We start from the raw sequence: 56,921 nt of genomic DNA, 5'->3' as shown, positions 1-56,921 counted from the left end.
CCTTGGTGTAGGTGGCGGGATTACTCCTCGGTGTCCTTCCGATGGGAGACTGATCCACGTTTATAACTCTGTCAAAGTTGTCCAAACCTTCTATCCCGTCCACCTCTCCCGGTCTCTCCTTGGAACCGTAGAACTCTGCCTTGGCGTATCTGTAAAGGACATCGTATATTAGGGTCGATTTACCGCTCCCCGAAACTCCCGTTATACAGACGAAGAGACCAACCGGTATCTCCACGTCTATATTCTTTAAGTTGTGCTCCCTCGCTCCTACTATCCTTATGAACTTGTCCTTAGGCTTTCTCCTCCTTTCGGGAACGGGTATCTCCATCCTACCAGATAGATAGGCTCCCGTCAGGAACTTAGGGTTATCCATTATCTCTTCAAGGCTTCCTACCGCAACTACCTCGCCTCCCTCTTTACCCGCTCCAGGACCGAGCTCAACGACGTAATCCGCCGACTCTATCGTCTCCGGATCGTGCTCCACCACTATAACGGTGTTTCCAAGATCCCTTAGTTCCTTAAGTGTATTTATGAGCCTGCTCGTGTCCCTCGGATGGAGACCTATGGAGGGCTCGTCGAGAACGTAGAGAACTCCCGTGAGCTTAGATCCCACCTGGGTGGCAAGCCTTATCCTCTGCATCTCCCCGCCCGAAAGGGTCGTGGCGCTCCTTGAAAGGGAAAGGTAATCGAGCCCCACGTCCACCAGAAAGCCGAGCCTCTCGGAGATTTCCCTTATCAACCTCTCCCCTATCTGGAGATCTCTCTCTCCGAGCTTTTTGGGAAGCTCGTCTATCCACTCCTTAGTCCTACCTACGGGAAGATCGACTATCTCCCATATGTTCTTACCCTCTATCAGAACCGCGAGGGCTTCCTCCCTCAGCCTCGACCCTCCGCAGGAAGGACAGGGCTTCTCCACAACGTAATCTTCTATCTCCTCCCTTATCCTCTCCGAGTCCTCTTCTAAAAACCTCCTCTCTAAGTGCCTAACTATTCCCTCGAACTCGAACTCCTGGGTTGTTCCGTATAGAAGTACTCTCTTCGCTCTCTCGGGCAGGTCTTTAAACCTTGTCCTCGGATTTATTCCCAGCTTCCTCAAGACGTTGGCTATGGGAAACTTTATGTAATTGAAAAGGGCGGAGTCCGCTATCCTGAAGGCGCCAATCGCGGGTTCCTCCTCGTCTATGAGGAGTCCCGTATCTATCTCCCACTTCACACCCAAGCCCTTGCAGGAGGGGCAGGCTCCGTAGGGGGAGTTGAAGGAGAAGAGCCTCGGGGAGAGTTCGGGGATGGTAAAGCCGTGATCGGGGCACACGAGCTTCTCGCTGAAGAGCTCCTCCCTGCCGCTCTCCACGTCTTCAATCTTCACGAGACCCGTTGCCATCTCAAGAGCTTTCTCTAAGTCCGTCAGCAACCTCGACCTCTCCTCCTCTTCCAAGGTCAGTCTGTCGACAACCACGTCTATGTCGTGTTTCTTGTTCTTTTCCAAGGGAGGAACCTCTATAATCCTCCTGAGCTCTCCGTCCACCTTTACCCTGGTGAACCCCATCCTGTCTATGTCCCTCATAAGATCCCTGAACTCCCCTTTCCTGCCTCTCACGATCGGTGCGAGAACCATAACCCTCCTACCCTTATACTTCTCGAAGATCTTCTCAAGGATCTCATGGGCGGATAGACCCTCCAAGAGCCTGCCGCATACTGGACAGTGGGGCTTCCCAATGTTAGCCCACAGAACCCTCATGTAGTCGTATATCTCTGTAACCGTTCCCACGGTTGATCTCGGGTTTTTAGATGTCGTTTTCTGATCGATCGCTATCGCAGGAGACAGCCCCTCTATGACATCCACATCGGGCTTTTCCATGACTCCTAAGAACTGGCGGGCGTAGGAGGATAGGGACTCGACGTATCTCCTCTGTCCCTCCGCGTATATGGTGTCGAAGGCTAAAGAAGATTTGCCTGAACCTGAGGGACCTGTAATCACAACGAGCCTGTTCTTGGGTATCTCGAGATCGATGTTCTTGAGGTTGTGCTGGCGTGCACCCCTGATAACTATCCTGTCCATAATCTATTCAATTTAAGTTCTGTAGGAGAATGCTACCACACGGTTCTTACCGCTCCTCTTGGCTTCGTACAGAGCTTTGTCGGCTTTGTATAGTAGATCCTCTATTCTGCACACCTCAGAAGGTTCACAGGAAGATACGCCGGCGCTTACAGTCAACCTGACCACCTCAGAACCGAAACGGAATACGGTTTTTTCAAACTCCTCTCTTATCCTGTTGGCTACCCGGATAGCCTCTTCGGTGGAAGTGTGGGGGAGGAGAACTACGAACTCTTCACCGCCAAATCTAACAGGTATGTCCGTTCCCCTCACCTTAGATCTAAGCACGTTGGCAAACTTGATCAGTACCTCGTCTCCCTTGTCGTGGCCGAACCTGTCGTTTACCTGTTTGAAGTTATCGAGATCGAACATGATAAGAGATACTGGATAACCGTACCTTTTCGCCTTCTCCAGTTCTCTTACCGATTCCTCCTCCAGATATAGCCGGTTGTAAAGCCTGGTTAGGTGATCTCTTATAGCTTTCTCCATGAGTTCCTTCTTTTCCCTCTCCTCCTTAACTATGAAGGAGAGTATAAAGGCGAGACTTTTGAGGATCTTCCCATCCTCTTCGGTAAAGGGCTCATCTATATAAACCCTACCGACGGAAAGGCATCCGATCGGTTCACCGTCCTTTCCTATGATAGCTATTAGGTTTCTCCTTAATCCCACCCTCTTCCAGGACTCAACAGCTTTGGGAAAGTTCTGGTAGTCGTTCACTATTATGTAACCTCTCTTCATAGCCTCTCCAGCAGCGCTTCTGTGAATCGGAACCTTGAACTCCTCCGGATCGTAGTCTGGCAATACGTTCCTTATAGATCCTGAGACCTTTGTATAGTAGATGTATCCGTTTTTTATCTCTCCTATGGCAGCTCCGTCGGCGTTGAATAGCTCAGCGATGTCGTCGAGTATGCTCCTCCAGTTGTCCCTTTCATGCTCTCCGCTCGCTACCCTCTCGATTATCCTCAGAAGTTTTTCTACCCTTCCCTCGCAGTCCATCACGGAACCTCCGTCCCTATAATAATCTTAATACCTTTCTGCCCAGCCTTAGCCTGAGCGCTTCCTACAAGATCTCCCTTCTGAGCTTCCGCCATAGGAGATTTACTTATCCTTGCGTTGAGTATAAGCTCCCCCTCTATCATTCTGTCAGTCCTTAGCTTGTGCTTTCCTGTTATCCTGAACCTGTAAGGGAACTCAGGGTTCTTTACTCTGAGGACCGCTATAGGCATAGGTTCCTTAAGGTTTCTGACCGCTATTATGAGGAAGTAGTCGCCTTCAGGGAGTTTGTTCCTCAGCTTCTCGTCCAACACCACCACCCCTTCAATAAACTGGTTTCGGTACTTCTCTAACTTTTTCCTCCCCTCTTCACCCCTGTACTCCTTAGGAAGTTCCTGGCATGCGAGAACGAACATCGAGAGGATGAGAAGAAGAATTTTCAAAATCTCACCTCCTTAACGCTCTTCCTCTTCCAGTAGCTTACGGACAGATTAAACTCGTACAGAGCCTTCTGAAGCTCCACCAGCTCCGATATGCCCTTGAGGGCAAGATCTAATAGATTGTCGAGCTCGTCTCTGGAGAAGGTATGCTCCTCACCCATAGCCTGGACCTCGGAGAACTTTCCCCTCCCAGTTCCCACCACGTTCATGTCCACCTGAGCCATGGAGTCCTCCTCAAAGTTGAGATCGAGCAGAGGTTTCCCCCCAACTATACCAACGCTCACCGCAGCAACGAAGTCCTTTATGGGAACGGTGGTTATCATCCCCTCCTCATAGAGTTTTATCAGAGCATCGGCAACTGCCACAAAGGCTCCCGTTATGGATGCAGTTCTCGTTCCTCCGTCCGCCTGTATTACGTCGCAGTCCACCCATATGGTTCTCTCTCCAAGCTTAGTCAGATCTACGGCGGTCCTCATCGCCCTGCCTATCATCCTCTGTATCTCGTGAGTTCTACCGCTTATCTTCCCCTGAACTGACTCCCTTATGTTTCTCGTGTGGGTAGCCCTCGGTAGCATCGAGTACTCGGCGGTTATCCACCCCTGACCCTTCCCCTTCAGGAAAGGAGGAACTGTGTCCGTTACCGAGGCGGTACATATAACCTTCGTGTTCCCAAACTCAATCAGGCAGGAGCCTTCGGGATGGGTGAGGAAGTCCCTCACTATTCTAACGGGTCTGAGCTCATCTTCCCTTCTTCCGTCCTTACGCATAGCTGAACTATTTTATATGAAGAACTCGGAGGTAAAGCTCTCTACCCTGTTCTTCCCTTTCTCCTTTGCCCTGTAAAGAGCCTTGTCAGCTTTGAGTATCAACCTTACACTATCGTCCCCGTTCGTGAAGCTCACGACTCCGAAGCTTACCGTCACAGTGAGATCCTCTCCAAACCTGTAAGCCTCTATCATCCTCCTGAGTTTTTCAGCAACGGCTACAGCCTTCGATATCCCTGTGTTGGGAAGCAGTATCATGAACTCTTCCCCTCCCCACCTTGCAAAGATATCGGTCTCCCTTATGTTTTCACTCACTATGCTCGCAACCCGTTTGAGAACCTGATCCCCGAATAGATGACCATAAGTGTCGTTGATCTGTTTGAAGTTGTCTATGTCAAAGAGTATTAGGGAAAGGTCTCCTCCGTACCTCTCAGCCTTTTTTATTTCCCTGTTCAGTATTTCCTCGAAGGCGGTTCTATTTAAAGCTCCTGTGAGACTGTCAACTCTCGCAAGGTTCTCCCAAACTCCCTGATACCTCTCGGATGTCCAGGCGTAAAAGTAAAAAACTATGGTTACGAGAGCGTAGCTAAGGTATGCATCTGTGAGTGAGTCCGTCCCAACCTTACCAGCCACGAGTACCGTAAAGAAGTGAATCCAGAGGCAGCCCACAGACCATAGGAGTCCTTTCTTTCCCTTTATGAAGAAGGTTACGGCGGGGATTACACCGAGCCATATCAGGCTCGATTTGTCCTCAGGGAGTTCCTCGAATACGGCGACCAGAAATATGGAGCCGAAGAATATAAGTACAACAGTCGCTATCCTGTCTATATTCCTATACTTCTTTGCAACGAAGGGAGCGCTCAAGAGAAGAAATCCAACAACAAGATCAAGGATTCCGACGAACGTGTCCCCCTCCAGCAGATCGCCGAGAGAGTAGGCAAAGGCGACCGCAGAGCCGATAAAACAGAGGGCTACGAGAAGGGTTATCCTTAGGAAGCTCGTTCTGTATATAAGCGGATTTGTAGATCTGTCCTCAGGAGGGATGATGTCCTCTATAAACTGTGATAACCTACCCCTTATCCCCATTCATTTTTAAGCTCTTTTGGTCTATTTAAGCATATATTAATAATCATGGTAAAGAAAAGGGAGGATATTAGACCGGAGAGTCTTGAGGAGGAGGTTCAGGAGTTAAAGAGAAGCATTTTAGGAGTTTTTGAGACCCTACTTCCTCCTAAGGAGGTGAGGGAAGAGGTGGTAAAGAACCTATACAACATAGAGCTCTCTTTCCTGAAGATCTTTAAGACCCTCCTCGACTATCAGGTGGAGAGTTTGGAGAAAAAAGTAGAGGGGAAAGGGAAAAAGAGAAAGGCTCAGAAGATCGAGGTGGAGTGATCAGAACCTTCCCTTTATCTCGTGCCCGCAGCTTCCACACCTTCCGTTCTTTATGTCTATCCTCGTGATCAGATATCCCTTCCTACCTATAACCGTATTTCCGCAGTTGGGGCAGAAGGTGCTCTCGTGGTCGTTTCCGAAGACGTTTCCTACAAAGACGTACTCCAATCCCTCTTCCTTGCCTATTCTGTAAGCCCTTTCGAGATCTTCTATCGGTGTGGGAGGCAAATCCGTCGCCTTGTAGTAGGGAAAGAACCTCGAGATATGCCACGGGACCCAGGGAGCTAACTCCTTAGCTATCCACGAGGCTATCTTCCTGAGCTGATCCTCGTCCAGATACTTGGGAACCAAAAGGGTCGTTAGCTCGACCCACTTCCCCTTATCGAAGACGTACTTTATTGTGTCGAGGACGGGCTGAAGCCTTCCTTTGGAGTACTTCCTGTAAGACTCGTCAGAAAAGAACTTCAGATCTATGCTGTAGGCGTCCATGTACCTGTCTATCTCCTCGAGGGGCTCCCTGTTTATGTAGCCTGCCGTCACCATAATGTTCTTTAGACCCTTCTCCTTGGCGAGCCTTGCCACGTCTATCATGTATTCGGCGAAGATTGTGGGATCGGAGTAGGAGTAGGATATGCTCTCACATCCGTTCTCTAAAGCCTTCTCCACTACAAGCTCTGGAGGGATCGCCGTCTCGACAAAGAAGGTGTTTTTAAACACCTCTCCCTTTGGAACCTGAGAAATCTCCCAGTTCTGGCATCCTTTGCAGTGGAGATTACAGCCGGGTGTAGCTATGGTCAGCGTCTGGTGTCCGGGGTAAAAGTGGAAGAGGGGCTTCTTCTCTACAGGATCTATAGCAGCGGATATAAGTGATCCGTAGGTGTAGGTGTACAGCTCTCCTCCGTGGTTCACCCTCACCCCGCAGGATCCCACCTGGCCATCCTTGAGCTCACAGCCTACGGGACAGAGGTAACACTCCACCTTTCCGTTTACCGGTTTCCAGAACTTCGCTAAGGTCCTCATTTCTTATAAAATACTTCCCATGTACTTTCAGGAAATAATAATGAGACTTCACCGTTTCTGGGCTGACAGGGGATGCCTTATATGGCAACCCTACGACGTGGAGGTGGGCGCAGGAACTATGAACCCCGCCACCTTCCTCAAGGTTCTCGGCAAAAAGCCTTGGAACGTTGCCTACGTTGAGCCCTCGAGGAGACCTCAGGATGGTAGATACGGGGAGAATCCCAATAGACTCCAGCACTACTACCAGTTCCAGGTTATACTCAAGCCTGCACCTAATAACCCTCAGGAGATATACTTAGAGAGCCTGGAACACTTAGGGATAAACGTCTCGGATCACGATATTCGCTTTGTGGAGGATGACTGGGAGTCTCCCACCCTCGGCGCCTGGGGGCTTGGATGGGAAGTATGGCTCGACGGGATGGAGATAACACAGTTCACCTACTTTCAGCAGTCGGGAGGGCTCGACCTCGATGAGATCTCCGTTGAGATTACCTACGGTCTGGAGAGGATAGCTATGTACATACAGGAAGTGGACAGCGTCTTTGATATCGAGTGGAAGAAGGGAGTAACTTATGGAGACATATTCAGGAGGGCAGAGTGGGAGTGGAGCACCTACAACTTCGAGAAAGCGGACACAGATATGCTCTTCAACCTCTTCGAACTTTACGAAAAGGAGTCCAAGAGGTTGATAAAGGAAGAGCTCGTCCTTCCAGCCTACGACTACCTCCTGAAGTGCTCCCACACCTTCAATCTTCTCGATGCAAGGGGTGCCATATCCGTTCAGGAGAGGGCGAGGTACATAAGGAGGATGAGCAACACCGCCCGTGAGATAGCCCAGCTCTACCTCGAGCTTGTAGGTTAACGGAATGTTAAGATATTCACGATGAGAGACCTCCTTATAGAGATAGGTACCGAAGAGCTCCCCCCTTCCGTAATAGAGCCTGCTCTCGATTTCATTAAGGAAAAGTTCTCCGAAATTCTAAAGAGGGACGACGTAGAGACCTTCGGAACCCCGAGGAGGCTCGTCTTTTACGTAAAGAACTACGAGGAGAGTAGGGAGGTTAGGGAAGAGATAGTGTTCGGACCTCCCTGGAAGGTGGCCTTCGACGATGAGGGGAAGCCCACCAAAGCCCTCCTTGGTTTCTTGGAGAGGCACGGAGCTAATCCCGAGGACGTTTTCAAGGAGAGAAAAGGAAAAGGTGAGTACGTGGCTTTGAAGCTCGTTCATGAGGAGAAGGGAAGGCTGGAGATCCTGAAGGGATCCTTCGAGGACATACTCCTATCCGTTCCCCTTCCGAAGAGGATGAGGTGGACCTCCTCAAAGAGGATAACCTTCTCAAGACCGGTAAGGTGGATTCTCGCCCTCCACGGCGATGAGGTCTTGGATCTCAAGTTCGGTGATCTCAAAGCTGGTAGGAGAACCCTCGGACACAGGTTTTTGTCAAAGGGCTGGATCGAGGTTCCTAAGGCTGAGAACTACTTCTCCCTGATAGAAGAGAACTTCGTGATCCCCTCGATAGAAAGGAGGAAGGAGGTCATACTCGAGGGGATAGAGAGAGAGGCAAAGAGTTTAGAGTCAAAGCCTGAATATCCTGAGGGACTCTTGGAGGAAGTTACCAACCTCGTCGAGTATCCCTTCGTGATCGTGGGAAGTTTTGAGGAAAAGTACCTCGAGCTTCCCGACATGGTGATAGTAACGGTAGCCGCCCACCATCAGAGGTTCTTCTGCCTATCTAAAGATGGAAGTTTAACGAACCACTTCATAGGAGTGAGCAACAACAAACCGAAGACCGACCTAATAAGGAGAGGCTACGAGAAGGTGCTCAGAGCAAGGCTCGAGGACGCCCTCTTCTTTTACAGGGAGGATCTGAAGAGAAAGCTGGACGATCTTGTCCCAAAGCTCTCGGAGGTTCTGATCCATCCCAAGGTGGGAACGGTCTTGGAGAAGGTTGAAAGACTGAAGAAACTGGTTGATTTGATCTGCGAAAGGGTCGGTTGCTCAAAGGAGCAGAAAGAGAAGGTTTTAAGAGCCGCCCATCTTTCCAAAGCTGACCTCCTGACGGAGATGGTCAAGGAACTGGACGAGCTTCAGGGCTACATGGGATATATCTACGCCTTAAAGCAGGGAGAGGATGAGGAAGTAGCCCTGGCTCTCTACGAGCAGTATAAACCGAAGACCGCGCAGGACGAAACTCCCAGAACTCTGACGGGAGCTGTCCTCTCCCTTGCGGACAAGATAGAAGACCTGCTGAGCTTCTTCAGCGCTGGGGAGATTCCCAAGGGAAGCTCCGATCCTTACGGGCTCAGGAGGGCAGCCTTCGGCATCTTCAGGATATTGGACGAAAGGGGTTGGGACATAAATCTTGAAGACTTCTCCGACCTCTACGGTGGTTTAAAGAACAAGGAGGAGCTCGAGAAGTTCCTGTCCCAGAGGCTCGAGAGCTACCTCGAGAATTACGGCTACGACCTTATCAGGGCGGTCCTTTCCGTCCACTCCCCTCTCAGACCTCTACCGATAATTAGGAAGGTAAAGATGTTAAGCGAACTTAGAAACACCAGGGAGTTTATCGACATCTACGAAGCTTACAGGAGAGTTGTTAAAATATTACCTAAAGGGTGGGAGATAGCAGAAGTGAACGAAGCTCTTTTAAAGGAGCCTCAGGAGAGGGCTCTCTGGGAGAAGGTGAGGGAGTTAGAGGGTAAGGGCGAACCCGAGCTCAAAGATCTTTCCTATCTTAGAAAGCCTATAGACGATCTATTCGACAACGTTCTGATAATGGAAAAAGACGAAAGCATTAGAAGAAACAGACTCGCCCTGCTAAAAAGAACACAGCTTTTATTTAACAGAGTGGCGGACTTCAGTCAGGTTGTAATTCAGGAGGTGGAGTCATGAACAAGGACGCTCTTGTACTCTGGCTCGATGAACTGACCATAGATGATATACCGATAGCTGGGGGAAAGAACGCCTCCCTGGGAGAGATGATAAGGAATCTGAGCCCCCTTGGTATAAACATACCCTACGGCTTCGTTGTAACCTCCACAGCTTATTACAAGTTCTTAGACTACAACAATCTCAGGGATAGGATAAAGGAGATCCTCGAGGGTCTCGATGTGAATGACGTTGTAGATCTATCACGCAGAGGTTATCAGATCAGAGAACTGATCAAAGGTGGGGAATTCCCCCCCGAGCTCGAGGAGCTGATAAAGGAGTACTATCACAAACTCTCCGAAAAGTACGGGACCCACGCGGTCGATGTGGCAGTCAGGTCCTCCGCAACTGCCGAAGATCTCCCCGACGCCTCCTTCGCAGGTCAGCAGGAGACCTACCTCAACGTTGTAGGAGCCGAGAACGTTCTTACTGCCATAAAGAACTGCTTTGCTTCCCTCTTTACCGACAGGGCTATCTCCTATCGGGAGTCTTTCGGGTTCGATCACTTCAACGTGGGGATAGCGGTCGGTGTTCAGAAGATGGTTCGCTCGGACCTCGGAGCCTCAGGGGTGATGTTCACCCTCGACACAGAAACGGGTTTTAAAGACGTGGTTGTGATAAACGCGATTTACGGGCTCGGGGAGCTCATAGTTCAGGGGATGGTCACCCCAGACGAGTACATGGTTTTCAAGCCTACCTTTCAGCAGGGATACTCGGCGATAATCGAGAAGAAGCTTGGCAAGAAAGATAGAAAGATGGTTTACGGAGCTGGGGAGGAGAGGACGAAGATAGTGAACGTTCCCGTCGCGGATCAGAAGAAGTTCGCCTTAGAGGACGACGAGATCCTGAAGCTCGCCGAGTGGGGGATCCTTATAGAAAAGCACTACTCTGAAAAAAAGGGTAGATGGACCCCTATGGACATAGAGTGGGCAAAGGACGGGCTTTTGAACGAGCTCTTCATAGTTCAGGCGAGACCTGAAACCGTTCATTCGAGAAGGGAAAAGAACGTTATAAAGGTTTACAGGATCCTGGAGCAGGAGCACGAGAGGGAGAAGAAGAGGATCGTCAGGGGAATAGCGGTCGGGGATAAGATCGCCGTAGGCAAGGTTAGGGTCCTCTTCGATCTGAAGGACGCTGAGAAGTTTCAAGAAGGAGAGATCCTCGTTACGGACATAACCGATCCCGACTGGGAGCCCATAATGAAGAAGGCGGCAGCTATAGTTACCAACAGGGGAGGAAGGACAGCTCACGCCGCCATAGTCGCGAGGGAGCTCGGTATACCTGCGGTAGTCGGAACCGGAAACGCCACCGAGATACTGCAGGACGGTATGGAAATTACTGTATCCTGTGCCGAGGGAGAGACGGGCTACGTTTACGAAGGAAAGCTGAAGTTTGAGGTTGAGGAGATAGACATAGAGAAGCTCCCAAGACCGAAGACGAAGATAATGATGAACGTGGGAAATCCAGAAGCCGCCTTCAGGCACGCCTCCATACCCAACGATGGAGTAGGTCTGGCGAGGGAGGAGTTCATCATAGCTAATTACATCAAGATTCACCCCTTAGCCCTTATTCACTACGAAGATATTAAGGAGTTATATAACAGGCTCGATTCCCTCGGTCTCGTAGATGACAGAGGTTACGTCACCTTTAGAGCAATTTACGCTCATGCCAACGGATCCCTCAAAGAGAAGCTTGCAAAGGGCAAAGAGAAGAGGAGCATAAACCTGAAGAGACTTATAGATGATATAGATAAGTACACCTTCGGTTACGACGATAAGAGAACCTACTACATAAAGAAGCTCTCCTACGGGATAGCCAAGATATCCGCCGCCTTCTATCCCAACCCCGTTATAGTCAGATTCTCCGACTTTAAGTCAAACGAGTACGCGAACCTAATCGGTGGACAGCTCTTCGAGCCGGAGGAAGAGAACCCCATGATAGGCTGGAGGGGTGCCTCGAGATACTACTCCCCTGTCTTCAAGGAAGCTTTCGGGATGGAGTGCAAGGCTATCCTTAGAGTGAGGAACAAGATGGGACTCACAAACACGAAGGTCATGGTCCCCTTCTGTAGAACCCCGGAGGAGGGTGAGAAAGTTCTAAGGGTTATGGAGGAGTTTGATCTCAAAAAGGGAGAGAATGGACTCGAGGTTTACGTTATGGCTGAGCTCCCCAGCAACGTCGTTCTCGCCGACGTCTTTTCCGAAATCTTTGACGGCTTCTCCATAGGTTCTAACGATTTGACCCAGCTAACCCTCGGTATAGACAGAGACTCGGAGCTCGTCGCCCATCTCTACGATGAGAGGAACGAGGCAGTGAAGAGGCTTATAGCTCAGCTTATAGCTACCGCAAAGGAAAAGGGAAGAAAGGTGGGTATATGCGGACAGGCTCCTTCCGACTTCCCGGACTTCGCCCAGTTTCTTGTGGAGCAGGGGATAGACAGTATATCTCTCAATCCTGATTCCGTTCTTAAAACCCTTCTTGCAGTGACCGAAATGGAGAAAAAGATGGGGGTAGGTACATGAAGTTAGCTGTCCAGATGCCGAGCTTGGGGAGGCTATTCAAAAAAACAAAGACGGGCGTCTCGGTTTACCTTACCGATAAGGTTCTTAGGGTGCTCGAGCTGGACCAGAATAAAACGCCTACTTTCGAACCTGTGGAGGTGCTTTGGGAGCACGAGAGTGAGGAAGAAAAGAGAAAGATCCTGAACAGCATCGTAGAATCCAACGGACTTAGAGGGAAAGATGTTGTTTCTTGTATAACGGTGGATGAAGGTATACTCAAGTTCCAGAAGTTTCCTGTTGCTATGTCTAAAAAGGACCTCATGGAAGCGATAAGCTGGTATATAAGATCGGAAACGCAACAGATAAAGGAAGAGACTATATACGACTACTACTTCCTTGAGAAAGAGCCCGACGATAAGTACATAAGGGTTGTTGTAACTATAGCCAGGAAGAGCTCTGTGGACAGGATCAGGGAGACCCTAAGGAAAGCGGGGCTTAACCCTAAGGTTATAGACTACGAGATAGTTGCAATCATTAATTACGGGCTGTCCAACAGGCTCCCTCCGCCGTTTTCGATCCTGTACGTAGATTACCACGAGAGCGTTTTAACTTACTACGATAAAAACGCCATCTCTTACAACAAGATCGACTTTAACTATAAGTACTTTAAGGACACAAAGGACCCCGCCCTCTTGGATACCTTCCTGATAGAGGTAAGAAACCTGTTGGTAATAAACGAGATATCCAACGTTTACCTCGCGGGTTCGGTTATATCCGATGAAAGCACGCTTGAGAACATAATGATGAATCTACCTGTACTGGGCATTCTCGACCTCGAGGAAGTACCTCCAGCTTTCTTCATACCCTACGTATTATCTCTAAGGGGATTGGAGGAGTGAGGGATGATAAGGATAAACCTGTTAAAGAAGGAAAGGAAAAGCGTACTCGAGGGTCTTAAAGGTCTGGCGGGTGGTCTTTCTGGAGCCAGACTATCCAAAGAACAGTTGCTTAATACAACTCCTTTATTTGCCGGTGCCATCGGTGCAGTATTAATAGGAGCGCAGGTCTATTACATGTTTCAGCTGAAAAGCGATGTGGCTTCCTTAAAGGAAGAGGTATCCAGCTTGGAGACTCAAAGAAATAAGCTTAAAAAACAGGCTATGGAACTTGAGACCAAGAGAAAACAGCTTGAAAGCAAAATAAAACAGATAAAAACTGAGATCGCTTAGTTAGACAAGGTTTACGATGTTCTAAACACCATGAAAGCGTATCCTCGCTTATTTTCTGAGCCTTTAGAGTTTGCTTTTAAAAAACTCCCTGAGGAGGTGTGGCTAAATTCCTATTCTCAAAGCTTGGATTATTCTCAATTAAAGCTAAGGATAAGCTTAACCTCTTACGATTACGATAAGATCAGCTCGGTTATATCCAGTCTTACCAACACGTACAGCATAAACCTGAGAGCTGATCAAGGTGAACCCAATAGAATCGTAAGAAATAGGGAAAAGAACATGCCCGTTGTCTTTAAAGAGAAGACCAACAGGTTCGGGATTCCTCTATACTACGCGGAACTTTCCCTCGTAAGGAAACTTATAAGGGGAGGAGTTTGATGTTAGGCGAGCTAAAGGAGCAGTGGGATGCAGCTCCACTGTGGCAACGCATCTTAATAGCCCTTATCTTACCTGCTGTTGTCGCTGCATCTTTATGGTTCTACGGCATACAACCCCTATTAAATGAAAAAGCAGATTTAGAGAACAAAAAACAAAACCTATCCTTTGAAATAAACAAATACACCGCTCTTATAAGGGGTAACGTTATAGCCAAGCTTGAAAAAAAGGTGCAAGAACTGGAAGTCGAAAAGCAACGTAAAGAGGAAGAGATGTTCAAAAAGCTGGGCTTCGTTCCCTCTAAGGTGGACGATATTTTAGACTATATAGGAAAGCTGTCTTTCAAAAATGATATCGTTATTCTTTCCGTTGGCGTTGGTTCCATCAACGACAGGAGATTGATGGTAATCAAGGAGGGGGAACGCTTCATATTAAAGGAAGTGGTCGAAGAGCCTTCGGACAAAAATAGGTCGGGAAGTAAGAGGACTAAAGCGAAAGAGAAGAAGCAACCTAAGGTTAAAGAGGATTATGTTACATTAAAAACTTTAACTTTAGAGATAGATATAGAGGGGTCGGCAAAGGATATATATAGATTCGTTTCTGACCTGGACAGGCTTATATATATGCCCAAAAAACTGGAGCTAAGACCTCGACAAAAAGGAGGGAAGACTCATGGTAAGCTTACTATCGAAGTTGTTTTTAGGGGCTAACTTGCGGTTTTTTATAGCTCTGCTGGTAGTTGTATGGACTTCGCCCCTTTCATCGACCGAGATAAAGGATCCGTTTTCCAAACGTGGCGAGGCTGTGGGCTACATAGTGACACAGGAAGGCGATCAGATAATCAGGTACATGGTTTCTGTTCCCATACCGAGCGTTGAAGAGGAACGGCCGCGGCGGGGAAGGGAGGAGCTACCTCTTAACGTTAACCTCCATAAGGAGGTTGTTGGGAAGGCTAAAACCTACGAGAAGGAGATAAACATTCTGGAAATGAAGTTCCAAAACGTACCCTTAGAAATTGTATTGAAGGCTATAGCCGACGTCGCTGATGTAAATCTGATCTTTGATCCGGTTGTAAAGATGCGTCTAACATCTACGCAAAGGGATATAACAAAGAGATTCGGACAGGAAGAGTTTGCACAGGAGAGAGTTCAAGATAAGGGTATTCTTGAGCAGCCGGTTAACTTTTTTATAAACAAACCGATAAAACTTTTAGAAGCTTTCAATATAATTTTGAAAGAGTATGATCTTATAGCTGTCCCCCTTGCAGGGAACACCTACTCTATATCCAAGGCAGTTGAGTATAAACTCGATATCAAAGGTATATCGGGTGATAACCTCGAAAGGCTGATAAAGCTTATAGAATCCCGTGTAAGCCCGGCGGCTGAGGTTGTAATAGACAAGAGTCTGCAGATTATGTACATAAGAGATACGATCGACAATCTGTACAAGTTTAAAGATCTGGATGAAAACCTTGAGGTGTTCATGAGCGTTGAAGAGGAAAAGCCCGAGATCGAGACAAAGGTATTTTATCTTCAGCCAAATTATGGATTTGAGGACGTTAAAGGAGCTATTCAGGGAACGAAGTACGAGAGTATGTCCTTCAGCAAGGAGTTCAACGCTTTAATAATTAGCGCCTATCCGAAGGACCTTCAGGATATAGAGAACAGACTCAGACCGTTCTTAAAGTCGACTTCCTCTGAGAGGTTGATCGTTACTAAAACCTTTTATCTAAAGTTCATATCTGCGGAAGCATTTAGAAGATTGGTTCAGCCCCTTCTTTCGGAAGTTGGGGAAGTGTATGTACTTGGAAGTGGTATAACACCAACCACAGCGGAAGAGAAGGAGCTCCGGAAGGTAGAAGCCCAGATAAAGGACGTTATGGAAAGGCTGTTTGCAACTAACGATACGAGACTTCAGCAGGCACTTCGTCAAGAGTTACAACAGCTTAGGCAGAGATATAATGAACTGGAAAACAGGATACTTCAGGCAAAGCGGGAGAGGGATACGAGGGTGAGAATTTCTGGATATCCCGGTCTCTCTGAGAACCTGGACGCTACCGGGCCACTCTTTGGAAAGGAGAAGGGAGCCACCACGTTGCTCGCCAACGCCGTTGTGATAAGGGACTACATTAACGTCATTGAAACTATAAAGGAAAAGTACAGGGACGTTATATCCGAAGAGCCTATACAGATAAAAATAGAAGCAAGGATAGTGGAGATCGACGAAGAATCCTTAAAGGAGTTAGGGGTAAACTGGAGTGCCCTGCTGTCCTCTACTAAGGTTCCCAGTGCGTGGAACTCCTCGGTAGGTATAAATCCAGACGTAAGCGGTCCAACACCAACGCCAAGGCTCTTAGGAGATCCCTTTACGGGCGGCATACTAACCTTCGTTTACCAGAGAGGAATTCTCAACGCTCTGAACCTACGTATATCGGCTTTCGAGCGCTTGAGGAAAGCTAAAAGCTTAGCTCGCCCCACCCTTATAACCCTCAACGGTGAGCCGGCGGTTATTCAGAGTGCTATAGAATTCCCTATAACCACCATAAGTGCTACCCAGACTGCATTGACCGTCTCCGCCCAGTACAGTTCCATACCTCTTATTTTGTCAGTAGTACCAGTCCTCACACCTGATAAGAAAATAATGCTGGATATAACTATAACCAAGAAGGATATTATAGATACCAAAAGTTACACCGTTGCGGAAGGTCTTTCTCAGGAATTTCCAGTGTACGCGGATAAAAGGATAGATACAAAGGTTGTTGTAGGTGATGGAGATACGGTTGTAATAGGAGGTATACTCGGGGAATCAAGAAACGAAACCAACTCTGGAGTGCCTAAGCTGCAAAGAATACCCCTGTTGGGATGGTTGTTTAAGGAGTACAGCGAACAGAACAGCAGAAAAGAGTTGCTTATCTTCATAACGCCGACAGTATTGTATGACATGTGAGGTGTTAGGGGCTATATTTAATGATGGCGGGTAGGGACATGGTTAATAAGAAAGGGTTTACTGTTGTTGAACTTCTTGTAGTTTTGGCAATAATTAGCATATTTGCCCTTGTGGCTACCGCCGATATAGCAAGATTTTACAGGATATACAAGTACTATGACTACGCTTTCTCCGTGGAAAGTCTCGTCAGGTTTGCCAGAATGACGGCTATGGAACGTTCTATTAACGTGGGAGTATGTGTCGACGATGATAAGAACCTATCCATTCGAAACTTAGGCACCCGGAGAACTGCCGACGCGTGTAACGGAACCGTAATGAGGAGTATAAGAATACCTCAGGAAGAAGGCTTTTCCTTCTCAGGGAGTAACTTTTCTTTTGATCCGAGGGGATTTGCTCTATCCAGTGGAAACGTGTGTTTTACCGATGGCAATAAATACAAAAAGATATGCGTTAGCAGATTCGGTGCTATTAGGATTGAGGAGGGGCACGGAGAATGTGGACCTTGTTGAAGGGGGAGAAGGGGCTTTCGATTGTGGAGTCCTTGGTAACTGTATTCATAACCTTTATAGTGGCTCTGTTCGTTGCAGGGATGATAACGTCCTTTGGACTACACACCAAAACCGATAAAGCTCTCCTCTGCTTGGAACAGGCACTGGAAACCGCCCTTCAAGCCAAGAAAGCTAATCCTACCATAGACAGTTACACGGTTAATTGTGGAAGCTGGACCATAAATGTAAGCGTAAGCGGTTCTCCTCCAACCACGCCTCCTCCTTACTGTGCTCAGATTACAGCTCAAGCCTCCTTAGAGGGTAAAAGTATGACGATGGTGGATATGGCATGCAACTTTTAAAGAGATATAACAAAGGTTTAACACTTGTCGAGTTACTGGTAGCGATAATAATAAGCACTATTATACTTGGTGCGCTGTACTCGTTGTTTTTTTCGGGAGAAAGAGCCGTAAGAAATATCAAAGAGATAACCGATGTTAAGGAAATAGCCAAATTAGGGCTGGCTCAGCTCGAGTGGATCTTCGACAGATGGGGCACCTCCGTGGTTATGTGTCAGGATCCTATCACAACTAACCAGTGCACTGCGGTAGTTGATTGCAGGGACGCTTCAGGCAATTTTCCTTATCCGCCTCCGAGCTCTTTATGTATAACCGTAATTGACGATGATCCCTGTGATAGAGTAACTTTCTACGGCAATCTTTACGGCAACGGATTCGTTGCCCTCGTGAGGGGTCCAGACACTGTGGAGGTTGTCAGCTGCAGGTTAAGATCTACGGACAGACATAACTGTTATCACATTAAGAGGGGAGGTCTTACCTTCAGGGATGTGGGTACGGGTGCTCCTATAGCATTTTCCATAAACGGTCTGAGCGATGAAAATTTGGATTGCTTAGATCCAAACGTAACACCTAACGCTACTATGAGCAGGGAGGTGATTGCCAGAAACGGTAATTTTATAGATCCGGTTACGGGAGATACAACCAACAGACTTACCTTAGAGGGCGGGGATCTATTAGTAAGGGTGCCTCACAGGATAACGCTGTTTTGCCAGCCTAATCCTCAGGACAACAATTCTCTTTGGCTTTATATGCGAACAGAGGATCTTGCGTATGAGCTTGGATGTCGTGATGACGATACGGAAGACGTTCAGCCCCTTTTTCCTGTTGAAAGCATGGGTGCGTCCATTCAGGGGAACGGTATTCTTCTGGATATAGTTTTCAGAAATAACAGACCTCCTGGCGATCCCAATTACAGGACTTTTAGGGTTCAGAGGATGTTTGGGAGGTGATAGCTATGAACGGTTTCTCCCTTATATCTACTTTGGTTATTTCTCTGGTTCTGTCTGTTCTTGGCGGAGCAGCAATGTACACCTCCATGGTAAGTTACCATACTACGAGGGCGGATATAAGATACAGTCATGCCAGTAAAGCTGCCGAGATCGGGCTACTAACGGCGGTGGATAGCATAGCTCAAAGGGGCTCTTGCGATGTGCGGGAAACTTACAACGGAACGGCAGGAAATGCCAATTACTCCGTGACCGTAGTAAGGCAAGGTAGGATCTGTTTTATAAGATCGGAAGGCACTATGGGTCCCGCCCGTGTTGTAAAAACGGCGATAATACAAAGCTACTACGGTGTAGGTCTGTATACGGTTAGAGGAAGTGTGGACGCTGAACTCGGTGGATCTGCCAGACTTTCGGGATGCGACACCACTACCAGACCGACCTGTTTTGTTCCCGCCTTTATAGCATCCGGTAACGTAGTAACTACCGTTCCAGAGGAGTCATGTGATGCCGATGATGGATTTAGCAGTGGACTGTATGGAGACCCAGCCGTTTTATCCTCGGTCAGGTTCACCGATCTTATCCCTCTGTTCTTTAACGTGAACTGCTTTAACACCGTAACGGACCCTCAGTGCGATGTAGGTTTGCTACAGATTATAGAAAGAGAGTACGGAGTGAACCCCACCAATAACAATCAGGACTTTACCTTCGATGCTAACGGTATACCTGTAGTGAACATACCTAATCCTAACATACCTCCATCTTGCAGTGTGAACGGGAGCGGTGCTACGGTAAATCTTTCAACCGACTACCTTGATTGTTCTGATATACAGGTAAATGGAGAGGATGTTGTAATAACCGGTAATAGGTCAGGCTTACCCGTGAATATATACTTTAACGGGGCGAGGATATATATGGGAAACGTTTCCAACTTCAATCTTTATTACAACAATCCTAACTCCGTGAGGGGTGTATATCTCTACGGATCCCTTCGCGACTTTCGCATAGTATCAAGGGGTTACGTAAAAACCGTGAATTCAACCTCTTACACCACCATAGACAATGGAACGATAATTATAGGACCTTCTAATGCGGCGAACATAGACAATCCAAGCTCGAGGCATAGGCTTCTTCTGAGAGATAACGTTTACATTGAAAACTCTGTGATAATAGCCAAAGGTGTATGGACAAACACAGATGGGGATGGTTATGGAAGGTACTACCTGCTCGACAGTCTCATGTACGTGTACGCATACGCCTGTCCGAGCTGTTCGAGAGACTCCGATACTTCCTCCCTTGATGCGTGCTACTATATAGACACCGGGTACTGCGGCGTATACTCCTATTATAGCTACTTCAATGCGGGAAGGGATAGCGATGGTAGCGCCCGTCCTTCTTTAATAATTTCTAACAACTCTACCCTACATTTCAGATACACGCGAGGAACGGCATATATATGGGGTGCCTTTGTTGGACAGGATATAACTTACTTGCTCTGGACCGGGTGGAGTCCGAATCAGAGCTTTAGAGGATTTCTTGTTAGAAACTTCCCTCAGAATAGGACTATAAGGATAAGGATCACAAGCTCTAACTTCAGGCTTGATTTCAGAAAAGATATTATTGATTCGTTGAGTGAGAGGTTCTGGTTCTTCCGCCGTGTATGGTGCATACAGGACCCACTGCTTCCTTTTCCTCAGATGGTTCAAACGAGATTGACAGCTTACTGATCTATGGAGCAGGTAATGCTGTTGTTTGCCGATTCACAGGTTGCACTATAACCCTCGTAAGTGCATGTACATGACCCTGTCGAATTCAACGTGCAGTTAGAGGGTACCTGTATCTCAGAGAGGTTAAGAGTAGGATTCTGTGCTATCTGTGCTGCCACATTGGCAATACACGACCTTGCATCGGCCAAGGCCTTGCCTCGCTTGGCATTATCCACATACCTGTAGTAGGGGACTATAGCAATTATGGCTAACACGACAATTATGGCTATAGTTACCAGAACCTCTATGAGCGTGAAACCTTTGGAATAGAGGGGGGCAGTGTGCCCCCCAGCAGGATACTTTGGAGCCACGTCTATTAGCCTTCAGTACACGTTACCGCTCCGGTTGCGTCAACTGTACACGTTGCAGAAAAGTTGTTAACCGTACACTGACATTCTTGTGCGCTGTTAACAGTACATCCAGATGGGACCGAGGCTTGCGTCGGATCGTTACTCGGGTCTTCAGCTAAGTATGCTGCTACGGCTGTTAAACACTGTCTTGCATTCGCGACAGCTGCTTTCCTGTAAGCGTTTTCCCGATACTGGTTGTAGGCTGGGATAGCTATAGCTGCCAAGATGGCTATGATGGCTATGACGACGAGTAGCTCGATCAGGGTAAAACCCTTCTGCCGATTGAGCCTTCTGCTCTCTGAGAGAGCTAAGTACAGGTCTCTCATGATAGACACCTCCCACTTAGTTTTTGCCCCGCGGGGCTATCTAAAATTTAATACCTGTAAAAGATTTTTACAATAGTTTTGAGATGAAATGAAACATTACATAGTGCTCCCAACTTCGAGCTTCGATTTAAAAGACGTAAGTGGTAAGCTCGTGTATAAAACACCAGCGGGCAGACCGAAGAAAGAGGATCTGGTAGAAGGCTCTATTATCGGTGAAAGGGTTTCTTACCCGTTGCTTAATCCACTACAAACTCTGTTCTTTAGAAAATACAAAAAGGGAAACGCTCTCGTTACCGCTCCTACCTCGGCGGGGAAGAGCCTCATAGCCTTTATGTTTATGAAGGACAAGAAGGGAAGGAAGATATACACCGCTCCCACAAAAGCCCTCGTTTACGAGAAGGTGATCGAGCTGAGGAAACTGTTTGGTAGGAAGATAGATGTCAGAACGGGCGACATAATCGAGCTTTACAAAGGTGTTCAGTCAGACGTGGTGGTGGCGACCTACGAAAACCTCGCCTTGGCTCTAAGAAACAAGCTTCCGTGGGCTACAGAGGCTGAGTGCGTGGTCATAGACGAGATACACCATCTTATGAGTTCAAGAGGCTGGGTCCTCGAGGAGATAATAACCTACCTTCTCGAGAGCGGGACGGAGATGCTTGGTCTTTCAGCAACTTTACCGGGTAGCGTAGAGCTCGCCAAGTGGATAAAGGCGGATCTCTTTATAGAGTCCCTGTGGAGACCGGTTCCCCTCGAGCGGAAGATAATTCCTCTGACCGAGTTCAGGGAATTCGTCAAGGCTAAGGATCAGGACGAGAGGCTCGCGGCAAAGCTCCTGAGCGCCCTATATGAGCTTAAGAAGCCGGACGATCAGGTCATACTCTTCGTTCACAAGAAGAACGTGGGATGGAAGATCTTAGAGATAGCGAACTTGGAGAAGATAGGGATAATGAACGAGACAACACCCTTCGAGAAAGAGGAGCGGGAGGAGGTTGAGATCGCCTTCCACAACGCCGACATACCCAAGGAAGAAAGAGAAGATATAGAGAAAGCCTTCAGAGAAGGGAAACTCCCCGCCCTCGTTGCGACCCACACCTTAGCCTACGGTGTGAACCTTCCCGCGGACGTGGTAATGATAGGTGTCAGAGCTTTCTACGACAGAAGGGAAGGAAAGGTTAAGGTCTTCCCCTCACAGCTCGATATACTCCAGATGGAGGGTAGAGCGGGAAGACTTGGTATAAAGGATAAGGGCTACTCCTATATACTTCCCTACGGTGCAAGGACCAGAACCGTTGAGGAGGAGATAAAGAAGAGTCTCGAGGGTGAGTTCGCTCCCTACCTTAAGGAGAGAATCAGGGAAGGGGAACTCAGCGAGGAATTGGAGAAGATCCTCAGCCTCTTCATACTTATCGGATTTCTCTATGAAGGGAAGAACTTTCGCAGATTTCTAAAAAGAACCTTTTCCCTTAAAGAGTTTTCCAGCGATCCAGTAATAGAGGACGTCTACGAGTGGCTCGAAGATACGGGATACATAGAGAAGAACAGGCTGAGCGATAAGGCGCTCTTCTGCATACGCTCGGGGATGTCGCCTATAAATTACGAAGAGTTCTTAAGGAGAAAACTCCTCGGACTTGAGAAAGTGGTTGTGATAAGACCGTTGCTGTTCGTAAAGAGGTTCGACGGGCTCTTCGAGTTCGTAAAGAGAGGAGAGAGTTTTCCCGAGGACGAGTTCTACATCAGGAGCAAGCTCGCCACCTGCGGAGGTGAATGCTTTTCCGACAACACCCACCAGTTCCTCTTCTATATAGAAGGTTTGACCTTCAAGTATCCAAACCTCCAGAACCCTCCAGGGGAGTTTTCCTACTTAGGAACCGATGCTCTGCATCTGATAAGGATCCTCCTCGATATAAGGAGCTTCGGAGACATAAGCTGGAGTAACGAGGAGATACTGAGGATAGCTCACTCGGTCAAGTACGGTCTTACTGAGGAGTTTTCAGCCCTCGGGGGAATAAAGGGGATAGGTCACATAAGGGCGAACCTCCTCAAGAGGCTTTTGCATGAGGAGGGTCTAAAACCGCCAGGGCTCGGGGGGAGAACGGAGGGGTTCCTGAGCTATCTGAGGGAAAGTATAGGGGATCTTAAGGAAAGGTTGAGAGATATCCTCGTGAGGGACAGGTACGGAAAGGCGGATCGGAGGGTTGAGAGGGAGATCACTCATGTAGTCAGGAGGCTCGAGGGAAACAGAGGGGGGTATCTCATGGACGAGAGGATACTTCGAACCTTCGGTATGTTCCTGATAGGTCCTGAAGCCATAAGGATGAGAAAGGGGGATCTGATAAGGAGATGCCTCGAGGAATATAATTAAAGTTGTATGCACGAGTTTTCAGTCGTCCAAAGCCTTCTCGCTCTGATCGAGGACTACGCAAAGGAGAACTCGGCGAGCTCTGTCACCAGGGTGATTGTCCGAATAGGTGTTCTTTCCGGTATAGAGCCGCACCTTCTAAGGTTAGCCTTCGACACCTTCAAGGAAGGGACGGTGGCTCATGAAGCTGAGCTGGTTATGAGTGTAGAGAAGCTCAGGATAAGATGTCTCGACTGCGGAGGTGAAAGCGAAAAGGAAGAGATCAACGCTATCTGCTCAATCTGTGGCTCTTTGAATACAGAAATAACAGGTGGTCAGGATATGCTCCTCGAGAGCTTAGAGATGGAATGTGATGAAGAAACTCAGAATAAGGCTTAACGGCACCGTTCAAGGAGTCGGCTTCCGACCCTTCGTCTACAGGATAGCTAAGGAGCTCGGACTAAAAGGCTACGTCCTGAACGACTCCTTCGGTGTTGAGATAGAGGTGGAGGGAAAGAAGGAGCTCCTCGATACTTTTTTGAAAAGACTCAACGAGGAAAAGCCGCCTCTGGCAAGGATATACTCTCAGGAGATCGAGTTCACGGAGCCTGCCGGCTATACGGATTTTGAGATCAGGGAGAGCAAAGGAGAGGGAAAGAAGGAGGTCCTTATCCTTCCCGACATAGCTACCTGCGAAGATTGCCTGAAAGAACTCTTCGATCCTAAAGATAGGCGCTACCTTTACCCCTTCATAAACTGTACCAACTGCGGACCGAGGTTCACGATAATAGAGAGACTCCCCTACGACAGACCTAACACCACCATGAAGGTCTTTGAGATGTGTCCTGATTGCAGGAGGGAGTACGAAGATCCTCTGAACAGGAGATTCCACGCCCAGCCCAACGCCTGCCCTGTCTGCGGTCCCTGGGTGAGCCTCTACGAAGGGAACGGGAACCTGATAGCGGAGAGGGAGAAAGCTGTAGAGCTACTTCTGGAAGCCATAAGGGAGGGGAAGATAGTCGCCGTGAAAGGTGTGGGAGGGTTTCACCTTATATGCGATGCCCGAAAGGAAGGAAGTGTGAGGACGCTTAGGGAGAGGAAGAGAAGACAGGAAAAGCCCTTTGCGGTTATGTTCAGGGATTTAAAGCAGGTTGAGGAGTATGCGGAGCCGACCGAGCTCGAAAAGGGGCTCCTCCTCTCTCCCGAAAGACCGATAGTCCTGATAAGGAGGAGAAAGGATCTGGCTCCCTCGGTAGCTCCGGGGCTCGAAAGGATAGGAGCGTTCCTCCCTTACTCTCCTCTACACCACATAATCCTCAGAGAGCTCGACTTTCCCGTTGTGGCGACCTCCGGGAACCTCTCGGACGAGCCCATAGTAAAGGACAACGATGAGGCTCTTGAGAAGCTTTCCGAATTTGCTGATCTCATACTCCTGCACAACAGGGAGATAAGGAGGAGGTGCGACGACTCGGTGGTAAAGGTTATAGGCGGTGTTCCAACACCGATAAGAAGGTCGAGGGGCTACTCTCCTTTGCCTGTCAGACTTCCCTTCAGATTACCCAAAAGAGTCTTGGCGGTCGGGGGAATGCTCAAGAACACCTTCGCCCTCGGAATGGAAGACAGGGCGATCCTGAGCCAGCACGTAGGGGACGTGGAGAACCTCACGACCTTAGAAGCTTTCGAGGAGGCGGTCTTTGACCTCATGGAGCTTTACGAGTTTGAGCCAGAGGTTATAGTCTGCGACCTCCATCCGAGGTATGAAACTACAAGGTGGGCTGAGGAGTTTTCCCAGAGGAATGGGATACCCCTTCTCAAGATCCAGCACCACTATGCCCATATACTCTCCTGTATGGCCGAGAACGGGATAGAGGGTAAGGTTCTTGGTATAGCGTGGGACGGGACGGGATACGGAGAGGATGGAACGCTGTGGGGAGGCGAGTTCCTTGTCTGCGATTACGAAGGTTACGAAAGGGCTTTCTACTTCAGACCTTTCAGACTCATAGGCGGGGAGAAGGCTGTAAAGGAACCAAGGAGAGTAGCGCTCTCGATATTTTTTGAACTTTTCGGAAAGGGGGGTATAGATATAGCACTGGAAAAAATAGGAGACTTTTCGGAAAGAGAGGTTCTCAACCTCTACAGGATGTGGGAAAGGGGTATAAACTCGCCTTACTCCTCTTCGGTAGGAAGGCTCTTCGACGGCGTTGCCTCTCTCCTTGGTATAAGGCAGGTTCTGAGCTACGAGGGTCAGGCTGCGATGATGATCGAAGACCTTTACGATCCGGGGATTAAGGATAGCTTCCCCTACGAGATCGAAGGGGATCAGATCAATTGGGCTCCTATGTTCTTCTCCCTACTTGAGGAGAGAGACAGGAGAATTGCTGCCTCTAAGTTCATAAACACCTTAGCCCAGATAGCTCTGGACGTGGCTCACGAAGTGGGAGAGGAAAGGGTCTGTCTTTCGGGAGGGGTCATGCAGAACGATCCCCTCGTTTTTAGGATAAAGGAACTCTTGGAGAAAAGTGGTTTTAAGGTCTACACTCACCAGAGGGTTCCTCCTAACGATGGGGGGATAAGTTTGGGGCAGCTCCTTTGCCCGTTAAGAGAGTAAGGCTTATATTATTTGAGTGAACAAGCATTCAGGAGGCTAAGTCATGTGCAAGGATTGCGGATGTTCCATAACAGATCATAATCACAGGCATGAACATGATCACGAGCACCATCACCACAATCCGGAGCTCGGTGATAAAAAGACCGTTGAGGTTCTGAAGAAGATCCTTGATGCCAACGATAGACAGGCTGAGTCAAACAGAAAACACTTCGAAGAGCACGGCATTTTGGCTATAAACCTCATGAGCTCCCCTGGGGCAGGGAAGACGACACTCCTTGAGAGGACAATAGAGCTTTTAAAGGATGAGCTGAAGATAGGAGTGATAGAGGGAGACCTTGAGACAAACAGAGATGCCGAGAGGATAAGATCCAAGGGATCTCCAGCCTACCAGATAACCACCGGTCAGGCCTGCCATCTCGATGCCTTCATGGTTCATGAAGGGATTCATCACCTCCCCCTTGAAGAACTGGACGTGGTCTTTATAGAGAACGTGGGAAACCTTGTATGTCCGGCATCCTACGACGTTGGAGCACACGTTAACGTTGTTCTCCTATCCACCACAGAAGGAGACGACAAGCCGGAGAAGTATCCAGTTATGTTCAGGAGTGCGGAGCTTATGCTCGTAACTAAGATAGACCTCCTGCCTTACATGGACTTTGATGTAGAGAGGGCAGTAGCCTCCGCTAAGAGGGTCAATCCGAGGCTCGATATAATAAAGATCTCCTCAAAGACAGGAGAGGGTTTTGACCTCTGGCTCGACTTCATAAGGTCTAAGAAGAGGTTGAGGGTAGGTTAATGGCAGCAAAAAGGAGTCTGAAAGAAAAGCTTAAAGAGGAGAAGAGGCTCCAGATAATAAGGACAGCCTGCAGACTCTTTGCCGAGAGGGGTTACTACAACACCACTATGCCCGACATAGCAAGAGAACTCGGCATGAGCGTCGGGAATCTGTACAACTACTTTGAGTCTAAAGAGGAGCTCGCCAAGGAGGTGATGCTCACGGTATCCCGATGGGTTGCGGAAAGGCTGAGAAGCATAAACGAGAAAGACATCCCGACGAGGGAGAAGATAAGGGAGCTGGTCAGGAGCTTCTTCGAGATATCCCTTAAAGAACCTGAGCTTATAGATTACTTCCTCAGAGTCTTTCTCTCCAACAGGGAGGTCTTTAAAGAGGGATGCGAAGGCTTCGCCTGCGTTGGGGAGGTGGTGACGGAGGTTATGATACTTCTCTCGAACGGAGTGGAGAGGGGAGAACTGAGGAATCAGGACTTTTTCTCCGCCTTCGTGACGGTAATGGGTCCCATGGGAGGTATAGTTTTCCTTCACGGAGAGGGTGTCCTGGAAAAACCCCTGATGGAATACGTTGAACCGATAGCGGAGAATATATGGAACGCCTTGAAAGTATAAAGCTTTTTTATTTTAGTTATAAGGACCGATTAATTGTGTCGTACCGAACGATCGTTTAATATTTTCCGGGAAAGGGTTAGGAAGGGCGCTATGAGCGTGTTGGAAAAGGTGAAAGAGGAGGGGGTGATAAAGTACGTGAACAGTCTTCCCTTTCCCGCTCTCGTAGTTAATTCCGACTACGATGTTCTGGTTATTAATGAGAAAGCCCTCGAAAAGTTCAAAGCCAACCTATTAAAAAACAAGTGTTACGAGCTTACCCACGGTATAGACCGTCCCTGCTGGGAGGTTTTCGGGAAAGATGCTTGTCCAGTAAAGAAACTCCAGAACAGGGAGGAGCCCTACGCCTATCACGAACACAAGAACAACAGGCTCCATATACTCGTTGCCGGCAAACTTGACGAGGATCTCTTCATTGAACTCCATCTCGACGGGTACGTAGAAGGTCTTATAAGGGAACTCAAGTTCTTAGCCGAGATAGATACTCTCACAGGTGTTTATAACAGAAGGAAGATAGAGGAGATCTTGAAAAGCGAGATAGAGAGGTCGAAAAGGTATGGAAATCCCCTATCTGTGATACTCGTAGATATAGACGACTTCAAAGAGCTCAACGACACTTTTGGACATCAAACGGGCGACAGAGTCCTAAGGGAAGTGGCGAGGGTGATAAGCGAGAACCTCCGGAAGACCGATTGCCTGGGCAGGCTGGGAGGAGAGGAGTTCTTGATCATTCTTCCCGAAACGACTCCTATGAAAGCGAGACTAGTCGCCGAGAGGATAAGGAGGAACATAGAAGATCTCGATTTGAGGGTAGGTAAGATAACGGTGAGTGCCGGGGTCACGGGCTTAAAGGTAGGGGAAACACTGGAAACCCTGATAAACAGGGTCGATAGGGCTATGTATCTCGCGAAGGAGAGAGGAAAGAACAGGACGGAAGTTCTATAAGAGATCCTTATAAATCCCCTAAAAACTTCTTTCTTGACAGGGAAATTTTGAGTAAAATCATATAATTGAATGAGTATTCATTAAGGAGGTGAGGTATGGAGACCTTCTGGGAGACCTTTAGGCGGCACGGGGTGAGCCGAAGGGACTTTCTGAAGTTCGCCGTCACGGTAACAGGTATGATGGGGCTCGCTCCTTCCATGGTTCCCCAAGTCGTTCGAGCTATGGAAACAAAACCGAGGGTTCCCGTTATATGGATACACGGCCTTGAGTGCACCTGCTGTTCCGAATCCTTTATAAGGTCGGCAACGCCTTTAGCCTCCGACGTAGTCCTTTCCATGATCTCTCTCGAGTACGACGATACCCTGTCTGCGGCGGCGGGAGAGGCTCTTGAAGAGCACAGGAAGAAGATAATCAAAGAGTACTGGGGAAACTACATACTCGCCGTCGAGGGAAATCCGCCCCTCGGTGAGGACGGAATGTACTGCATAGTCGCCGGAAAGCCCTTCCTCGAACACCTTAAGGAATCTGCCGAGGGTGCCAAGGCGGTTATAGCGTGGGGCACCTGTGCATCCTGGGGGTGCGTCCAGGCTGCGAAACCGAATCCAACCACAGCCGTCTCTATCGATAAGGTTATAACGAACAAGCCGATCATAAAGGTTCCCGGCTGTCCTCCCATAGCGGAGGTGATGACGGGTGTGATCATGTACATGGTTCTCTTCGACAGGATACCTCCTCTCACAAGGGATGGAAGACCCAAGATGTTCTACGGCAACAGGATACACGACACCTGCTACAGAAGAGCCTTCTTCAACGCCGGACAGTTTGTCGAGAGGTTTGACGACGAGAACGCAAAGAAAGGCTGGTGTCTCTACAAGGTCGGATGCAGAGGACCAACGACCTACAACCAGTGTGGGAGTATCAGGTGGTACAACGGACTCTCCTACCCCATACAGGCGGGTCACGGATGTATCGGCTGTTCGGAAAAGGACTTCTGGGACAACGGACCCTTCTACCAGAGGCTTACCAACATACCCGTTCCCAAGCAGGAAGCTGACGCCGATAAGGTTGGAGCCGCCGTTGCCGCCGCTGCAGTCGGTGGTGCTATAGTTCACGGCATCGCTTCCAAGATAAGGAACTCAGGGAAGAAGGAGTAAGGAGGTTTGAGCTATGAAGAGAGTTGTAATTGATCCTGTAACGAGGATAGAGGGGCATCTCAGGCTTGAGCTTATCGTTGATGAGAAGACAGGGAAGATCAAGGACGCCGTCTCGGCAGGAACTATGTGGAGAGGGATAGAGCTGATACTCAAGGGCAGGGACCCAAGGGATGCTTGGGCTTTCACCCAGAGAATATGCGGTGTCTGTACCTCTATCCACGCCTACGCTTCGGTCAGGTGCGTTGAGGACGCCCTCGGAATAAAGATTCCTAAGAACGCCAACTACATAAGAAACATCATGTACGGAACCCTTCAAGCGCACGACCACACGGTTCACTTCTACCACCTCCACGCCTTAGACTGGGTGTCTCCGGTGGAAGCTCTAAAAGCTGACCCTGTTGCTACTGCAGCCCTGCAGAACAAGCTCCTCGAAACTTACGGAGGTATAGCCGAGCTGATGCCAGACCCTCTCGGACACAGAGCCTATCCAAGGAAGTTTCCTAAAGCTACACCCGGTTATTTCAGAGCCTTCCAGGAGAAGATCAAAAAGCTCGTTGAGAGCGGACAGCTGGGAATATTCGCCGCCCACTGGTGGGACCATCCCGACTACAAGCTCCTCCCTCCGGAAGTTCATCTCATGGCCGTAGCCCACTATCTCAATATGCTCGACGTCCAGAGGGAGATGTTCATTCCTCAGGTGGTCTTTGGAGGTAAGAATCCTCATCCCCACTACATAGTAGGCGGTATGATGTGCTCCATATCAATGGACGACATGAACGCGCCCATAAACGCCGAGAAGCTCGCGGTGGTTGAGGACGCCATATACACCCAGGCTGAAGCTATAAATCTCTTTTACCTCGTAGATCTCCTCGCAATAGGACATATATACGTCCAGAAGGGTTGGACCTACGGTGGAGGACTCGCCAAGAAGAGGGTTCTCGGATACGGAGAGTTCCCCGACGAGCCCTACGACGACATAAAGGGAGGGGATTACCATAACAAGATCCTCTACCACTGCAACGGTGTAGTGGAAGACTTCGCCAAAGGAGTAGATAAAGCCAAATACCATCCTATGGTAGGTAAGGACTTCACCGATCCTGAAGTAATCCAGGAGTTCGTAGCCCACTCCTGGTACAAGTATCCTGACGAAAGCAAGGGGCTCCATCCCTGGGAGGGGATAACCGAGCCCAACTACACAGGACCGAAGGAGGGAACGAAGACTAACTGGAAGTATCTTGACGAGCAGGGTAAGTATTCGTGGCTCAAGTCCCCAAGGTGGAGAGGGAAGCCTTGTGAGGTAGGACCCTTGGCGAGATACATAATCACCTACACAGCGGTAAAGCAGGGACATATAAAGCCGAGCTGGATGGACGAGATGATAGTCAATCAGATAGATACCGTTTCAAAGGTTCTCGGACTGCCTCCCCATGTGTGGCTTCCCACCACGGTAGGAAGAACGGCGGCGAGAGGTCTTGAGGCTCAGGTCGGCGTTGCGGCGAACCTCTACTTCCTGAAAAAACTCTACGACAACATAAAGGCTGGAGACACGGCGGTTGCCAACATGGACAGGTGGGAGCCCGAGAGGTGGCCCAAGGAGGCTAAGGGTGTGGGCATAACGGAGGCTCCGAGAGGAGCCCTCGGACACTGGGTGATAATCAAGGACGGGAAGATAGATAACTACCAGTGTGTTGTACCCACAACGTGGAACGGAAGCCCAAGAGATCCGATGGGACAGCAGGGAGCCTTTGAGGAGTGCATGAAGGATACAGTTGTCAAGGTTCCAGAAAAGCCCGTAGAGGTTCTGAAGGGCATTCACTCCTTTGACCCCTGCCTCGCCTGCTCGACCCACCTTTACGATACCGAGGGGAACGAGATAGTTGAGGTCAAGGTTCAGGGCGGACTCCCCGCCTGCTGATGGGAGGTGAGCTATGGATGTGAGGGAAGCGAAGAAGATCTATATCTTCAGTCCAGGTCTCAGGATATGGCACTGGGTGAACTTCCTCACGATAATAACCCTCTTCGTGACTGGACTCTACATAGGGAGAGCTTTTTTCCTGGGACCCACAGGTGTTGAGGCAACCTACGCTTACGAGGAAGGGCTAACCATGGGGCTTATTAGAAAGATCCACTTCATAGCGGGTTATGTCCTCCTTGCGAGCTTCATCTTCAGGCTGGTAATAGCCCTTTTCAGCAAGAGAGACAGACTTGTCCTCCCTACGGTCTGGAGGAGGGATTACTGGGTAGGGCTTAAGGAGATAACACTGAAGTACCTTCTCCTGATGAGAGACGATGAGGGACATGAGTACATAAGGAACGCTTGCGCGAGAACGGTTTACCCCCTCGTTTACCTCGCCATACTCTTCATGATAGTTACGGGCTTTGCCATGTACGGAATGTCTGACCCTGACGGCTTCTGGGCTGGGCTGTTCGGTTGGATGATATGGCTCCTCGGAGGAGAGTTTCCCACCCACATGTGGCACCACTGGGTCGCCTGGCTCATAATAATATTCGCTGTGCTTCATGTTTACTTCGTTGTGAGGGAGGAGGCTATAAAGAAGAACGGGGAGCTTTCTTCTATGTTCAACGGTTATAAGGTCTTTGAGAAGGAGCCTGTAGATCTTGACGACGTAAAGTGAGGAGGTTTTGCCATGAGAAAGTTTGTGCCTTTCCTACTCGTGAGCCTTGGAACTGCACTCGCCCATCCCGGACACCTTCATTACGGGAGCGATCCTTTCTCTTCTGGGTTCCTTCACCCTCTGAGCGGAGTTGACCACCTTAGCGTTGCGGTTGCCGTCGGCCTCTGGGGTGCTTACCTACTCGGCGTGAAAGCTATCATTCCAGTTTCGCTCTTCCTGAGCTCCATGCTTGCAGGGACACTCTTAGGCTTAGGAAACGTATCCGTTCCCGGTGGTGAGATCGGAGTTTTACTCTCCATCGTTGCGATGGGTCTTCTCCTGCTATCAAAGAGGATAAGTCTCAGTGTAGCCCTTCCTCTGATAGCAGTTTCAGGTTTGGTTCACGGGAACCTTCACGGCTTAGAAGCACCGACTATGTCAAACCCCGCTTTTTATATACTCGGGTTACTTATCTCAACGGCGATGCTCCACCTTTCTGGTATAGCTGTAGGTAGCCTTCTTAGAGAGAGGTCGGTTAAACTCGCCGGTGTTGCTCTGCTCGCTCTTGCGGTAGTTCTCGTATGATAGCGGTTCTTGGAATAGGCAACGTGCTCCTGAGCGACGAGGGTCTCGGAGTGAGAGCTTTAGAAAGGATGGAGGAGCTCTACGACTTCCCCGAAGAGGTTCAGCTTATAGATGGAGGAACGCTCGGCATAGACCTCCTTTACCACCTTGAAGGGGTGAGAAAGCTCCTCGTTCTCGACGCTGTATCCGGAGGGAAGCCCCCCGGGACCCTTTACGTTTTCAAAGGCGAGCAGGTAAAGACCTACTTCAGAAGGAAAGTCTCCATGCACGAGATAGGTTTTCAGGAGGTTCTCGCTCTGATGGAGGTTATGGAAAAGCCCATTCCTGAGATAGTGGTTATGGGAATCGAACCCAAAAGTCTTGAGCTCGGCACGGAGCTCTCTCCAGAGGTGGAGGAGAAGATACCGGAGCTTATAGAGAGAGCCTTAGAACAGCTGAGGGAGTGGGGCGTTGAGGTAAAGGAAAGGGAGGTTCTCGGTGAGGCTTGAAGAACTGAAAAGGCTGTCGGAAGAGGAATTTAGTGAGCTTATAAAGGAGAGAAGAAGCTTTGTTCTCTACGTCCGCTCGGAGAAGGACAGGGAGAAGATAAAGGAGATATTTGACGTTGACGTGGTCTTCCCGGAGCTCGCCCGGAGCTTTCCTAACCTTGAGTTTTACGTAGTTGAGCTTGGTGATGCTAAGGAGAGGTTAAAGGAGTTCGGTGTCTTCTTTGCCCCGGTGGTTCTCGTTGTCAGGGAAGGAAAGGCAGTAAAAAAGCTTGAGGGTATAAAGAGCTGGGCTGAATACACCGGAGCGGTTGGAGAGCTCCTATGTTGATGAACGCCGTCCCTATACTCTCCGAGATTCTTCAAGCCCTGAAAGACCTCCTTGAGAAGGGGGAAACCCATACGATTTATATAAACAAGGTTCCCATAACTCCTGAAGACAGGGAAGCTATCCTCGATACCCTCGGAGAGGGTCAGGTCAGAATATATTACGAATCTAAAACTCAACCTGCCGAGTGGAGGGAGACGGGAATATACGGTGTGTGGATAGGAATAATCTACGACAGGGACAAGAAGCCGATACTTGAGACGATAGAGATAACTAACTTCCCGAGGCTTGCAGCTTCCCAGAAGGAAGACATTGAGGAGGCGGTAAAGATCCTTGAGGATAGACTCGAGGAGGTAAGGAGACGTGCCCAAAGTGAGGGTACTTGACCTGAATAACTGAGAGTTTAAGGTTTAAGGACGTTAAGAAGCGGTGAATATGAGCAGTGTATCTCTTGCAATATCATGGCCTTGAAGGGATAGAGAGCCTATACTCTCTGGGATTTGAGAAATGGATACTATGGAAAGGGAAGACCTTAAGGAAAACGAGAGGTTCGTGTGTCAAGTTAGGCTGAACAGGGAAAGGGGGATGTAGGTACACACTTGTCTTAAACCTTTTCGGTTTTGTGACAATACTCATAGAATAGTGATTATTTTATAATAATAATAATTATTATCAATTACGAATTACGAATTTTTTGGAGGTTATGGAGATGAAAGGTTTTGTGTTGGCACTACTGATTGGAGTTGGTACGGTTCTCGCTGTTGAAAGAAGCCCCTACCACGGAGAAGGAGCCTTTTGGCTTCCTGGGGACATAAAGAGGGAGTATGTGAAGGATATACCTGCCCATGAATATAAAGGTGAAGGAGCATTTTGGCTTCCCGGAGAGAAAGAGGGGAAAGATACCAACTTTGATGTAAAAGGTAAAAGATACTCAGGCGAAGGTGCTTTCTGGCTTCCTATGTGACCTATCTCCTCCAGCATCCGAGTATAAGGATCGCCCCGAGGAAAGCCATAAGAGCTGAGAAGTTTATGGCATTTTGCCAGCCGAAGGATTGGGCTATAAGGGGTGTAAGGGTGGGGGATATTGTCCCGCCCAAGTTAGCCCCTGTGTTCATTATCCCCGATATCTTTCCGGCGTTGGGATTCGAAAATTCTATGGGCAGAGCCCAGTAGGCTCCAAGAGATAGAAATAGGAAAAGGGCTCCGGCGGAAAGGTTAAAAACGGCGGTCAGGTTATCCTTCGATATTCCTCCGAGGATTATGAAAAGTCCGGCAAGGCTCATACCAAGGGCTATCGTGAGTACCCTTCCTACCTTCATCCCGAACTTCTTCCTTAACCTGTCGCTCAGGTATCCGCCTATGAAGGATCCAACCGTAAGGGATATGAAGGGAAGCATGCTCAGGAGCGCACTCTCCTTTAGATTTATACCTCTTACCTCGTTCAGGTAAAGGAAAAACCAGGAGTAGTAAACGTAAACGATGTATCCAAAGGTAGAGTAACTTAGAGTGAGAAACCATACCTCTCTTTTTTTAAGAATCTCAAGAAAGTTACCTTTTTCTTTGCTCTTCATCCCGGTTTGCTTTTCCTTTACCAAGACCCACCACAAAATAGCGAGCAGAATTCCAAGCAGGGCTGAAAGATAGAAAGCCCATCTCCAGCCGAGGCTCTCCATAACAATTACGACGAAGGGAGGAGTTAGGGCGGCTCCTACGCCTATACCACCTATGGATATACCCATTCCCAGACCTTTTTTGTCCTCTGGAAGCTCCGAGGCTACTATCCTGTTGTAAGAGGGAAAGGCTGCAGCCTCGCCAGCACCCACGAGGAACCTGACAAGAACGAGAAGAGGCAGGACGGAAAGCCCCATGGAGAGGGCTAAATCACCCGCCACACCGGTAAGGGCTGTGAAGATCGACCACCATATAAGAGCTACGAACAGGGTGACTTTACCTCCGAACCTGTCGGCGAAAGCTCCTCCGGGAAGCTGAAATAGGGCGTATCCCAGGACAAATGAGGAGAAGAGGATCCCCATCCTTACGGGATCTACTCCGTACTCTTCCATAATCCCCTTGCCTGCAACGGCTATATTTATCCTGTCTATGTAGGAGACCACACTTATCAGAAAGAGGAGGGAGAGTACTCTTACCATAGAAAAAGATTTTAGACTTCCCTGAGTTTTGATCTTAGTGTGTTTCTACTGATTCCTAAAAGGCGGGCTACCTTAGATCTGTTCCCTTGATACCTCTCTAAGAGTTTTTTTATAAAAACCTTTTCAAACTTATCCAGTACTCCTTTTAATTCTTCCTCGGAGAGGTTGTTTATACACTCCTCTGCCCACTCTTCAAAGCTCTTCCTTCCCTCTTTTCCCGACAGGCTGAGTTTCTTTACTACGCCTTCTTTAGTTTCCAGAACGTTTTTATAGACTACATTCTTAAGCTCTCTAATGTTACCTTTCCACCGGTAAGATAAAGCTTCCTTAAGGGCTTCCTTAGAAAAACCCTGAACGTTTGTACCGAACTCCTCGTTCGCTTTGCGGAGGAAGTGTTCCATAAGGAGCGGTATATCTTCCTTCCTTTCTCTTAAGGGTGGTAGCTCTATAAGTATCTGGGCGAGGCGATAGTAAAGGTCCTCTCTAAACCGTCCCTCATCTATCATGTATGATAGATTTCTATTTGTCGCCGCTATGACCCTCACGTCCGCTTTTCTTTCCTTTTCCTCTCCTATTCTGTAAAAGGTTCTGTCTTCAAGAAATCTGAGGAGTTTGGCCTGAAGGGGAAGCGGAAGATCCCCTATTTCGTCTAAGAAGAGCGTTCCACCCTCGGCGGCTTCTATCTTACCCGGTGTATCCTTTATCGCTCCGGTGAAAGCCCCCTTTCTGTATCCGAAGAGCTCCGCCTCCAAAAGGTTTTCGGGTATTGCAGAACAGTTGATCGCTACGAAGGGTTTGTCCCTCCTCGGTGAGTTCTCGTGAATTACCTTCGCCACCAGGTCCTTACCGGTTCCCGTCTCACCTAAGAGAAGAACGTTGAGATCGTTCGAAGCGGCAAGCCCTATCTTCTTGAAAACCTCGAGCATCTTCTCTGACTGACCGATTATGCTCCCAAAGGTCTTAAGTTCCCTCTTCTCCTCCCTTTTCACAACGCGGTAGACGAGTTCGAGTAATTGATCCCTGTCGAAGGGTTTCTTAAGTATGTCTATGGCTCCGTATCTCGAAGCGGTTATTATGTTCTCCGGACTCGCGTAGGCAGTTATGACAACGACAGGTATGCTCTTCCCCTCCTCTTTTAACCTCGTAAGGTAATCGAGTCCAGACTCGTTCTCGAGCTTAAGGTCGAGGATCAGGAGATCGTAGTCCTTGATCTTATCCGTTTCCACGGGTCTATCCCGCTCGTCTACCTCAAAGCCTTCGCTCTCTAAAACCCTCCTGAGGGCATACCTTGCCTGCGGGTCATCCTCTATCAGGAGTATCCTTCCCTTTTCCATCCTCTGCCCCCTGCACCGGTATCTTTACTCTGAATATACTACCTTTACCCACCTCCGAACTAACCTCTACACTTCCTCCAAGGAGGTAAAGATTTTTCATCACTATTGCCAGACCGAGACCTGTTCCTCCTTTCTTGCTCGTGTAAAAGGGATCAAATATTTTCCCGAGTTCCTCTTTAGGGATTCCCTTACCGTTGTCCTTAACCTCAAGAATAAGAAGATCCCCTTCACACCTTCCCCTCACCTCCACCTTTCCTCTTCTCTCAACCGCATCGATGGCGTTGGTTATAAGGTTTATGAGTATAAGCTCAACGAGATCCTTGCTTATGAGCGCCTCGCACTCACCTATATCCGTTACCAATCTGACCTCCTTCTCCTCGAGTTTGGGTTTGAGGAAAAAGAGAATCTCCTCTACAAACCTTCTGAGATTGACCTTATTAACCTTTGTGTCCGAGGATCTTGCAAAGTTAAGAAAAAGGTTTACGAGTCTATCCATCCTCGTAATGGAGGTTTTAATGGTCTCGACATCCTCTCTACCAAGCTCATCTATATCCGTGAGGAGTTTTAGAGGAAGCATGGCATTCTTTATCTCGTGGGCGAAGTTGGCACTCATCTCACCTAAGACGGAGAAGAGTTCCATTCTCTTCATGCTCTCTTCGAGGGCCTTCCTCTCCGAGATGTCAACGAGGGTTATTATGCTCCACTCGCCCGTGTCCACCTCTCCCATGAGGGCTGGAAAGCTTTCCTTCCTGCCTTTAAAGAGAACTTCCCTGTAGGGTCCTCCTTCATAGGGGATTTCTTCCCGTTTTACAAACCTGTCTATGCTCTCCCCTATGACCTCGTTAAGAGCGTAGCCTGTTCTCTCTATTGCCCTATTGGCATAAAGGATCCTCCCCTCTTTATCCGTAACGAGGACGACCTCCGAAATACTGCTCAGGAGGTTTACGTAAAATCTCTGGGCGAACTCCATGTTGTCATAGTACTCCCTGATCTTCTCAAAGGTCTCGAAGATGAAGTCGGAGAAATCCTGAAGCTCATCCTTTTCTAAGAACTCTACCCTTTCGATTTCTTCAAACCTACCTTCCCTGAGCTTTCTCATTTCACTTCTCACCCTGTCCATGCGGGACTTTATCCTCTGAGCTATCAGGAATCCAAAGAGTATGCTGAGAATAGTGGAGGGAAGGGCGGAACCTATCAGGAAAAGCTTTACGGGAGCGAACTGGGCATCTATAGCCTTCGGATCGAGCGTCACTGCTATCTTCCCTATGTTCGTATCCACACCCTCTATGGTGTAGCTCAGATCCCCTTCTTCGGGATACTCGCTTCCTATGGGATACCTCTGGGGATCTGAGTGGGCAAGAACCCTGCCCCACTTATCTAATATGCAAACCTCTTTAACAATGGGCTTTTCCGCAAGACCCTTTGTGAACTTGAAAAGGCTCCAGTAGTCCCTGTTTATAATGTGGTATCGAAGCTGGAACTCCTCGCTCCTCAGGTTGTCGAGCACCGAATTTACCGAGTACTCGAAGAAGAGCCTCTTACTTATTCCTACCACCATAATCGAAAGGGGAACCGAGGTCAGGATTATGGCTGTCAGGAAGGCGAGGGTTAGTTTCTGTCCTATGTTGAGAGAAAGGATCTTTCTCATCTCTTCCTGGCTATCTGCCTGTAGCTCTTGATGAAGCTTATCATCTGGCGGATAGGGTCGTAGAAAGAATCCTCCACCACGGTAAAGCCGTCCAGGCCGAAGCGGGAGAGAACTTCTTCACCTTCCTTCTCCCTTTCCATCTCCAAGAGAGCGTACTTCACCCGATCCTTGACACCGCTCTGGAGGTCTCTTCTCACAACTATCGGCGTTATGGGAAAGGGACCGTACCTTTCGATCACTTTTATATGGGAGGTTATCTCTGGCATAGCCTTCCTCATTTGATCGAAGACTATGCTGTCAACGCTCGCTCCCTCGACGAACCCATAGTACACCGCCATAACGGACTCGGAATGGCTGTAAGTATAGACTATCGGCTTAAAAAAGTCCTCAGGCGTGTAACCGTTTTTCATAAGGATGAAGGTTGGGACAACGGATCCTGAGTTGGATTTGGGGTCCGAGAAAGCGTAGGGCTTCCCTCTGAAATCCATGATGGAGGAGTAGTTCTTTTCTTTCCTTGTTATGACGTAAGAGTAATACAGCGGTTTCCCAAGATACTTGGGAACAACGAGGAGTTCCACGTTGGCCGAATCCTTATTTTCTACGTAAGGGGCACCGCATATATAAGCTACATCTACCATCCCCCTACTTAGGAGATAGTCCATCTCATCGTAGCTCTTTGTGAAAACAGGAACAAACTTATAACCTGTCTTCTCCGACAGATACTTCAGGAAAAGTTCTACGCTCCTTACATCTTCCTTGGCCACCACCGCCGTAAAACCAAAGTGGATTACAGGCTGAGAGAAGCTCAGGGAGAGAATAAATAGCAGAAAAATGAGAAAAAGGTTTAACATGTAATTTAATTTAGTTCGGAGGTTTGAGATGAATAAACTTATGTGGGCTACGTTCCTATCCCTGTCCTTTGGAGGAGCTGTTGAAGTGAAGGAGATCTGTCTCAAAGTAGTGGAGAACGTTCTTTACTGCAAGTCCGTTATAACCGAAAAGAGTCTTATACCTCAGGTCTGCGGTAAGTGTGAGCTTGAGGTTAAGGGAGGAAAGCTCTATATAAAAAAGGCTAAGGGATGTCCAAAATACGATGCCTGGGCGTGTCAGACATCCAAGGGGGAGTTTTTCCTTATAAACAATCTGAGCTGCACTCCTTCTAAGCAGGGAAAGACTGAGGAGATTGAACCGGAGGAAAATAAAGAAAAGCTCGAAACCTACAGGGTCAAGGTTATGGGGGAGTTCTGCTTTAACCTGATCAGGAAGAAGTTCGAAGTGGTTAGGGAAGGGATCGATGAAGTGATAATAAAAGCTAAGAAAGGAGATCTGAGGAAACTTCCACATTGCGTTACTTCCTACGAAAAGGTGGTAAATTTCTGACCACAGGTGGTAAAAATCTAACCACCCTGAAATATTTATAAGCAGATAAGCATAATTTTATAAACCTTCTTTACCTTAGTTTTTGTCTCCCATCCAAGCTTTGGCACGATTCTTGCAAAAACGCCTTGAGAATCGAAGGAGGAGGTGTGAGTATGGGAAGCCTCAACATGTCCCGGCGGACCTTTATAGGGGGTTCTATAGCTCTGGGAGCCCTTGCAACCAATATAAGGTTTGCAAAGGCTTTTGTGGCACCTTCACTACCTTATAGAAAGAAGAAGGTAGCTAACATACGGGATCTGCGCACACACAAGCCGATAATGTTCAACTATCCAGACGAAAATTCGCCCGCAATCCTCGTCAAGCTCGGAAGACCTGCGGTGGGAGGTGTCGGACCTAAAAAGGATATAGTGGCTTTTTCAGCCTTATGCACCCACATGGGCTGTCCTATCACCTATTCAAAGGGAAGGTTCGTTTGTAAATGCCACTACTCCATGTTTGATCCTGCTAAGAACGGACAGACCTATCAGGGTCATGCCTCAGAGTGGTTGCCTCAGATAAGGCTGAGCGTTGACAGAAGAGGAAACATTTACGCCGAAGCTGTAGAGGGGCTCATATGGGGCAGGATCATAAACCTGCTCCCTAAGTAATAAAGGAGGTGTGAACCATGGCGCTGTTCACAAGAAAGGACAAGTTGCCTATACCGCCTAAGGATGCTGTAAAGAAGACTACCGTCTGCCAGTACTGTAACGTCGGTTGCGGGTACAACGTCTATATATGGCCTACCGGTAAGAACGGGGGACCGAAACCGAGCGAGAACGCTCTTGGAATAGACTTCAGAAAGCAACAGGTGGCTCTACAGGGTCAAGCGATCATAGAGAATATGCACACGGTAGTGACAGGTAAAGACGGAAAGCAGTACAACGTTCTTGTAATCCCCGCAAAGGACTCGCCCATAAACAGGGGTAACTACTCTATAAGGGGAGGAACGAACGCTCAGGCCACCTATGCGCCCAGCAAACCCACAAGGAGCAGGCTCCATTACCCCCTCCTTAGGGTCGGAGACCAGTTCCAGCCCGTTAGCTGGGATGAGGCGATAGAGATAATCGCGAGGGTAGTTAAGGGAGTTAAGGATAAGTGGGGACCGGACTCCATAGCTATGAAGATCCACGACCACGGAGGTTCTGGATCGGGATTTGAGGACAACTGGGCTGTTGGAAAGTTCTTCTTCGTAGCGGTAGGAACGAGGATGCTCTCGATCCACAACAGACCTGCTTACAACTCCGAGGTATGGGGTCAGAGAGAGAGAGGAGCACACGAACTTAACTACACCTACGAGGACGCAAGGCTCGCTGATACGATAGTCCTCTGGGGAGCGAACTCCTTTGAGACCGCTTCGGTTTTCTACACAGAGCACATGCTCCCCAACCTTCAGGGAGCGACGATTTCGGAGAAAAGGAAGATTTACAAGAAGGGGGAGCCTGCCGAACCTGCGAGGATGATAGTGGTTGACCCCAGAAGGACTGCGTCGGTTACCGTTGCGGAATCAGTGGCACCAGATAGGGTCCTCCACTTGAGACCTAACCTCGGAACCGACTACGTCCTCGCCAACGCGATAGCGAGAGCTATCTACGAAAAAGGTTGGCACGATGAAGATTTCATAAGGAAGAGGACGGACCTCAAAACCTTTGAGGATTACAAGAGGAAGTCTCTAATGCTCAACGTACCCTACGACGAATTCATGAGAAGGGTTGAGAGGCTCACAGGAGTTTCCAGAAGGGACATAGAGAAGGCTGCGGAGTGGATAGCTAAGCCAAAGAAGGGTGGCTTTAGGAGGAGAACGCTCACCATCTACGAAAAAGGTGTCATCTGGGGATACAAGAACTACGACACAATAGCCTCGATAGCTCAGATAGCGGCTCTTACTGGAAACTACGGAAAGCCTGGAACGGGCTGTGGAAGACAAGGGGGGCACCAGGAGGGTTACGTAAGACCTCACAGCAAGTCAAGGGCCAAGCTTGTTGGTTCAATCTACGCGGGAGGACCTCCTCCCAACATAGACGAGTACGTGAAGTGGGATCTAAGATCGAAGGTTTACTTCGTATCTGGAACAGATCCTTACCTTTCAACTCCTAATTCCCAAGAGTACAAAAAGAGAATTCACGAGAGAACTTTAGCTCTCACGAAGTTCCTCTCAGAATATGCAGCTGCTGCTGGAGAGCCTGCTGGACCTGAAGAGAGAGCGAGGAGGATTTTAGAAGGCTTAGGAAAGACCGATGGACTCTTCCTCGTTGTAGTTAACATGTACCAAATAGAGACTGCTCGCGATGCCCATGTAATACTGCCTGCAGCTGGATGGGGTGAGACACCGCAAACTTCAATTAACTGTAACTCCAGACTTCTAAGGATCTACGACAAGTTCATGGATCCGCCCGGAGATGCTAAACCCGACTGGTGGATATGGGGAAGGATAGCAACGAGGATGAAGGAGCTATACGAAGCGGAGGGGAATTACAAGGAAGCCAAGTACTGCTCTGGAATGGATTGGAAGGACGCCGCGGAGGTCTTTGAAGACGGTGCTTCAGAATTCCCCAACAACAAGGTTTCCAAGGCGGACGAGGCTAAACTGCCGGCGGAGTGCTACAAGGGTGTAACACACGATCTGCTCAGAAAACTCGGTCAGAAGGGAATACAGACTCCAGTCAGAATAGATCCGAGAACCGGCAAGCCGGTAGGAACTAAGAGGAGATACACCTACAAGTTCGGAACTCCTGACGGGAAGTGGAAGTGGTATGGAACGGATCCGTGGGACCCCGATCCTAAGAAGTTCTACCCTCCCCAGATCACAAAGTACCTTAAGAACGGTAATGATAGAAAGTTTCCCTTCTGGTTCACTAACGGAAGGACGCAGATATTCTGGCAGACAGGTTACAACGATAGATATTTGCCCGAAAAGGTCTACACCATACCCCTGCCTTACATAGAGATGAATTACAAGGATGCTGAGAGGCTCGGTATAAAGAGCGGAGATCTCGTTGAAGTCTACAACATGGAGGGTAACTGTGTGGCTGTGGTCTACGTGAACGACTCTCCGCCTCCGGGAACAGTTTACGGACTTATGTACAGGTTCCATGAATCTTTGAACCACCTGACAACGAGCTATACAGATCCTAAGACGACCATACCCTGGTACAAGGCATCGAGAGTAGGGATAAGGAAACTGCCCGGACATCTCGAGCACATACTGAAGTACACGTCCTTCCTGCCCATCAATGACTTTAGCTAATTACCTGCGGGAGGGGCTTCCCTCCCGTTTTAAAAACCAAGGAAGGGGGTACGCGCCATGAAAAAGAAGAAGATTGTTGGAACAGCACTCCTGTCAGCTATCCTTGCAACACCGACCGCTCACGCGGTGAAGCTAAGCGACGCCAACATCGACTTCGGCATCCAGTACAGGGTCATGTACAACAACTCCAACATAGGCTCTAAGAAGCAGTACGACTTTTTCAGACAGAGACTCAGGCTCAACTTAGACGTCCACACAGAGGAGAACGTGGGCGGATTCATCCAGATCGAGTACAGAGGCGGATGGGGAGGCTCATCCCCAGAGTCCAGCGATCCCAGAGGAGTTTACGCCATCAACGCCTTTAACAGACTCCAGGCAAGAGGAATAAGGTATGGATACCTGTACTTCCCCATAGGTCCAGGTAAGGTTCTTGCAGGTATCCTTCCAGCCAACGATCAGGTTGACCAGATGCTCTTCTCCGCGGACTGGGATTTCAACGTTGGAGGAATAGCCTACGCAGGGAGTGCCGGAGCCTTTAACTGGAGAGCAGGAATAGTGAGGTTAGTTGAGGGACAGGCACTTATAAGCAACTCACAGATAAACGAGGATCAGGATGAAAACTTCGTGATCTTAGACCTGAACACCAAAGCAGGAGGAGTGGATGTTGGAGTTCACTGGTACGGAGCTTATGGGAAGGTTTGTATTCCAGGAGCAGGTCAGGAGTGTGTAGACAGCGACAACGATCCGACAAACGACGCTCCTGCAACAAAGCTCAACCAGACATGGCTTGGAGCCCATGCGACAGCTAATCTGGATATGTTAAAGCTTCATGGTGTGATTCTCTACAACACTGGTAAGGTTGGAAACACAAGGAACGATGGGTTCTTGGTGAGGATAGAACCTTCCTTCAACTTTGGAAAAGTGGGCGTGAGCCTGCTTGGAATTTACTCAAGCGGTGAGGACGATGGTACAGGTTTTAAGACCGTTTACAACCTGGTTGGAACAGCAGGATACTGGGCGTACACTTACATATTCACTCCTCACGGACCTTCCGATGTAAACGACTTTGGGCTTGAGCCGGGGAACAGAGGCTACGGTCTAATAACTTTGCAGGGGAAGGTTGACGCTCCGATAATGGACAGACTATCAGCTCAGGCGGTGATTGGGATCTTCAGGTCAACCAAGGATATGCCTGTAGGAGGAGGACAGACTTCCAAGAACCTCGGAACAGAGTTTGGAGTTCAACTCACTTACAACGCTGGTAAGCACATGAACCTTGAATTTGGAGGGGCTGTGGCGAGTTTAGGAGATGCTGCCAAAGCCAACTACAACGGAGTTGATAAGTCTTCTGTTAACGAGTTTTTTGCAAGGCTCCAGCTCGAGTTTTGAGCTTCCCTCTGTCCCCTGTATGGCTGCCGTTTACGCTGCCGGCGTAGGCGGCGGCTTTTTAAGTTTATCAGAGGTGAGGAGAGATGCCTCCTGTTCTCGACAGGAAGGATTACAGACTTCTGATAAAAGAGAGGAAGGACTTCATAGTCTGTATGGAAGGTGAGCGGAAGGAGAAGCTGTTCGAAGAGATCTTTTCAAAGTATGCGGGATACGTCCTTGTGCTCGTCTGCAGACCTGAGAACTGCCCTGAGCTGGTGAGGTCGTTGAGGATAAAGACACTACCTGCCATACTTTTATTTTCTGAAGGCAAGCTCATAGACAAGATAACAGATCTGAGTGAAAGGAGGGAGGTATTTTTGAAAATAGACAACTTTCTTAAGTTTCTTGGTCTCAAGGAAGACTTTTTTCTGAAGAGGTACATATACCAGAGAAGAACCAAGAAGGACATGGAGATATTAGAGGAACTCTACTATCGAGAGGTATGGAATGGATAGATTCGATTCAGGGAGGTGGTACATGAGACAGGTTAAGGTTGCGATAGCAGGTCTTGGAAGAGTGGGGAGCGTCTTTCTCGAAGCACTCCTATCGGCGAATACCGATAGCGTTAAGGTAATAGCAGTTGCGGAACCGAGGGAGGAGCTTGAGTCGGTCAAAAAAGCTAAGGAGAACAACATAGGCTACTTTAAGGATGCGAGGAGTATGCTCGAAGCCTTTGGAGACGAGATAGACGTTCTGTTTGATCTGACAGGGAATGCAGTTCTCAGGACGGAACTACACGAAATTCTCAGCTGTCAAGGGAACAAGCACACAGTTATAGTTCCCGAAAGAATAGCTTACCTTATATGGGCTCTTATAACGGAAGGTAAGGCGCTTTATCCTCACTGAAGGATCTTACTAACGAGCTCTACTATTGAGCTTACCGCAACGCTGTTGGGAATCACTATCTGCGCTCCGAGCTCCTTAGCTCTTTCCTGTAAGCTTATATTCTTATGACCGCAGTAGGCGATTACCTTTACTTCCGGATACTCCCGCTTCAGGTTTTCTAAAAGCTCCAGTCCTCCGAAGCCTTCGAGGTTTACTATCGCGACCTCTATGTCCGGGTTCTCCTTTATTATCTCCTTAGCTTTATTCCATCTGCTTGCCGTATAAACTTCCCAACCTTGGGACTTGAGCAGAGATGAGATCTTTGAGGAGGTTATCAGGTTTGAGTCCGAAAGGAGCACCTTCATGGGAATATATCTTCCAAGTTTACCTCCAAATTTTCTATGATCTTGGATCTAACTTTTCCTCTTTTCTTGGCTTCTTCCACAAGCTTGAACTTCCCCTTATCGTTTACGTAGACCTCTACAGTTCTCATCTCCGGATCAACTATCCAGTATTCCTTCACTCCCTTGCGTTCGTAAACCTCTTTCTTCTTTCTCAGGTCATAGTAAGCTGTGGAGGGGGAAAGAATCTCCACCACGAGGTCGGGAGCGCCGTAAATACCATCCTCTCTCAGGATATTCTTCCGTTCATATGAATATTAAATCCGGCTGGAAGGCATTTTCTTCGTCGAGATAGACGTCAACGGGTGAAAAGAGGACCATACCTTTGTTCTTCAGATGCTTTCTCAGGATCTCAAAGAGGTTTCCCGAAACCATCTGATGGATAGGTTTTTGTGCCGGAATCATTACAAGCTCCCCCTCTATGAGCTGGTAGGGACTTCCTTCCGGAAGCTTTCTGTAGTCCTGAACGGTAGCTTTCGTCTTTATAGACATACTTTAAATTTAGAATCTTGCCTCACAGGTGTGGTCGTACTCTATGAGTTCCTTAATGGTGGGGTTCTCTCCGCAGAGGGGACACTTGGGATCCTTCCTGAGCTTGACCTTCCTGAAGTCCATCGAAAGGGCGTCCATAACGAGGAGCTTACCAACGAGGGGCTCTCCTATGCCGAGGAGAACCTTTATAGCTTCCGTTGCCTGAATGCATCCCATTATTCCGCCGATGGACCCTAATATCCCCGCCTCCTGACAGGAGGGAACCATTCCGGGAGGTGGAGGTTCGGGGAAGAGGCATCTGTAGCAGGGGGAGTTCTCCTTGTCTCTGAAGTCAAATACAGAGCACTGACCTTCAAACCGGAGCATAGCGGCTGAAACGAGGGGCTTACCCAGGAAGTAACAGGCGTCGTTTATCAAAAACCTCGTGGGGAAGTTGTCCGTTCCGTCGAGGATAACGTCGTAGTCCTTAATTATGTCCATTATGTTCTCTTTGTTTATCATCTGGTTGTAGGTTATAACCTTCACATCAGGGTTAAGGGCTTCAAGAGTTTTCCTTGCAGATTCAACCTTCGGAGTTCCTACTCTCTCGGTGGTGTGGAGTATCTGCCTCTGGAGGTTGGAAAAGTCCACCACGTCGTAGTCAACTATGCCGATAGTCCCGACTCCCGCCGCCGCAAGGTAGAAGAGTGCGGGCGATCCGAGACCTCCCGCTCCTATGACAAGAACCTTGGAATTGAGGAGCTTCTCCTGACCCTTTCCCCCTACTTCGGGAAGGATTATGTGCCTCGCATACCTCTTGATCTGCTCTTCCGTGAACTGGAACATGGTTAATATGATACAAACTTTTCTTAGATTAGCAATACGAGAAGAGTCATAATAGATAAGTTATGAAGGTCAGAATAGGAACCAGAAAGAGCAAACTCGCCCTTTGGCAGGCTAACTTCGTCAAGGAATTCCTTGAAAGGAAGTGGGATGTTGAGGTTGAGCTGGTAAAGATAACTACCACGGGGGACAAGATCCTTGACGCTCCCTTGGCAAAGATAGGAGGGAAGGGGCTCTTCGTTAAAGAGATAGAGCAGGCTCTGATAGATAGAAAGATAGACCTTGCGGTTCACTCACTGAAGGACGTTCCTATGGTCATTCCGGAGGGTCTCACCCTCGGAGCTATAACGGAGAGGGAGTTCCCCTTCGACGTTCTAATCTCGAGGGACGGGAAAAAGCTTGCGGAGCTACCTGAAGGTGCAAGGGTGGGGACATCATCTCTAAGAAGACAGGTTCAGATAAAGAGGCTCAGGAGAGATCTGAAGGTTGAGATCCTCAGGGGCAACGTGGATACGAGGATGAGGAAGTTAAAGGAGAGTCTCTACGACGCCATCGTTTTAGCCTATGCGGGAGTTAAGAGGATGGGATACGAGGAGGAGATAACCGAAATACTTGACTACTTCATCCCGGCGGTGGGGCAGGGAAGTCTCGCTATAGAGATAAGGGAAGACGACAAAAGAATAAGGGAGCTTATAGAGCCATTGAACCATAGGGAGAGTTACATAAGAGCGGTCTGTGAGAGGGCTTTCCTAAGAAGGCTTGAAGGAGGTTGTCAGGTTCCGATAGGGGCTTACGCGGAGGTGAGGGAGGGTAAGTTATTGATAAGGGGGTTTATTTCAGACCTCGAAGGAACTAAATTTATCGAAGGCAAGGAGGAGGGAAATCTTGGAGAAGCCGAATCGATCGGGGAGAGGCTCGCGGAGGATCTGCTTGAAAGGGGAGGGAAGAAGATACTCAAGGAGATCTACGGAGGAAGTTAATGGGAGTACTTTAGTTTTACAGCCTCTTATCAGAAAAGAGTTGGAGCAGAAATACATGGGTCTTGGAATTCTCGCTACCGTGATTCTTCTGTTGGGAGGGTTTTCACTCATAGTGCTGGGAAACAAATTGAATAACAAGGAGGAGAACGAATGAAAGAGGTCTATCTTTACGCTTTGTTTATAGGTCTTATAGTCTGGACCTTCGGGATGGTCGTAGGATACTACGAGTTAAAAAAGAAGAAGTTAAAGGGAACCGCTTAGGAGGTTAGATCATGAAGCCTATAGGTATAGTGCTTGGGACAAAACCCTCCAATCCCTTAGAGTTCTGGGTAGGGATAGAGGAGGGAAGCTACCTCCAGCTCGACGACGTTGTTCTCGTAAGATCGAAGATCGATGGGACTTCGGAAGAGGTCAGGTTTTACGGTCTCGTCCACGAAGTTCAGAAGTATCTCGAAGGTGTTGAGCTCGCTTACGAGGCTAAGCTTGTAACGACGGGAGTGGTTCCTGCGAACATCGCCTACATGGCAAGGGTTTTGGTGACAAGGATAGAACCTGAGATATTCATACCTCCCACACCCGGAGATCCGGCTTACAGGGCGAAGGGCAAAGATCTCGACAAGGCTCTTTACTACGACAACATGAGGTGCAGGATACCGGCAGGACTCACAAGGAGCGGAGACGTCGTTTACCTGAACTACGACTTCCTCAACGGAAGAGAGGGAGCCCACGTCTCCATATCAGGAATGTCTGGGGTGGCTACCAAGACCTCCTACGCTCTCTTTCTGCTCTACTCCATATTCCAGAAGGCGGACGACAGGAACAGGATCCACGGGCTGATATTTAACGTCAAGGGTAAGGATCTACTCTGGATAGATAAGAAGAACAAGCGTTTCGAGAGGAAGTTCGAAGAGGACTTCAGAAGGATGGGTCTCGATCCGAAGCCTTTCAGAAACGTAGGCTTTTACGCCCCTCCGGAGATGCCCGGAAGCCCCATACCTGCGACCAAGGACAGGCTCGACAGCGTGAACCCCTACTGCTGGAGTATGAAGGACTTTGCCCAGGAAGGACTTCTGAGGTTCCTCTTCGCCGAGGGAGACGAGGGGACTTCCTCCCTCCACTACGTGATAGACAGAGTTACAGAGAAGCTTCAGCAGCTTGCGAAGGACAGCCCTCCTGACGTCCTTATAGATGAGAACGGAAGGGAGATAGGGAGTCTTTACGATCTTTTGAAACTGCTTCAGGAGGTTATAGAGGACAGGGAAAGCAAGACCGATCCCGACAGGTACAGAGAATGGTTCGGAACCGCCGCGACCTCCACAGCCTACGCCTTTCTGAGGCGCTTCCACCACGCGGCAACCCACTGCAAGAACCTGATCCACGGATCCCAGTCGAGGGGTATAGACTGGAAGGCTAACCAGCTCACTGTGATAGACATCTCAGACCTTCACGGTATAGCAAAGATGTTCGTCGTAGGTTCCATGCTAAAGAGGATCTTCAAGGAGAAGGAGGAAAGTGGAAACCCCTATCCTAAAATCTTCGTCGTTCTTGACGAACTAAATAAGTACGCTCCCAAGGATAGGTGGAGCCCCATAAAGGACATACTGCTCGACATTGCTGAGAGGGGCAGGAGCCTTGGGGTGATACTGATAGGTGCACAGCAGACGGCGAGCGAGGTGGAGAAGAGGATAGTGGCGAACGCGGCTGTAAAGGTTACCGGAAGGCTCGACAGCTCAGAGGTTCAGAGTAAGGAGTACGAATTCCTCACGGGGAACTTCAGACAGAGGGCGATAATGCTCAAGAAGGGTAGCATGATCCTCTATCAGCCCGACATTCCGAACCCGATAGTTATAAACTTCCCCCTCGCACCGTGGGCTACAAAGAAGGAGGAGGCGGAGGAGGAAGTGTATGTTCCAGAGGAGTTTGATCAGTTTTAGCCTTTTGCTACTTTTCCTTACCACCGCGGTTCTCGGTAAGGTTTTAGGAACTGAGTACGGCGTTTACGAAGGGAAAATCAGAATAGTCCTCAATCTGGACAGGAAGAGGGACTTTAAGATCTTTACCTTAGAGAATCCTCGTAGGATAGTGATAGATATTTACGGGGAGAGGAAGGTTGGGAAGATAAAACTGCCGGTTGATATGAAATATAGGGTCGGAAGGCACCCTTGGGGAACGAGAGTGGTGATAATCTATGAGAGAGACTTCTCTCTCAAATACTTCTACCTGAGGAATCCAGACCGTATAGTTCTCGACCTTTACAGAGAAGATAACGGGCTGTATGCGGAGCTTATGAAGATCATAGGAGATGGACCCAAGAATTCAAAAATATCTGTGGCAAAAATCAGTAAAAAGGAGAAGAGTATTGAGGAGGAGGATCCCATAGCCGGACTTCTGAAGAAGGTCAGATCTCAACCTCTCATATACGAGGAGAAGGTGATAGTTATAGATGCCGGTCACGGAGGTAAGGATCCCGGAGCCATAGGCTACGGTGGACTCAGGGAGAAGGATGTGAACCTTGCGATCGCCAAAAGGGTGGCGGAGTTCCTGAGGAGGGATGGAAGGTTCAAGGTGATTCTGACGAGAAAGGGTGATTATTTCGTAGAGCTTTACAAGAGAGCGGAGATAGCTCTTCGGAACAGAGCTGATCTCTTTATAAGCATTCACTCCGATGCGGCACCCCGGAGGAACCCAAGAGCTAAGGGAACTCAGGTTTTTGCACTATCCTACAAAAGAGCTATGGAAAAGAAGAGACAGATACTTAGAAGTAGAAGGTACGCGAAGCTCGTCCTTGGAGATGCTGCCAATATAAAATCGGGAGTAGTCAAGAAGGTTTTGGCGGATCTCGCCATAGATGTTACTCTTACGGAAAGTGTGTATTTCGCCCGCCTGCTCTCTAAGGAGCTCCGGAGTGTTCTCGGTAAGGACGTTTACTTCAAAGGTATAAATAGGGCTGGTTTTGCAGTTCTAAAAACACCTGGGATCCCTTCAGTTCTTGTGGAAACCGGTTTCATTACCAACCCTTCCGAAGCTAAGAAGCTGAGGAACCCAGAGTTTCAGAGGAAAGTCGCCTGGTCTGTATACAGGGCTATAGTCAAGTACTTTTATGGGGAAGACTTCGGACAGAAACTTGTAAAATATAAGTAATCACTAACCGGAGGTGGAATCATGCTACCTTTAATACTCCTACTCTTTGTATATTCAGGCTTTGCGAAGCCCATCTTAGATACTCCCGCAGAAGTGAAGCGCTTTCCTTTCGTAACCTATAAGGAAATCTGGACAGGGACGCCTGCTCAGGTCAGGGAAGCGACTGTTCCTGCTGTTGTAATAACCTACGGAAGGAGAGAGTCAAAATCGGTTATAGCTTCAGCTTCCCAAATAGCCTACTTCCTCGGACAGTGGACCGAGGACTTAGGTATAGACCCCCGCAGCGTGAGGAAGGGGTACATACCATCCGTGATAGAACCTTTTAACAGAGCCATCAAGAGCGGCAAGAACCTGATAGTTCTCGGAACGAAGAACAGCATAGTAAGAGGGCTTGGTTTAAAATTCAACGGACCCACCTTAAAGGTGGTTGAGTGGAAAGGGAAGAAGGTCCTTATAGTGGGAGGAAGGAACGATAAGGAGGTTGTCGTAGCAGCTCGCTTCCTTGCCAATAGGATAGTGGGTTTTAAGGCGGGTGCTTACAAAACCTTCTTCAGTTTCGTAAAACTAAGAGGTCTTATAGAACACGATAACTTCGAAGCAGCCCTCCATTTAATAAAGGATCCCTCGGGACTCTCCGCCTGTGGTAAGAACATGTCCCTCGCGGCTCCCATGATGCTTAGGTTTCCTCCTGAGGTTAAAAAAGTGGTGAAGAGAAGGAACAGGATAATGTACGTCGAGCTCGCAAAAGCGGTAAAGACTAAAGACAAGGCAAGGGCGGTAAAGCTCTGGAAGGAAGCGATGTTTACCTGCTACCAGTGCCATCAGGGGATAGGTGTGAAGAGGCTCAGAAAGTTCATACCTAACCCAGAGATCCACTCGAAGCACCAGAGGATAGCCATGGAGTTCGGACTCGTTAAGAAAACATCTAAAGGTTTTAACTGCACTGCCTGCCACACCGGTAGAACGGAGATAAGGGGATATTGAACGGCGAGAGGATATTCCTCGTCGGCTTTATGTGCAGCGGAAAGACAACGGTGGGTGAGCTCCTCGCCAAAGGGCTCGGATGGGATTTCATCGACGTTGATAAGGAGATAGAAAAAAACGAAGGTATGAGCATCCCGGAGATATTTGAGAAGAAGGGAGAGCCCTACTTTAGAGAGCTTGAGCTCAGGACGCTTATGGAACTTTCCCGGAGGGATAGGGTAGTCGTATCCACCGGAGGAGGCTTGGGGGCGAACCCTGAGGCTATGAAGCTTATGAAGGAGAAGGGTATGGTTGTGTGGTTAAAGGTCTCCTTTGAGGATTTTCTGAAAAGGTGCGGTAAAGACGAGGGGAGACCCCTTCTGAAGTTGGGAGAAGAGAAGCTAAGGGAACTCCTTGAGGAGAGGAACAGAGTCTACTCACAGGCTCATATAGAGGTAGAGGGGGGAGACCCCTCCGATATAGCGGGGAGGATTATCAGCAAGATCAGTCGGCCATAAGATCCCTCTTTATCGTTTCGGGAGTTGGACAGAGCTCAGGGGGCATACCCTTAAGCTTAGAGGCATAGTACATGAGAGGGATGAGGACGAGGGTGAGGGTGGTCGATCCTATCGTTCCGAATATTAGTGATATGGCGAGCCCGTTGAATATGGGGTCGAAGAGTATAACGAAGGCTCCTATTATGACTGCTGCGGCGGTAAGGAGTATGGGTCTCGTTCTTATTACTCCCGACTCCACCACGGCAACGTGTATGGGAAGACCCTCCTTCAGCCTCTGCTCGGCGAAGTCCACCAAAAGTATGGAGTTCCTGACTATTATTCCTGCGAGGGCTATAAAGCCTATCATCGAGGTTGCGGTAAAGAAGACACCGCCCATGGTCTTGTCCATTATCAGGTGACCTGGAATTATTCCTACGAGGGTGAGGGGAATAGGAGCCATTATGAGACCTGGTATCTTGAAGCTTTTGAACCATCCGAGGATAAGGACGTACATCACAAACAGTGCAACTCCAAAGGCGAGTCCGAGATCCCTGAAGACCTCTAAAGTTATATGCATCTCCCCGTCCCACTTGACGTAAACCCTGTTCTCTATCAGCGGAAGGGACATCCAGAGCTCTCCAATTTCTCCGTAGGGGTTTTCCACTCCAAGAACCTTATCTCTCACGTCCAATATTCCGTAGAAGGGTGCCTCCTCCCTTCCCGCAACGTCTCCTATCACGTAGATGACCCGCCTGAGGTTCTTGTGGTAAATAGTTTCGGGTATGGTGCTCTCCTCAAGCTCCACCAGTTCTGAGAGGGGAACCGCCTGACCTTTGGAGTTTACGAGCTTAAAGTTTCTCAGTATCTCAGGTATCCTGTACTCTTCTGCAAGCCTTATCCTTATGGGAACGTGTTCGGTGTCTGTGTTCTGGAGTATCCCTACCTGCATTCCACCTATGAGAGACTTCATCGTAAAGACTATCTCCTCCTTGGAAAAGCCGCTTAGCTTAGCCTTGTCCTCCTTGACCCTGAAGGTGAGCATGGGGGCGGGTGACTCTAAGTAAATCCCCTCGTCGGTTATGCTCCTTGAGCTCCTAAAGATATCGAGAACCTTGAGAGCGACCTCCCTCTGAACCCCCCTCTCGGGGGCATAAACCTCCGCCACTATAGGTGAAAGAACGGGAGGTCCCGGAGGAACCTCAACGACAGCGACGTACTTGGCTCCGTGCTTTTTGGCTATTTCATGGACCTTCGGTCTTATCATCTTGGCGAACTCGTGGGACTGCTCCTTCCTGTCGTGCTTGTTTACGAGGTTCACCTGTATCTCCGCAAGGTTGGAGGACTGCCTGAGGTAGTAGTGTCTCACGAGTCCGTTGAAGTTGAAGGGCGCTGCTGTTCCAACGTATATCTGATAATCGGTAACTATGTTGAACTTTGCTATGTAATTACCTATCTCCTTGGCTACCCTTAGGGTCTCTTCCAAGGTTGTGCCTTCGGGCATGTCCAAGACGATCTCCAACTCCGACTTGTTGTCGTAGGGGAGCATCTTAACGACGACCGCCTTGGTATAGAAGAGGAAGAGGGATCCACCCATCAGGAGAAGGACGAAGGCATAAAAGGCGTATCTCTTCAGTTTGCTCGAGAGTAAGGGGATCATTATCTTGCAGTAGAACTTCCAGAAGAAGGTCTTTCTTATATCTATCTCGTGGGCTTCCCTCTCCTTCTTCAGGAACTTGTAGGACGCCCAGGGGGTTATGATGAAGGCGACAAGGAGGGAGAAGAACATGGCAACCGAGGCGTTTATGGGGATCGGTCTCATGTAGGGACCCATGAGTCCCGTAACAAAAGCCATGGGCATCAGGGCGGCTATGACCGTGAAGGTCGCTAAGATCGTCGGGTTTCCTACTTCGTCGGTCGCTCTAACTATGGCATCCCTCGGAGGGAGCTTCTGCATCTCAAACCAGCGATGTATGTTCTCTACCACTACTATGGCGTCGTCAACGAGGATGCCTATGGCGAAGATGAGGGCAAAGAGGGTAACCCTGTTCAGGGTGAATCCGTACATCTCGCTTAAGAAGAGGGCTATGGCGAGGGTAACTGGAACCGCAATTCCGACGACGAGGGCTTCCCTGACACCTAGGGCGACCGCTATCAGGAGGATAACCGAGAAGGTCGCTATGAGAAGGTGCTCAAGGAGCTCGTTAGCCTTCTCCTTTGCGGTCTCTCCGTAGTTCCTCGTTACAGTTATGTTTACGTCCTTCGGAATTATCCTTCCCTTCGTGTGTTCTACGAGCTTTAAGACCTCCTCAGCAACGTCCACCGCGTTCGTCCCCTTCCTCTTGGAGACCGCTATGGTAACAGCTGGAAGGAGGTTCTCTTCGGGTTTTTCTATCCCCTTGTGTTCCGCAGCGGGACCGAAGCCCATCAGGACGTAGTCCTTTATCTCGGATGGTCCGTCTATAACCCTCGCTACGTCCCTCAGGTACACGACCCTTCCTTTCTGAACACCTACGACGAGGTTCTCTATATCCTCCTTGGACTTGAAGAAGTTCCCCGTTTTTATTAGATACTCCCTGTTACCCTTGTTCACCTTACCGCTTATAGCCTGAGCGTTCGCCGCCTTGAGGAGCTTGGCTATGTAGAGGGGTGAAATCCTGTAGGCTTCGATCTTCTGGGGGTCGAGCTCTATCCTGATCTCCCTTGGAGTCCCTCCAACTATGAAGACGTCCGCAACGTTGTCTATCTTCTTTATCTCGTTCTGGAGGGTTGCGGCAAGTCTCCTGAGGGAGTACCAGTCGTAGTTCTCACCCCAGAGGGTGAGCGTGAGTATCGGAACGTCGTCGATGGACATAGGTTTTATAAGGGGAGGAAGCATCACTCCCGGAGGGGCGAGGTCGAGGGCGGACATCATCTTGGAGTTGAGATCTACGAGAGCTTTGACAGGATCGGTTCCGACGTAGAACCTTGCGGTAACTATCGCCCCGTCGTTGGTGGAGGCGGAATATATGTACTCTATGTCCTTGAGTTCCCAGAGCTTCTTCTCCAAGGGTATAACTACCCTGCTCTCTACCTCCTCCGGTGTGGCTCCCGGGTAGGAGATGAATATGTCTATCATGGGAACGACTATCTGAGGCTCCTCCTCCTTGGGAGTTGTGATAACCGCAAAGAGACCGAGAGCTAAGGAGACTACGATCAGTATGGGGGTGAGCTTGGAGTCTATGAAGTAGTGGGCGAGTCTTCCCGCAAGTCCGTACATCGGCTCAACCTCCTACCCTGCAACCTTCGCAGGCTCTCTCAAGACCTTCCACGACCACCTTCTCCGCTCCCTCCAGACCAGAAAGTATCTCGACCTTATCTCCTATCCTCCTGCCGAGTCTGACGAAGCGGAGTTCCAAGGTGTTGTCGGGCTTCACCACCCACACACCCGTGAAGTCCCACCTCTTGTATATTGCCGATAGGGGAACGAGAACGGTTTTCTTGGTAGTTTCCTCCACGAAGACCTTGGCGAAGAAACCGCTCCTGACGTCCCTGTCCTTTATCAGAGCCTTGATCCTGAAGGTTCTGCTAACAGGGTTCACCGCGGGCTCCTTCTCCACCACCTTAGCCTTCACGGACTTTCTCAGAGACTCTATGTAAACCTTGAGCTCGTCCCCCTTCTTCACCTTAGAGTAGAGCCTTTCGGGAAGGTTCACCTCCACCTTGTAGGGAGGTCTCTCCAAGATCAAGAGGGGCTGGCCGGGGGACGCGGTGTCCCCGAGATCTACCATCTTCGCAACCACGTATCCGCTGAAGGGCGCCTTTACCTCCGTATAGGAAAGGTTCGTGGAGAGAGCCTTTAAGTTCTCCTGCGCCATCTTGACACCCGATTCCGCCGCCTTTAGCTGGGCTTCCGCCGCCTTGAACTTCGCCTCTACCATGTCAAACTCGTGCTGGGTAACCGCCTGAGCCTGAAGGAGCTTCTTATACCTCTCGTAGGTCTTCCTGACCGCCTCGTAGTTGGCGAGAGCCATGTTGTAGTTCTGCTTAGCCTGAAGGAGCCTTTGGCGCGCCGCCTCTATCCTCGCCTTCGTGTCCCTCGGATCTATCCTTATGAGGAGCTGACCCTTCTTCACGTAGTCCCCCTCCTTCACACCTATATAGCTCACGTATCCCATCGTTCTCGTTGAGATCTCCGCTCTCTCGTCCGCAACGATCGTTCCCG

At 48.9% G+C, this 56,921-nt stretch carries 55 protein-coding genes (2 of these 55 only partly in view); 37 read left to right on the top strand and 18 right to left on the bottom strand.

Annotated features, from left to right (window positions below; translation table 11 throughout):
• The 5 genes in view from uvrA to ACZ483_RS04095 are tightly spaced (at most 12 nt apart) and all read right to left on the bottom strand, a layout consistent with a single transcriptional unit that may run on beyond the window.
• Positions 1-2,059, bottom strand: the 5' portion of a protein-coding gene (gene uvrA, locus ACZ483_RS04115) for an excinuclease ABC subunit UvrA (RefSeq protein ID WP_464324906.1). The gene continues 725 nt to the left of window position 1, outside the view; the window shows 2,059 of its 2,784 coding nt (coding positions 1-2,059); it begins with the start codon at positions 2,057-2,059; its stop codon lies beyond the left edge, outside the window.
• Between the two features lie 12 nt (positions 2,060-2,071).
• Positions 2,072-3,091 carry a sensor domain-containing diguanylate cyclase gene (locus ACZ483_RS04110; RefSeq protein WP_464324905.1) on the bottom strand — a complete coding sequence of 340 codons (1,020 nt, stop codon included), beginning with the start codon at positions 3,089-3,091 and terminating at the stop codon, positions 2,072-2,074.
• On the bottom strand, positions 3,091-3,531 hold the full coding sequence (locus ACZ483_RS04105) for a c-type cytochrome biogenesis protein CcmI/CycH (RefSeq protein ID WP_464324904.1): 441 nt from the start codon (positions 3,529-3,531) through the stop codon (positions 3,091-3,093). Before ACZ483_RS04105 ends, ACZ483_RS04110 begins: the two co-directional genes overlap by 1 nt.
• Complete coding sequence (gene rph / locus ACZ483_RS04100) at positions 3,528-4,295, bottom strand: ribonuclease PH (RefSeq protein ID WP_464324903.1); 768 nt, start codon at positions 4,293-4,295, stop codon at positions 3,528-3,530. The genes ACZ483_RS04105 and rph overlap by 4 nt, the downstream gene beginning before the upstream one ends.
• A gap of 12 nt (positions 4,296-4,307) precedes the next feature.
• Entirely contained in the window at positions 4,308-5,378 is a 1,071-nt protein-coding gene (locus tag ACZ483_RS04095; RefSeq protein WP_464324902.1) for a GGDEF domain-containing protein, read from the bottom strand.
• A 45-nt stretch (positions 5,379-5,423) separates the two neighbouring features.
• Here ACZ483_RS04095 and ACZ483_RS04090 point away from each other — a divergent pair, with 45 nt between their 5' ends.
• Positions 5,424-5,684, top strand: coding sequence for a hypothetical protein (locus ACZ483_RS04090; protein ID WP_464324901.1), 261 nt, complete (start codon positions 5,424-5,426; stop codon positions 5,682-5,684).
• Here ACZ483_RS04090 and amrS read toward each other — a convergent pair whose 3' ends face one another.
• Positions 5,685-6,704, bottom strand: coding sequence for an AmmeMemoRadiSam system radical SAM enzyme (gene amrS / locus ACZ483_RS04085; RefSeq protein WP_464324900.1), 1,020 nt, complete (start codon positions 6,702-6,704; stop codon positions 5,685-5,687).
• A 19-nt stretch (positions 6,705-6,723) separates the two neighbouring features.
• Between amrS and ACZ483_RS04080 the strand changes: the two genes are divergently transcribed.
• From ACZ483_RS04080 to ACZ483_RS04030, 11 genes are all read left to right on the top strand, one after another.
• Complete coding sequence (locus ACZ483_RS04080; protein ID WP_464324899.1) at positions 6,724-7,566, top strand: glycine--tRNA ligase subunit alpha; 843 nt, start codon at positions 6,724-6,726, stop codon at positions 7,564-7,566.
• Positions 7,567-7,587: 21 nt separating this feature from the next.
• Entirely contained in the window at positions 7,588-9,597 is a 2,010-nt protein-coding gene (glyS, locus tag ACZ483_RS04075; RefSeq protein ID WP_464324898.1) for a glycine--tRNA ligase subunit beta, read from the top strand.
• Positions 9,594-12,155 carry a pyruvate, water dikinase gene (gene ppsA / locus ACZ483_RS04070; RefSeq protein ID WP_464324897.1) on the top strand — a complete coding sequence of 854 codons (2,562 nt, stop codon included), beginning with the start codon at positions 9,594-9,596 and terminating at the stop codon, positions 12,153-12,155. Before glyS ends, ppsA begins: the two co-directional genes overlap by 4 nt.
• Positions 12,152-13,033, top strand: a complete 882-nt coding sequence (locus tag ACZ483_RS04065; protein WP_464324896.1) for a pilus assembly protein PilM — start codon at positions 12,152-12,154, stop codon at positions 13,031-13,033. The genes ppsA and ACZ483_RS04065 overlap by 4 nt, the downstream gene beginning before the upstream one ends.
• Positions 13,034-13,036: 3 nt before the next feature.
• Entirely contained in the window at positions 13,037-13,363 is a 327-nt protein-coding gene (locus tag ACZ483_RS04060; RefSeq protein WP_464324895.1) for a hypothetical protein, read from the top strand.
• Between the two features lie 377 nt (positions 13,364-13,740).
• Complete coding sequence (locus ACZ483_RS04055) at positions 13,741-14,448, top strand: hypothetical protein (RefSeq protein ID WP_464324894.1); 708 nt, start codon at positions 13,741-13,743, stop codon at positions 14,446-14,448.
• Positions 14,411-16,684, top strand: a complete 2,274-nt coding sequence (locus ACZ483_RS04050; RefSeq protein ID WP_464324893.1) for a type II secretion system protein GspD — start codon at positions 14,411-14,413, stop codon at positions 16,682-16,684. Before ACZ483_RS04055 ends, ACZ483_RS04050 begins: the two co-directional genes overlap by 38 nt.
• A 20-nt stretch (positions 16,685-16,704) precedes the next feature.
• Positions 16,705-17,193, top strand: coding sequence for a GspH/FimT family pseudopilin (locus ACZ483_RS04045; protein ID WP_464324892.1), 489 nt, complete (start codon positions 16,705-16,707; stop codon positions 17,191-17,193).
• On the top strand, positions 17,178-17,534 hold the full coding sequence (locus ACZ483_RS04040; RefSeq protein WP_464324891.1) for a prepilin-type N-terminal cleavage/methylation domain-containing protein: 357 nt from the start codon (positions 17,178-17,180) through the stop codon (positions 17,532-17,534). Before ACZ483_RS04045 ends, ACZ483_RS04040 begins: the two co-directional genes overlap by 16 nt.
• Positions 17,522-18,481, top strand: coding sequence for a PulJ/GspJ family protein (locus tag ACZ483_RS04035; RefSeq protein ID WP_464324890.1), 960 nt, complete (start codon positions 17,522-17,524; stop codon positions 18,479-18,481). The genes ACZ483_RS04040 and ACZ483_RS04035 overlap by 13 nt, the downstream gene beginning before the upstream one ends.
• Positions 18,482-18,486: 5 nt before the next feature.
• Positions 18,487-20,202 carry a pilus assembly PilX N-terminal domain-containing protein gene (locus tag ACZ483_RS04030; RefSeq protein ID WP_464324889.1) on the top strand — a complete coding sequence of 572 codons (1,716 nt, stop codon included), beginning with the start codon at positions 18,487-18,489 and terminating at the stop codon, positions 20,200-20,202.
• On the opposite strand, the gene ACZ483_RS04025 is transcribed toward ACZ483_RS04030, so the two are convergent.
• Positions 20,196-20,552 carry a prepilin-type N-terminal cleavage/methylation domain-containing protein gene (locus ACZ483_RS04025; protein WP_464324888.1) on the bottom strand — a complete coding sequence of 119 codons (357 nt, stop codon included), beginning with the start codon at positions 20,550-20,552 and terminating at the stop codon, positions 20,196-20,198. The genes ACZ483_RS04030 and ACZ483_RS04025 overlap by 7 nt on opposite strands.
• 5 nt (positions 20,553-20,557) lie before the next feature.
• Complete coding sequence (locus tag ACZ483_RS04020) at positions 20,558-20,917, bottom strand: prepilin-type N-terminal cleavage/methylation domain-containing protein (protein WP_464324887.1); 360 nt, start codon at positions 20,915-20,917, stop codon at positions 20,558-20,560.
• An 88-nt stretch (positions 20,918-21,005) separates the two neighbouring features.
• Here ACZ483_RS04020 and ACZ483_RS04015 point away from each other — a divergent pair, with 88 nt between their 5' ends.
• The 14 genes from ACZ483_RS04015 (at position 21,006) to ACZ483_RS03950 (ending at position 34,340) form a co-directional block, all read left to right on the top strand.
• Positions 21,006-23,279, top strand: a complete 2,274-nt coding sequence (locus ACZ483_RS04015; RefSeq protein ID WP_464324886.1) for a DEAD/DEAH box helicase — start codon at positions 21,006-21,008, stop codon at positions 23,277-23,279.
• Between the two features lie 6 nt (positions 23,280-23,285).
• Complete coding sequence (gene hypA, locus ACZ483_RS04010) at positions 23,286-23,654, top strand: hydrogenase maturation nickel metallochaperone HypA (protein ID WP_464324885.1); 369 nt, start codon at positions 23,286-23,288, stop codon at positions 23,652-23,654.
• Positions 23,629-25,863, top strand: coding sequence for a carbamoyltransferase HypF (hypF, locus tag ACZ483_RS04005; protein WP_464324884.1), 2,235 nt, complete (start codon positions 23,629-23,631; stop codon positions 25,861-25,863). The genes hypA and hypF overlap by 26 nt, the downstream gene beginning before the upstream one ends.
• 43 nt (positions 25,864-25,906) lie before the next feature.
• The gene (gene hypB, locus ACZ483_RS04000; RefSeq protein ID WP_464324883.1) at positions 25,907-26,659 is read left to right on the top strand and encodes a hydrogenase nickel incorporation protein HypB; all 753 of its coding nucleotides are present in this window, start codon (positions 25,907-25,909) and stop codon (positions 26,657-26,659) included.
• Entirely contained in the window at positions 26,659-27,267 is a 609-nt protein-coding gene (locus ACZ483_RS03995; RefSeq protein ID WP_464324882.1) for a TetR/AcrR family transcriptional regulator, read from the top strand. The genes hypB and ACZ483_RS03995 overlap by 1 nt, the downstream gene beginning before the upstream one ends.
• Positions 27,268-27,357: 90 nt before the next feature.
• On the top strand, positions 27,358-28,209 hold the full coding sequence (locus ACZ483_RS03990; protein WP_464324881.1) for a GGDEF domain-containing protein: 852 nt from the start codon (positions 27,358-27,360) through the stop codon (positions 28,207-28,209).
• Between the two features lie 95 nt (positions 28,210-28,304).
• Complete coding sequence (locus ACZ483_RS03985; RefSeq protein WP_464324880.1) at positions 28,305-29,363, top strand: hydrogenase small subunit; 1,059 nt, start codon at positions 28,305-28,307, stop codon at positions 29,361-29,363.
• A gap of 13 nt (positions 29,364-29,376) precedes the next feature.
• Complete coding sequence (locus tag ACZ483_RS03980) at positions 29,377-31,278, top strand: nickel-dependent hydrogenase large subunit (RefSeq protein ID WP_464324879.1); 1,902 nt, start codon at positions 29,377-29,379, stop codon at positions 31,276-31,278.
• Positions 31,279-31,291: 13 nt separating this feature from the next.
• Positions 31,292-31,999, top strand: a complete 708-nt coding sequence (cybH, locus tag ACZ483_RS03975; protein ID WP_464324878.1) for a Ni/Fe-hydrogenase, b-type cytochrome subunit — start codon at positions 31,292-31,294, stop codon at positions 31,997-31,999.
• Between the two features lie 12 nt (positions 32,000-32,011).
• A complete protein-coding gene (locus ACZ483_RS03970; RefSeq protein WP_464324877.1) occupies positions 32,012-32,563 on the top strand; it encodes a HupE/UreJ family protein in 552 nt (183 codons plus the stop codon).
• Positions 32,560-33,051: a HyaD/HybD family hydrogenase maturation endopeptidase gene (locus ACZ483_RS03965; RefSeq protein ID WP_464324876.1), complete on the top strand. Its 492-nt coding sequence runs from the start codon at positions 32,560-32,562 to the stop codon at positions 33,049-33,051. The genes ACZ483_RS03970 and ACZ483_RS03965 overlap by 4 nt, the downstream gene beginning before the upstream one ends.
• Positions 33,041-33,379 (top strand): thioredoxin domain-containing protein, encoded by a 339-nt coding sequence (locus ACZ483_RS03960; RefSeq protein WP_464324875.1) that lies wholly within the window; start codon positions 33,041-33,043, stop codon positions 33,377-33,379. Before ACZ483_RS03965 ends, ACZ483_RS03960 begins: the two co-directional genes overlap by 11 nt.
• Positions 33,373-33,762 (top strand): hydrogenase expression/formation protein, encoded by a 390-nt coding sequence (locus ACZ483_RS03955; protein WP_464324874.1) that lies wholly within the window; start codon positions 33,373-33,375, stop codon positions 33,760-33,762. Before ACZ483_RS03960 ends, ACZ483_RS03955 begins: the two co-directional genes overlap by 7 nt.
• Positions 33,763-34,070: 308 nt before the next feature.
• Positions 34,071-34,340: a hypothetical protein gene (locus ACZ483_RS03950; protein ID WP_464324873.1), complete on the top strand. Its 270-nt coding sequence runs from the start codon at positions 34,071-34,073 to the stop codon at positions 34,338-34,340.
• A 1-nt stretch (position 34,341) separates the two neighbouring features.
• Here the strand turns inward: ACZ483_RS03950 and ACZ483_RS03945 are convergent, their stop codons facing one another.
• The 4 genes from ACZ483_RS03945 to phnD are packed head-to-tail and all read right to left on the bottom strand — an operon-like array spanning position 34,342 to position 39,359.
• The gene (locus ACZ483_RS03945; RefSeq protein WP_464324872.1) at positions 34,342-35,526 is read right to left on the bottom strand and encodes an MFS transporter; all 1,185 of its coding nucleotides are present in this window, start codon (positions 35,524-35,526) and stop codon (positions 34,342-34,344) included.
• An 11-nt stretch (positions 35,527-35,537) separates the two neighbouring features.
• Positions 35,538-36,860 carry a sigma-54-dependent transcriptional regulator gene (locus ACZ483_RS03940; RefSeq protein ID WP_464324871.1) on the bottom strand — a complete coding sequence of 441 codons (1,323 nt, stop codon included), beginning with the start codon at positions 36,858-36,860 and terminating at the stop codon, positions 35,538-35,540.
• Positions 36,826-38,508: a sensor histidine kinase gene (locus tag ACZ483_RS03935; RefSeq protein WP_464324870.1), complete on the bottom strand. Its 1,683-nt coding sequence runs from the start codon at positions 38,506-38,508 to the stop codon at positions 36,826-36,828. Before ACZ483_RS03935 ends, ACZ483_RS03940 begins: the two co-directional genes overlap by 35 nt.
• On the bottom strand, positions 38,505-39,359 hold the full coding sequence (gene phnD / locus ACZ483_RS03930) for a phosphate/phosphite/phosphonate ABC transporter substrate-binding protein (RefSeq protein WP_464324869.1): 855 nt from the start codon (positions 39,357-39,359) through the stop codon (positions 38,505-38,507). The genes ACZ483_RS03935 and phnD overlap by 4 nt, the downstream gene beginning before the upstream one ends.
• A gap of 28 nt (positions 39,360-39,387) precedes the next feature.
• Here phnD and ACZ483_RS03925 point away from each other — a divergent pair, with 28 nt between their 5' ends.
• From ACZ483_RS03925 to ACZ483_RS03900, 6 genes are all read left to right on the top strand, one after another.
• A complete protein-coding gene (locus ACZ483_RS03925) occupies positions 39,388-39,888 on the top strand; it encodes a hypothetical protein (RefSeq protein WP_464324868.1) in 501 nt (166 codons plus the stop codon).
• Positions 39,889-40,040: 152 nt separating this feature from the next.
• Positions 40,041-40,535, top strand: a complete 495-nt coding sequence (locus tag ACZ483_RS03920; protein WP_464324867.1) for an arsenate reductase (azurin) small subunit — start codon at positions 40,041-40,043, stop codon at positions 40,533-40,535.
• A 17-nt stretch (positions 40,536-40,552) separates the two neighbouring features.
• The gene (locus ACZ483_RS03915) at positions 40,553-43,171 is read left to right on the top strand and encodes an arsenate reductase (azurin) large subunit (protein WP_464324866.1); all 2,619 of its coding nucleotides are present in this window, start codon (positions 40,553-40,555) and stop codon (positions 43,169-43,171) included.
• Positions 43,172-43,228: 57 nt separating this feature from the next.
• The gene (locus ACZ483_RS03910) at positions 43,229-44,560 is read left to right on the top strand and encodes a hypothetical protein (RefSeq protein ID WP_464324062.1); all 1,332 of its coding nucleotides are present in this window, start codon (positions 43,229-43,231) and stop codon (positions 44,558-44,560) included.
• Positions 44,561-44,643: 83 nt separating this feature from the next.
• The gene (locus ACZ483_RS03905) at positions 44,644-45,054 is read left to right on the top strand and encodes a hypothetical protein (protein WP_464324063.1); all 411 of its coding nucleotides are present in this window, start codon (positions 44,644-44,646) and stop codon (positions 45,052-45,054) included.
• Positions 45,047-45,445 carry a serine kinase gene (locus ACZ483_RS03900; protein ID WP_464324865.1) on the top strand — a complete coding sequence of 133 codons (399 nt, stop codon included), beginning with the start codon at positions 45,047-45,049 and terminating at the stop codon, positions 45,443-45,445. Before ACZ483_RS03905 ends, ACZ483_RS03900 begins: the two co-directional genes overlap by 8 nt.
• Here ACZ483_RS03900 and ACZ483_RS03895 read toward each other — a convergent pair.
• From ACZ483_RS03895 to moeB, 4 genes are read right to left on the bottom strand one after another with little or no spacing between them, the layout of a single operon-like run.
• The gene (locus tag ACZ483_RS03895; RefSeq protein ID WP_464324864.1) at positions 45,439-45,789 is read right to left on the bottom strand and encodes a response regulator; all 351 of its coding nucleotides are present in this window, start codon (positions 45,787-45,789) and stop codon (positions 45,439-45,441) included. The genes ACZ483_RS03900 and ACZ483_RS03895 overlap by 7 nt on opposite strands.
• Positions 45,786-46,019 (bottom strand): Uma2 family endonuclease, encoded by a 234-nt coding sequence (locus tag ACZ483_RS03890; RefSeq protein ID WP_464324863.1) that lies wholly within the window; start codon positions 46,017-46,019, stop codon positions 45,786-45,788. The genes ACZ483_RS03895 and ACZ483_RS03890 overlap by 4 nt, the downstream gene beginning before the upstream one ends.
• Before the next feature lie 52 nt (positions 46,020-46,071).
• The gene (locus ACZ483_RS03885) at positions 46,072-46,317 is read right to left on the bottom strand and encodes a Uma2 family endonuclease (RefSeq protein ID WP_464324862.1); all 246 of its coding nucleotides are present in this window, start codon (positions 46,315-46,317) and stop codon (positions 46,072-46,074) included.
• Positions 46,318-46,326: 9 nt separating this feature from the next.
• Positions 46,327-47,142, bottom strand: a complete 816-nt coding sequence (gene moeB, locus ACZ483_RS03880; RefSeq protein ID WP_464324861.1) for a molybdopterin-synthase adenylyltransferase MoeB — start codon at positions 47,140-47,142, stop codon at positions 46,327-46,329.
• 62 nt (positions 47,143-47,204) lie between these two features.
• Between moeB and hemC the strand changes: the two genes are divergently transcribed.
• The 5 genes from hemC to ACZ483_RS03855 all read left to right on the top strand — a co-directional run bounded on the left by hemC (position 47,205) and on the right by ACZ483_RS03855 (position 52,741).
• Positions 47,205-48,119, top strand: a complete 915-nt coding sequence (gene hemC, locus ACZ483_RS03875; protein WP_464324860.1) for a hydroxymethylbilane synthase — start codon at positions 47,205-47,207, stop codon at positions 48,117-48,119.
• Between the two features lie 272 nt (positions 48,120-48,391).
• Entirely contained in the window at positions 48,392-50,053 is a 1,662-nt protein-coding gene (locus tag ACZ483_RS03870; protein ID WP_464324859.1) for an ATP-binding protein, read from the top strand.
• Positions 50,025-51,260 carry an N-acetylmuramoyl-L-alanine amidase gene (locus ACZ483_RS03865; protein WP_464324858.1) on the top strand — a complete coding sequence of 412 codons (1,236 nt, stop codon included), beginning with the start codon at positions 50,025-50,027 and terminating at the stop codon, positions 51,258-51,260. The genes ACZ483_RS03870 and ACZ483_RS03865 overlap by 29 nt, the downstream gene beginning before the upstream one ends.
• 21 nt (positions 51,261-51,281) lie before the next feature.
• Positions 51,282-52,244: a cellulose biosynthesis cyclic di-GMP-binding regulatory protein BcsB gene (locus ACZ483_RS03860; protein WP_464324857.1), complete on the top strand. Its 963-nt coding sequence runs from the start codon at positions 51,282-51,284 to the stop codon at positions 52,242-52,244.
• Complete coding sequence (locus tag ACZ483_RS03855; protein WP_464324856.1) at positions 52,241-52,741, top strand: shikimate kinase; 501 nt, start codon at positions 52,241-52,243, stop codon at positions 52,739-52,741. The genes ACZ483_RS03860 and ACZ483_RS03855 overlap by 4 nt, the downstream gene beginning before the upstream one ends.
• On the opposite strand, the gene ACZ483_RS03850 is transcribed toward ACZ483_RS03855, so the two are convergent.
• On the bottom strand, positions 52,728-55,976 hold the full coding sequence (locus tag ACZ483_RS03850) for an efflux RND transporter permease subunit (protein ID WP_464324855.1): 3,249 nt from the start codon (positions 55,974-55,976) through the stop codon (positions 52,728-52,730). The two genes, ACZ483_RS03855 and ACZ483_RS03850, sit on opposite strands and share 14 nt — an antisense overlap.
• A gap of 4 nt (positions 55,977-55,980) precedes the next feature.
• A protein-coding gene (locus ACZ483_RS03845; protein ID WP_464324854.1) for an efflux RND transporter periplasmic adaptor subunit crosses the window boundary here: on the bottom strand, positions 55,981-56,921 show its 3' portion. Its footprint extends 181 nt past the window's final position; the window shows 941 of its 1,122 coding nt (coding positions 182-1,122); its start codon lies beyond the right edge, outside the window — the gene reads right to left on this strand; its stop codon occupies positions 55,981-55,983.

This window comes from Hydrogenivirga okinawensis (assembly GCF_055385515.1).
This window is presented reverse-complemented; position numbering and strand designations above follow the sequence as displayed.

What these genes read in the sequence shown, in the direction of transcription:
- ACZ483_RS04030 (WP_464324889.1), top strand. Translation starts at nt 18,487, where the DNA reads ATGAACGGTTTCTCCCTTATATCTACTTTGGTTATTTCTCTGGTTCTG.
- ACZ483_RS03940 (WP_464324871.1), bottom strand. Translation starts at nt 36,860, where the DNA reads ATGGAAAAGGGAAGGATACTCCTGATAGAGGATGACCCGCAGGCAAGG.
- ACZ483_RS04065 (WP_464324896.1), top strand. Translation starts at nt 12,152, where the DNA reads ATGAAGTTAGCTGTCCAGATGCCGAGCTTGGGGAGGCTATTCAAAAAA.
- ACZ483_RS04080 (WP_464324899.1), top strand. Translation starts at nt 6,724, where the DNA reads ATGTACTTTCAGGAAATAATAATGAGACTTCACCGTTTCTGGGCTGAC.
- ACZ483_RS04015 (WP_464324886.1), top strand. Translation starts at nt 21,006, where the DNA reads ATGAAACATTACATAGTGCTCCCAACTTCGAGCTTCGATTTAAAAGAC.
- cybH (WP_464324878.1), top strand. Translation starts at nt 31,292, where the DNA reads ATGGATGTGAGGGAAGCGAAGAAGATCTATATCTTCAGTCCAGGTCTC.
- ACZ483_RS03935 (WP_464324870.1), bottom strand. Translation starts at nt 38,508, where the DNA reads ATGAGAAAGATCCTTTCTCTCAACATAGGACAGAAACTAACCCTCGCC.
- glyS (WP_464324898.1), top strand. Translation starts at nt 7,588, where the DNA reads ATGAGAGACCTCCTTATAGAGATAGGTACCGAAGAGCTCCCCCCTTCC.
- moeB (WP_464324861.1), bottom strand. Translation starts at nt 47,142, where the DNA reads ATGTTCCAGTTCACGGAAGAGCAGATCAAGAGGTATGCGAGGCACATA.
- ACZ483_RS04050 (WP_464324893.1), top strand. Translation starts at nt 14,411, where the DNA reads ATGGTAAGCTTACTATCGAAGTTGTTTTTAGGGGCTAACTTGCGGTTT.
- ACZ483_RS04040 (WP_464324891.1), top strand. Translation starts at nt 17,178, where the DNA reads ATGTGGACCTTGTTGAAGGGGGAGAAGGGGCTTTCGATTGTGGAGTCC.
- phnD (WP_464324869.1), bottom strand. Translation starts at nt 39,359, where the DNA reads ATGTTAAACCTTTTTCTCATTTTTCTGCTATTTATTCTCTCCCTGAGC.
- amrS (WP_464324900.1), bottom strand. Translation starts at nt 6,704, where the DNA reads ATGAGGACCTTAGCGAAGTTCTGGAAACCGGTAAACGGAAAGGTGGAG.
- ACZ483_RS04045 (WP_464324892.1), top strand. Translation starts at nt 16,705, where the DNA reads ATGATGGCGGGTAGGGACATGGTTAATAAGAAAGGGTTTACTGTTGTT.
- ACZ483_RS03905 (WP_464324063.1), top strand. Translation starts at nt 44,644, where the DNA reads ATGCCTCCTGTTCTCGACAGGAAGGATTACAGACTTCTGATAAAAGAG.
- hypF (WP_464324884.1), top strand. Translation starts at nt 23,629, where the DNA reads ATGAAGAAACTCAGAATAAGGCTTAACGGCACCGTTCAAGGAGTCGGC.
- ACZ483_RS04055 (WP_464324894.1), top strand. Translation starts at nt 13,741, where the DNA reads ATGTTAGGCGAGCTAAAGGAGCAGTGGGATGCAGCTCCACTGTGGCAA.
- ACZ483_RS03970 (WP_464324877.1), top strand. Translation starts at nt 32,012, where the DNA reads ATGAGAAAGTTTGTGCCTTTCCTACTCGTGAGCCTTGGAACTGCACTC.
- ACZ483_RS03990 (WP_464324881.1), top strand. Translation starts at nt 27,358, where the DNA reads ATGAGCGTGTTGGAAAAGGTGAAAGAGGAGGGGGTGATAAAGTACGTG.
- ACZ483_RS04035 (WP_464324890.1), top strand. Translation starts at nt 17,522, where the DNA reads ATGCAACTTTTAAAGAGATATAACAAAGGTTTAACACTTGTCGAGTTA.
- ACZ483_RS03985 (WP_464324880.1), top strand. Translation starts at nt 28,305, where the DNA reads ATGGAGACCTTCTGGGAGACCTTTAGGCGGCACGGGGTGAGCCGAAGG.
- ACZ483_RS04020 (WP_464324887.1), bottom strand. Translation starts at nt 20,917, where the DNA reads ATGAGAGACCTGTACTTAGCTCTCTCAGAGAGCAGAAGGCTCAATCGG.
- ppsA (WP_464324897.1), top strand. Translation starts at nt 9,594, where the DNA reads ATGAACAAGGACGCTCTTGTACTCTGGCTCGATGAACTGACCATAGAT.
- ACZ483_RS04090 (WP_464324901.1), top strand. Translation starts at nt 5,424, where the DNA reads ATGGTAAAGAAAAGGGAGGATATTAGACCGGAGAGTCTTGAGGAGGAG.
- ACZ483_RS03915 (WP_464324866.1), top strand. Translation starts at nt 40,553, where the DNA reads ATGGCGCTGTTCACAAGAAAGGACAAGTTGCCTATACCGCCTAAGGAT.
- hypB (WP_464324883.1), top strand. Translation starts at nt 25,907, where the DNA reads ATGTGCAAGGATTGCGGATGTTCCATAACAGATCATAATCACAGGCAT.
- ACZ483_RS03865 (WP_464324858.1), top strand. Translation starts at nt 50,025, where the DNA reads ATGTTCCAGAGGAGTTTGATCAGTTTTAGCCTTTTGCTACTTTTCCTT.
- ACZ483_RS03995 (WP_464324882.1), top strand. Translation starts at nt 26,659, where the DNA reads ATGGCAGCAAAAAGGAGTCTGAAAGAAAAGCTTAAAGAGGAGAAGAGG.
- ACZ483_RS03895 (WP_464324864.1), bottom strand. Translation starts at nt 45,789, where the DNA reads ATGAAGGTGCTCCTTTCGGACTCAAACCTGATAACCTCCTCAAAGATC.
- ACZ483_RS03910 (WP_464324062.1), top strand. Translation starts at nt 43,229, where the DNA reads ATGAAAAAGAAGAAGATTGTTGGAACAGCACTCCTGTCAGCTATCCTT.
- ACZ483_RS04095 (WP_464324902.1), bottom strand. Translation starts at nt 5,378, where the DNA reads ATGGGGATAAGGGGTAGGTTATCACAGTTTATAGAGGACATCATCCCT.
- ACZ483_RS03885 (WP_464324862.1), bottom strand. Translation starts at nt 46,317, where the DNA reads ATGTCTATAAAGACGAAAGCTACCGTTCAGGACTACAGAAAGCTTCCG.
- ACZ483_RS03860 (WP_464324857.1), top strand. Translation starts at nt 51,282, where the DNA reads ATGCTACCTTTAATACTCCTACTCTTTGTATATTCAGGCTTTGCGAAG.
- ACZ483_RS04060 (WP_464324895.1), top strand. Translation starts at nt 13,037, where the DNA reads ATGATAAGGATAAACCTGTTAAAGAAGGAAAGGAAAAGCGTACTCGAG.
- ACZ483_RS03980 (WP_464324879.1), top strand. Translation starts at nt 29,377, where the DNA reads ATGAAGAGAGTTGTAATTGATCCTGTAACGAGGATAGAGGGGCATCTC.
- ACZ483_RS03945 (WP_464324872.1), bottom strand. Translation starts at nt 35,526, where the DNA reads ATGGTAAGAGTACTCTCCCTCCTCTTTCTGATAAGTGTGGTCTCCTAC.
- rph (WP_464324903.1), bottom strand. Translation starts at nt 4,295, where the DNA reads ATGCGTAAGGACGGAAGAAGGGAAGATGAGCTCAGACCCGTTAGAATA.
- ACZ483_RS03955 (WP_464324874.1), top strand. Translation starts at nt 33,373, where the DNA reads ATGTTGATGAACGCCGTCCCTATACTCTCCGAGATTCTTCAAGCCCTG.
- ACZ483_RS03850 (WP_464324855.1), bottom strand. Translation starts at nt 55,976, where the DNA reads ATGTACGGACTTGCGGGAAGACTCGCCCACTACTTCATAGACTCCAAG.
- hypA (WP_464324885.1), top strand. Translation starts at nt 23,286, where the DNA reads ATGCACGAGTTTTCAGTCGTCCAAAGCCTTCTCGCTCTGATCGAGGAC.
- ACZ483_RS03900 (WP_464324865.1), top strand. Translation starts at nt 45,047, where the DNA reads ATGGATAGATTCGATTCAGGGAGGTGGTACATGAGACAGGTTAAGGTT.
- hemC (WP_464324860.1), top strand. Translation starts at nt 47,205, where the DNA reads ATGAAGGTCAGAATAGGAACCAGAAAGAGCAAACTCGCCCTTTGGCAG.
- ACZ483_RS03870 (WP_464324859.1), top strand. Translation starts at nt 48,392, where the DNA reads ATGAAGCCTATAGGTATAGTGCTTGGGACAAAACCCTCCAATCCCTTA.
- ACZ483_RS04110 (WP_464324905.1), bottom strand. Translation starts at nt 3,091, where the DNA reads ATGGACTGCGAGGGAAGGGTAGAAAAACTTCTGAGGATAATCGAGAGG.
- ACZ483_RS03925 (WP_464324868.1), top strand. Translation starts at nt 39,388, where the DNA reads ATGAATAAACTTATGTGGGCTACGTTCCTATCCCTGTCCTTTGGAGGA.
- ACZ483_RS03965 (WP_464324876.1), top strand. Translation starts at nt 32,560, where the DNA reads ATGATAGCGGTTCTTGGAATAGGCAACGTGCTCCTGAGCGACGAGGGT.
- ACZ483_RS03920 (WP_464324867.1), top strand. Translation starts at nt 40,041, where the DNA reads ATGGGAAGCCTCAACATGTCCCGGCGGACCTTTATAGGGGGTTCTATA.